The 56,906-nt window shown below is 62.8% G+C and carries 53 protein-coding genes, 1 other RNA gene and 1 riboswitch (1 of these 55 running past the window's edge); of the genes, 27 read left to right on the top strand and 27 right to left on the bottom strand.

What is annotated here, in order from left to right; genetic code table 11:
• The 17 genes from rnpB to IGS60_RS22875 form a co-directional block, all read left to right on the top strand.
• Positions 1–125, top strand: an RNA gene (gene rnpB, locus IGS60_RS22955) — RNase P RNA component class A (it extends 215 nt beyond the left edge of the window).
• Between the two features lie 661 nt (positions 126–786).
• Positions 787–1,215 carry a division/cell wall cluster transcriptional repressor MraZ gene (gene mraZ / locus IGS60_RS22950; RefSeq protein ID WP_034748899.1) on the top strand — a complete coding sequence of 143 codons (429 nt, stop codon included), beginning with the start codon at positions 787–789 and terminating at the stop codon, positions 1,213–1,215.
• 9 nt (positions 1,216–1,224) lie between these two features.
• Positions 1,225–2,196, top strand: a complete 972-nt coding sequence (gene rsmH, locus IGS60_RS22945) for a 16S rRNA (cytosine(1402)-N(4))-methyltransferase RsmH (protein ID WP_070222499.1) — start codon at positions 1,225–1,227, stop codon at positions 2,194–2,196.
• Positions 2,193–2,462 (top strand): cell division protein FtsL, encoded by a 270-nt coding sequence (gene ftsL, locus IGS60_RS22940; protein ID WP_034748894.1) that lies wholly within the window; start codon positions 2,193–2,195, stop codon positions 2,460–2,462. The genes rsmH and ftsL overlap by 4 nt, the downstream gene beginning before the upstream one ends.
• Positions 2,462–4,240, top strand: coding sequence for a penicillin-binding protein 2 (locus IGS60_RS22935; RefSeq protein ID WP_070222497.1), 1,779 nt, complete (start codon positions 2,462–2,464; stop codon positions 4,238–4,240). Before ftsL ends, IGS60_RS22935 begins: the two co-directional genes overlap by 1 nt.
• A gap of 8 nt (positions 4,241–4,248) precedes the next feature.
• Positions 4,249–5,757: a UDP-N-acetylmuramoyl-L-alanyl-D-glutamate--2,6-diaminopimelate ligase gene (locus IGS60_RS22930; protein WP_070222495.1), complete on the top strand. Its 1,509-nt coding sequence runs from the start codon at positions 4,249–4,251 to the stop codon at positions 5,755–5,757.
• Positions 5,757–7,187, top strand: coding sequence for a UDP-N-acetylmuramoyl-tripeptide--D-alanyl-D-alanine ligase (gene murF, locus IGS60_RS22925; RefSeq protein WP_230506310.1), 1,431 nt, complete (start codon positions 5,757–5,759; stop codon positions 7,185–7,187). Before IGS60_RS22930 ends, murF begins: the two co-directional genes overlap by 1 nt.
• Positions 7,188–7,189: 2 nt before the next feature.
• Entirely contained in the window at positions 7,190–8,365 is a 1,176-nt protein-coding gene (gene mraY, locus IGS60_RS22920; RefSeq protein ID WP_070222491.1) for a phospho-N-acetylmuramoyl-pentapeptide-transferase, read from the top strand.
• Entirely contained in the window at positions 8,365–9,921 is a 1,557-nt protein-coding gene (murD, locus tag IGS60_RS22915; protein ID WP_230506309.1) for a UDP-N-acetylmuramoyl-L-alanine--D-glutamate ligase, read from the top strand. The genes mraY and murD overlap by 1 nt, the downstream gene beginning before the upstream one ends.
• The gene (gene ftsW / locus IGS60_RS22910; protein ID WP_070222487.1) at positions 9,921–11,132 is read left to right on the top strand and encodes a putative lipid II flippase FtsW; all 1,212 of its coding nucleotides are present in this window, start codon (positions 9,921–9,923) and stop codon (positions 11,130–11,132) included. Before murD ends, ftsW begins: the two co-directional genes overlap by 1 nt.
• The gene (gene murG / locus IGS60_RS22905; RefSeq protein WP_230506308.1) at positions 11,129–12,223 is read left to right on the top strand and encodes an undecaprenyldiphospho-muramoylpentapeptide beta-N-acetylglucosaminyltransferase; all 1,095 of its coding nucleotides are present in this window, start codon (positions 11,129–11,131) and stop codon (positions 12,221–12,223) included. Before ftsW ends, murG begins: the two co-directional genes overlap by 4 nt.
• A 10-nt stretch (positions 12,224–12,233) precedes the next feature.
• Positions 12,234–13,637, top strand: coding sequence for a UDP-N-acetylmuramate--L-alanine ligase (gene murC / locus IGS60_RS22900; protein WP_230506307.1), 1,404 nt, complete (start codon positions 12,234–12,236; stop codon positions 13,635–13,637).
• Between the two features lies 1 nt (position 13,638).
• Positions 13,639–14,607 carry a D-alanine--D-alanine ligase gene (locus tag IGS60_RS22895; RefSeq protein ID WP_230506306.1) on the top strand — a complete coding sequence of 323 codons (969 nt, stop codon included), beginning with the start codon at positions 13,639–13,641 and terminating at the stop codon, positions 14,605–14,607.
• A gap of 1 nt (position 14,608) precedes the next feature.
• A complete protein-coding gene (locus tag IGS60_RS22890; RefSeq protein WP_230506305.1) occupies positions 14,609–15,427 on the top strand; it encodes a cell division protein FtsQ/DivIB in 819 nt (272 codons plus the stop codon).
• A gap of 49 nt (positions 15,428–15,476) precedes the next feature.
• Complete coding sequence (gene ftsA, locus IGS60_RS22885) at positions 15,477–16,709, top strand: cell division protein FtsA (RefSeq protein WP_010394955.1); 1,233 nt, start codon at positions 15,477–15,479, stop codon at positions 16,707–16,709.
• Positions 16,710–16,863: 154 nt separating this feature from the next.
• On the top strand, positions 16,864–18,072 hold the full coding sequence (gene ftsZ / locus IGS60_RS22880; RefSeq protein ID WP_034784974.1) for a cell division protein FtsZ: 1,209 nt from the start codon (positions 16,864–16,866) through the stop codon (positions 18,070–18,072).
• 223 nt (positions 18,073–18,295) lie between these two features.
• Entirely contained in the window at positions 18,296–18,802 is a 507-nt protein-coding gene (locus tag IGS60_RS22875; protein ID WP_070290164.1) for a peroxiredoxin, read from the top strand.
• Between the two features lie 715 nt (positions 18,803–19,517).
• Here IGS60_RS22875 and IGS60_RS22870 read toward each other — a convergent pair.
• Positions 19,518–20,285 (bottom strand): class I SAM-dependent methyltransferase, encoded by a 768-nt coding sequence (locus IGS60_RS22870; protein ID WP_230506304.1) that lies wholly within the window; start codon positions 20,283–20,285, stop codon positions 19,518–19,520.
• A gap of 104 nt (positions 20,286–20,389) precedes the next feature.
• Here IGS60_RS22870 and IGS60_RS22865 point away from each other — a divergent pair, with 104 nt between their 5' ends.
• The 3 genes from IGS60_RS22865 to lpxC all read left to right on the top strand — a co-directional run bounded on the left by IGS60_RS22865 (position 20,390) and on the right by lpxC (position 23,177).
• Positions 20,390–21,163, top strand: coding sequence for a helix-turn-helix transcriptional regulator (locus IGS60_RS22865; protein WP_121668505.1), 774 nt, complete (start codon positions 20,390–20,392; stop codon positions 21,161–21,163).
• A 160-nt stretch (positions 21,164–21,323) separates the two neighbouring features.
• A complete protein-coding gene (locus IGS60_RS22860; protein ID WP_230506405.1) occupies positions 21,324–22,166 on the top strand; it encodes a DMT family transporter in 843 nt (280 codons plus the stop codon).
• Between the two features lie 75 nt (positions 22,167–22,241).
• On the top strand, positions 22,242–23,177 hold the full coding sequence (lpxC, locus tag IGS60_RS22855; protein WP_070222474.1) for a UDP-3-O-acyl-N-acetylglucosamine deacetylase: 936 nt from the start codon (positions 22,242–22,244) through the stop codon (positions 23,175–23,177).
• A gap of 109 nt (positions 23,178–23,286) precedes the next feature.
• Here lpxC and IGS60_RS22850 read toward each other — a convergent pair whose 3' ends face one another.
• Complete coding sequence (locus tag IGS60_RS22850; protein ID WP_230506303.1) at positions 23,287–23,796, bottom strand: DciA family protein; 510 nt, start codon at positions 23,794–23,796, stop codon at positions 23,287–23,289.
• A gap of 279 nt (positions 23,797–24,075) precedes the next feature.
• Here IGS60_RS22850 and secA point away from each other — a divergent pair, with 279 nt between their 5' ends.
• Positions 24,076–26,847 carry a preprotein translocase subunit SecA gene (gene secA, locus IGS60_RS22845; protein WP_306798514.1) on the top strand — a complete coding sequence of 924 codons (2,772 nt, stop codon included), beginning with the start codon at positions 24,076–24,078 and terminating at the stop codon, positions 26,845–26,847.
• Positions 26,848–26,921: 74 nt separating this feature from the next.
• On the opposite strand, the gene IGS60_RS22835 is transcribed toward secA, so the two are convergent.
• Complete coding sequence (locus IGS60_RS22835) at positions 26,922–28,193, bottom strand: alpha/beta hydrolase (protein ID WP_230506302.1); 1,272 nt, start codon at positions 28,191–28,193, stop codon at positions 26,922–26,924.
• 314 nt (positions 28,194–28,507) lie between these two features.
• Here IGS60_RS22835 and argJ point away from each other — a divergent pair, with 314 nt between their 5' ends.
• The 5 genes from argJ (at position 28,508) to IGS60_RS22810 (ending at position 31,803) form a co-directional block, all read left to right on the top strand.
• Positions 28,508–29,746: a bifunctional glutamate N-acetyltransferase/amino-acid acetyltransferase ArgJ gene (argJ, locus tag IGS60_RS22830; protein ID WP_070290173.1), complete on the top strand. Its 1,239-nt coding sequence runs from the start codon at positions 28,508–28,510 to the stop codon at positions 29,744–29,746.
• Positions 29,743–30,624: an ATP-binding protein gene (locus IGS60_RS22825; RefSeq protein ID WP_230506301.1), complete on the top strand. Its 882-nt coding sequence runs from the start codon at positions 29,743–29,745 to the stop codon at positions 30,622–30,624. Before argJ ends, IGS60_RS22825 begins: the two co-directional genes overlap by 4 nt.
• A complete protein-coding gene (locus IGS60_RS22820; RefSeq protein WP_230506300.1) occupies positions 30,621–31,043 on the top strand; it encodes an NUDIX domain-containing protein in 423 nt (140 codons plus the stop codon). The genes IGS60_RS22825 and IGS60_RS22820 overlap by 4 nt, the downstream gene beginning before the upstream one ends.
• 121 nt (positions 31,044–31,164) lie before the next feature.
• Positions 31,165–31,374 carry a hypothetical protein gene (locus IGS60_RS22815; protein ID WP_070219361.1) on the top strand — a complete coding sequence of 70 codons (210 nt, stop codon included), beginning with the start codon at positions 31,165–31,167 and terminating at the stop codon, positions 31,372–31,374.
• A 6-nt stretch (positions 31,375–31,380) separates the two neighbouring features.
• On the top strand, positions 31,381–31,803 hold the full coding sequence (locus IGS60_RS22810) for a VapC toxin family PIN domain ribonuclease (protein ID WP_230506299.1): 423 nt from the start codon (positions 31,381–31,383) through the stop codon (positions 31,801–31,803).
• 3 nt (positions 31,804–31,806) lie between these two features.
• Here IGS60_RS22810 and yacG read toward each other — a convergent pair whose 3' ends face one another.
• The 11 genes from yacG to IGS60_RS22755 form a co-directional block, all read right to left on the bottom strand.
• Positions 31,807–31,998, bottom strand: a complete 192-nt coding sequence (yacG, locus tag IGS60_RS22805) for a DNA gyrase inhibitor YacG (RefSeq protein ID WP_034785391.1) — start codon at positions 31,996–31,998, stop codon at positions 31,807–31,809.
• A gap of 18 nt (positions 31,999–32,016) precedes the next feature.
• Positions 32,017–32,772 (bottom strand): cell division protein ZapD, encoded by a 756-nt coding sequence (zapD, locus tag IGS60_RS22800; protein ID WP_070219363.1) that lies wholly within the window; start codon positions 32,770–32,772, stop codon positions 32,017–32,019.
• Between the two features lie 62 nt (positions 32,773–32,834).
• Entirely contained in the window at positions 32,835–33,482 is a 648-nt protein-coding gene (gene coaE, locus IGS60_RS22795) for a dephospho-CoA kinase (RefSeq protein ID WP_230506298.1), read from the bottom strand.
• 22 nt (positions 33,483–33,504) lie between these two features.
• Positions 33,505–34,374: an A24 family peptidase gene (locus tag IGS60_RS22790; RefSeq protein ID WP_070290267.1), complete on the bottom strand. Its 870-nt coding sequence runs from the start codon at positions 34,372–34,374 to the stop codon at positions 33,505–33,507.
• A gap of 285 nt (positions 34,375–34,659) precedes the next feature.
• On the bottom strand, positions 34,660–35,250 hold the full coding sequence (locus IGS60_RS22785; RefSeq protein WP_070290185.1) for a DUF2867 domain-containing protein: 591 nt from the start codon (positions 35,248–35,250) through the stop codon (positions 34,660–34,662).
• 47 nt (positions 35,251–35,297) lie between these two features.
• Positions 35,298–35,948, bottom strand: coding sequence for a DJ-1/PfpI family protein (locus IGS60_RS22780; protein ID WP_230506297.1), 651 nt, complete (start codon positions 35,946–35,948; stop codon positions 35,298–35,300).
• Positions 35,949–36,080: 132 nt separating this feature from the next.
• Positions 36,081–36,470 (bottom strand): hypothetical protein, encoded by a 390-nt coding sequence (locus IGS60_RS22775; RefSeq protein ID WP_070219367.1) that lies wholly within the window; start codon positions 36,468–36,470, stop codon positions 36,081–36,083.
• Between the two features lie 148 nt (positions 36,471–36,618).
• Complete coding sequence (locus IGS60_RS22770; RefSeq protein WP_230506296.1) at positions 36,619–37,962, bottom strand: AarF/ABC1/UbiB kinase family protein; 1,344 nt, start codon at positions 37,960–37,962, stop codon at positions 36,619–36,621.
• Positions 37,959–38,693, bottom strand: a complete 735-nt coding sequence (locus tag IGS60_RS22765) for a TetR/AcrR family transcriptional regulator (RefSeq protein ID WP_268994178.1) — start codon at positions 38,691–38,693, stop codon at positions 37,959–37,961. The genes IGS60_RS22770 and IGS60_RS22765 overlap by 4 nt, the downstream gene beginning before the upstream one ends.
• A gap of 784 nt (positions 38,694–39,477) precedes the next feature.
• A complete protein-coding gene (locus IGS60_RS22760; RefSeq protein WP_230506294.1) occupies positions 39,478–40,674 on the bottom strand; it encodes a type II secretion system F family protein in 1,197 nt (398 codons plus the stop codon).
• Between the two features lie 73 nt (positions 40,675–40,747).
• The gene (locus IGS60_RS22755; RefSeq protein ID WP_230506293.1) at positions 40,748–42,220 is read right to left on the bottom strand and encodes a DHA2 family efflux MFS transporter permease subunit; all 1,473 of its coding nucleotides are present in this window, start codon (positions 42,218–42,220) and stop codon (positions 40,748–40,750) included.
• A gap of 208 nt (positions 42,221–42,428) precedes the next feature.
• On the opposite strand from IGS60_RS22755, the gene IGS60_RS22750 reads away from it, so the two are divergent.
• Complete coding sequence (locus tag IGS60_RS22750) at positions 42,429–43,574, top strand: hypothetical protein (protein ID WP_230506292.1); 1,146 nt, start codon at positions 42,429–42,431, stop codon at positions 43,572–43,574.
• 66 nt (positions 43,575–43,640) lie between these two features.
• Here the strand turns inward: IGS60_RS22750 and IGS60_RS22745 are convergent, their stop codons facing one another.
• The 13 genes from IGS60_RS22745 to cobT all read right to left on the bottom strand — a co-directional run bounded on the left by IGS60_RS22745 (position 43,641) and on the right by cobT (position 56,644).
• On the bottom strand, positions 43,641–45,095 hold the full coding sequence (locus IGS60_RS22745; protein WP_230506291.1) for a cobyric acid synthase: 1,455 nt from the start codon (positions 45,093–45,095) through the stop codon (positions 43,641–43,643).
• On the bottom strand, positions 45,092–45,898 hold the full coding sequence (locus tag IGS60_RS22740) for an ABC transporter substrate-binding protein (RefSeq protein WP_230506290.1): 807 nt from the start codon (positions 45,896–45,898) through the stop codon (positions 45,092–45,094). The genes IGS60_RS22745 and IGS60_RS22740 overlap by 4 nt, the downstream gene beginning before the upstream one ends.
• Positions 45,895–46,806, bottom strand: a complete 912-nt coding sequence (locus tag IGS60_RS22735) for a cobalamin-binding protein (protein ID WP_230506289.1) — start codon at positions 46,804–46,806, stop codon at positions 45,895–45,897. The genes IGS60_RS22740 and IGS60_RS22735 overlap by 4 nt, the downstream gene beginning before the upstream one ends.
• Positions 46,803–47,789, bottom strand: a complete 987-nt coding sequence (gene cobD, locus IGS60_RS22730) for a threonine-phosphate decarboxylase CobD (protein ID WP_230506288.1) — start codon at positions 47,787–47,789, stop codon at positions 46,803–46,805. The genes IGS60_RS22735 and cobD overlap by 4 nt, the downstream gene beginning before the upstream one ends.
• The gene (gene cbiB, locus IGS60_RS22725; protein ID WP_121668516.1) at positions 47,782–48,735 is read right to left on the bottom strand and encodes an adenosylcobinamide-phosphate synthase CbiB; all 954 of its coding nucleotides are present in this window, start codon (positions 48,733–48,735) and stop codon (positions 47,782–47,784) included. Before cbiB ends, cobD begins: the two co-directional genes overlap by 8 nt.
• Positions 48,729–49,295 carry a bifunctional adenosylcobinamide kinase/adenosylcobinamide-phosphate guanylyltransferase gene (gene cobU, locus IGS60_RS22720; RefSeq protein ID WP_070290218.1) on the bottom strand — a complete coding sequence of 189 codons (567 nt, stop codon included), beginning with the start codon at positions 49,293–49,295 and terminating at the stop codon, positions 48,729–48,731. Before cobU ends, cbiB begins: the two co-directional genes overlap by 7 nt.
• A 7-nt stretch (positions 49,296–49,302) precedes the next feature.
• The gene (gene cobO, locus IGS60_RS22715) at positions 49,303–49,935 is read right to left on the bottom strand and encodes a cob(I)yrinic acid a,c-diamide adenosyltransferase (protein WP_070219379.1); all 633 of its coding nucleotides are present in this window, start codon (positions 49,933–49,935) and stop codon (positions 49,303–49,305) included.
• On the bottom strand, positions 49,932–50,705 hold the full coding sequence (locus IGS60_RS22710; RefSeq protein ID WP_230506287.1) for an ABC transporter ATP-binding protein: 774 nt from the start codon (positions 50,703–50,705) through the stop codon (positions 49,932–49,934). The genes cobO and IGS60_RS22710 overlap by 4 nt, the downstream gene beginning before the upstream one ends.
• Before the next feature lie 7 nt (positions 50,706–50,712).
• A complete protein-coding gene (locus IGS60_RS22705) occupies positions 50,713–51,738 on the bottom strand; it encodes an iron ABC transporter permease (RefSeq protein ID WP_230506286.1) in 1,026 nt (341 codons plus the stop codon).
• Positions 51,739–51,869: 131 nt separating this feature from the next.
• Positions 51,870–53,864, bottom strand: a complete 1,995-nt coding sequence (locus IGS60_RS22700; protein WP_230506285.1) for a TonB-dependent receptor — start codon at positions 53,862–53,864, stop codon at positions 51,870–51,872.
• Between the two features lie 82 nt (positions 53,865–53,946).
• Positions 53,947–54,189: riboswitch (cobalamin riboswitch) on the bottom strand.
• A gap of 44 nt (positions 54,190–54,233) precedes the next feature.
• Complete coding sequence (locus tag IGS60_RS22695; RefSeq protein WP_230506284.1) at positions 54,234–54,788, bottom strand: histidine phosphatase family protein; 555 nt, start codon at positions 54,786–54,788, stop codon at positions 54,234–54,236.
• Positions 54,789–54,792: 4 nt separating this feature from the next.
• Complete coding sequence (locus tag IGS60_RS22690; RefSeq protein ID WP_230506283.1) at positions 54,793–55,599, bottom strand: adenosylcobinamide-GDP ribazoletransferase; 807 nt, start codon at positions 55,597–55,599, stop codon at positions 54,793–54,795.
• 4 nt (positions 55,600–55,603) lie between these two features.
• Positions 55,604–56,644, bottom strand: coding sequence for a nicotinate-nucleotide--dimethylbenzimidazole phosphoribosyltransferase (cobT, locus tag IGS60_RS22685; protein WP_230506282.1), 1,041 nt, complete (start codon positions 56,642–56,644; stop codon positions 55,604–55,606).
• Between the last annotated feature and the right edge of the window lie 262 nt (positions 56,645–56,906).

The raw sequence follows: 56,906 nt of genomic DNA, 5'->3' as shown, positions 1-56,906 counted from the left end.
GCGGAGCGTGCGGGTAGAAAGCTTGAGCGCCCGAGTAATCTGGCGCCTAGAGGAATGACTGTCATAGCGCCGACCTGCAAGGGAAGGCGCCGTAACAAAATCCGGCCTATCGGCCTGCTTCACTTGAATTCCTGCTCTCTGGCTTGCCGGGGAGTATCTTGGTCACCGCAGTTTGCATGCTGCGCACCAAGCAAAAGCCCCGCAACGGGGCTTTTTTTGTTTCTAAAAATAGTGCAGCGAAGATAAAGTTGTATAGACAACTAAAGATGGACAATTGGTTAAAGTTTCTTGGTTCTAATTAATTGCTGCAGTGCAAAAATATTTTTCCTGCGTCAGGCCAGGCCCGGAAAACAGGGCAGGTATGCGCCATGGGCAAGTGTTTTTTGCTTTAAACCAAGTCTTTCTCTGCCGCTGCTGGCCGTTGTGCCTGCATGACGAAAGTATTGTCATGTGTCAACTAACTGTAAAAAATTCAATTTTTTGATTTCGTTTTTTTCGATGTTTACGGTAGGAAAACACATGTGTGCAGATGAGGTAGCACATTCACTATCTTTCATAAGTATCTAATTTATCGATATATTTTTATTTGAGACTCCTTCAACGATCTGCGCTAAGTCCTTAATTTCATTAATAAAATTCCTGTTTTGCCAATCGGAAACCGCTTGACCACTATCTTTGCTTCCTCTAAAGTGGGCAACTGTGTGAAAAAGTGTGTTTTTGTGGGAAATTTTCCCTTTCCATCGCGATGCGCAAGCGTTGCAAGCCAAGCTCAAAAAAAGGTCTTCCGTGTTTCAAGGCGCGTCCGCAATCAATCTCGATGCCAAAGGCAGGATGTCTATCCCTGCCAAGCACCGTGACGCGCTGGCGATTCAATGCGAAGGCCGTCTGACGCTGACCAAACACCCCGATGGCTGCCTGCTGTTTTTCCCCCGTCCCGTGTGGGAAAGCCACCGCCAGCAAATCGCCGCCTGGCCCATGTCGGCGCGCGCCTGGCAGCGCATCTTCCTCGGCAACGCCGTCGACGTCGAGCTGGACTCGGCGGGCCGCGTGCTGATCTCGCCTGAATTGCGCAATGCCGTCGGGCTGGCGCGCGAAGTGATGATGATCGGCATGGGCAGTCACTTTGAAATATGGGATGCCGCCAAATTGGCCGACAAAGAACAGCAGGCGATCGATGCCGGCACCCCCGATGTACTTTCCAATTTTTCTTTCTAAGGCTCCGTAATGACACAACTCACGGTGCCGGAATTTCAGCATCGCACGGTGCTGCTCGATGAAGCGGTCGATGCGCTCGACCTGTCGGGCGACCGTGCGCACGGCATTTACGTCGATGGCACGTTTGGCCGCGGCGGCCATAGCCGCCTGATTTTGTCGCGCCTGGCCGATGACGCGCGCCTGATCGGCTTCGACAAGGATTTGCAAGCCATCGCCACGGCCGAACAGATTGCCGACCCCCGTTTTCAGATCGTCCATGACAGTTTTGCCACCATGACGGCCAGCCTGGCCGAACGCGGCGTGCAGCAGGTGGACGGCATTTTGCTCGACTTGGGCATCTCGTCGCCGCAGGTCGACGACGCGGCGCGCGGTTTCAGCTTCCGCAACGACGGACCGCTGGACATGCGCATGGATACCACGCGCGGCGTCTCCGCGGCCGAGTGGCTGGCGGTGGAAACCGAGCAGAATTTAGAGAAAGTGATACGCGATTATGGGGAAGAACGGTTTGCTTTTCAGATTGCAAAGGCGATTGTTGCTGGCCGGGCAGTCCAGCCAATTTCAAGCACACGACAGCTTGCCGGCATCGTGGCAGGCGCCGTCAAGACCCGCGAGAAGGGTAAGGACCCCGCTACCCGCACCTTTCAGGCAATCCGCATTTTCATTAACAAAGAGCTCGAGGATCTCGAGATCGGTCTGAACCAGGCATATGCCTGCCTGGCGCCCGGCGCGCGCATGGCCGTGATCAGTTTTCATTCGCTCGAAGACCGCATGGTCAAGCGCTTCTTCGCCTCGAAGGCGAACGTGGAGCAGCCTGACCGCCGTCTGCCGATCCGCGCGGTCGACTTGCCGCAGCCGGAAATGAAGCTGATTTCGAAAATGAAGCCGTCCGACGCCGAGATCGAGGGCAATCCCCGTTCGCGTTCGGCCGTCATGCGCGTGGCGCAGCGTTTGCCCATTCCAGTTAGTGGCGGCGCCCGATGACTGGCAAGCTGTGTGTCGTGCTGTCGGCCCTGCTGGTGTGCTGCGGTCTGTCGCTGGTGAACGCGCAGTACCAGTCGCGCCACCTGCTGATCGACCTGGAACGCGCGCAAGCGCTGTCGCGCCAGCTCGACATCGACTGGGCGCAACTGCAGCTGGACCAGTCCACTTTGGGCAAGCATGAACGCATTGAATCGATCGCACGGCGCGACCTGAGCATGACGCCGTTGACGGCGGCGCGTACGCAATACCTGACGGAGGGCGAATAATGAAGTTGGGCGGTAATAGCAACGGCCGGGTGGCGGCATCGAAAGGCGTGCCATTCTCGAAGAACCCCGTACTGGCGGTGCGTCTGCCCGTCTGGCGTTCGCGCGTCGTGCTGTTCCTGCTGTTCTTCGCTTTCGCCGGCCTGGGCGCGCGCGCCCTGTGGCTGCAGGGCGTGTCGACGCAGTTCCTGCAAAAGCAGGGCAAGGCGCGCTATGAGCGCACGCTGGAACTGCCGGCCACGCGCGGCAAGATCACCGACCGCAACGGCCAGGTGCTGGCGTCGTCCGTCCCCGTGAAAGCCATCTGGGCCATTCCCGACGACGTGCTGCAGGCGTCGCCCGAAAAAATCAATGCGCTGGCCGGTCTGCTGGAAATGAACGTCAACGAATTGCGCAAGAAGCTCGATTCGGACCGCAGCTTCGTTTACCTGAAACGCCAGGTCGAGATGGACGTGGCCGACAAGATTTCCAAGCTCGGCATCGACGGCATCGACGAGCGCAAGGAATACAAGCGCTTCTATCCACAGGGTGAAGTGATGACCCACGTGGTGGGCTTTACCAACGTGGAAGACGTGGGCCAGGAAAGCATGGAACTGGCGCAGCAGAAAACCCTCGTCGGCACCACCGGCAGCCGCCGCGTGATCAAGGACCGTCTGGGCCACATCGTCGAAGACATCGGCTTCATCCACGAACCGCATGACGGCAAGGACCTGACCCTGTCCGTCGACAGCAAGATCCAGTACATCGCCTTCACGCAGCTGAAGGAAGCGGTGGAGAAATTCAACGCCAAGGCCGGCGGCGCCGTGGTGCTCGACGTGCACACGGGCGAAGTGCTGGCCCTGGCCAATTACCCGAGCTACGACCCGAACGACCGCCGCAAGCTCACGGGCCAGCAGCTGCGCAACCGCGTCATGACCGATACTTTTGAGCCCGGTTCGACCCTGAAACCGATCACCGTGTCGCTGGCGCTCGACACGGGCCGGGTAAAGCCGACCACCCTGATCGACACGGGCCCGGGCCGCTACACGATCGCCGACCGCACGATTACCGATACCAAGCCGCACGGCGTGATCAACGTCTCCGAAATCATCGAGATGTCGTCGAATATCGGCACCTCGAAGATCGCGCTGGGCATGCCGTCGCAGGAAATGTGGGAAATGTTTACCAAGGTCGGCTTCGGCCAGCAGCCGAAATGGGGCTTCCCCGGCGCCGTGGCCGGCCGCGTGCGTCCGTATAAATCGTGGCGCCCGGTGGAACAGGCGACCATGAGCTACGGTAACGGCATTTCCGTGTCGCTGATCCAGCTGGCGCGTTCTTATATGATGTTCGCCCGCGACGGCGACACGATTCCCCTGTCGTTCCAGAAGGTCAATGAACTGCCCGTGGGCCAGCAGGTGATCAAGCCGAAGACGGCCGCCGACATGCGCGCCATGCTGGAACTGGTGGTCTCCGGCGCGCACGGCTCGGCCAAGCGCGCCCAGGTCGCCGGCTACCGCGTGGGCGGCAAGACGGGTACCGCCTATAAGGTGGAAAACGGCCGCTATGCGATGCCGCGCAAATACATCGGCTCTTTCGTGGGCATGGTGCCGATGTCGGCGCCGCGCTTCATCATCGCCGTGATGATCGATGAACCGACCGGCCCCGCCCACTATGGCGGCCAGGTCGCCGCTCCCGCTTTCGCGGCGATTGCGACCAACGCGCTGCGCGCGATGAACGTGCCGCCCGATTCCTCCGTTACCGAAATCGTGGTCCCGGCCAATGCCGGCCCGGAGGCCATGTGAAGTCACTCATGACCATACAAGACATCAGTTTGTGGATCAAAACGGCTGCCCCGTCCGGGCAGCTGACGTCCGATTCGCGCCGCGTGCAGCGCGGCGACGTGTTTTTCGCCTATGCGGGCGCCACCGATTTCATCGCCGCCGCCATCGCGCAGGGCGCCGCCGCCATCGTGCATGACGCCGTGGAATGGAACGCCGCATGGAGCGTGCCGCACCTGCTGGTCAGCGACCTGAAACGCCTGGCCGGCCCCGTGGCGCATGCTTTCTACGACATGCCCGACAGCGCCATGTTCAGCGCCGGCGTAACGGGCACGAATGGCAAGACCTCGTGCGCCTTGTGGCTGGCGCAAGCCCTGGCGCGCCTGGGCGAGCCATCGTCCGTCATCGGGACGTTGGGCGTGGGCCTGTGCAAGCCGCGCGGCGCCATCGAATTCGACGTCACCGGCTACACCACGCCGGACGCCGTGCTGCTGGCGCGCAAGCTGGCCGCCATGCGCGATGCGGGCGCCAAGGCCGTCGCCATCGAAGTGTCGTCGATCGGCCTGGACCAGGACCGCGCGGCCGGCATGCATTTTGACGTCGCCATGTTTACCAATCTGACGCGCGACCACCTCGACTACCATGGCGACATGGCGGCCTACGAGGCGGCCAAGGTCAAGCTGTTCGACTGGCCCGGCCTGAAAACGGCCGTCATCAACCTGGACGACCCCATGGGTTTGCGCCTGGCGGCGCACGTGGATGGCAAGCTGGCCGGCGAATATCCCGTCATCGGCTACACCCTGCAGGATGCGGCCGCCTTGCCCGACCTGCCGGGCGTGCTGATGCTGCGCGCCAGCCAGTTCCGCAGCCGCAATGCCGGCACTGACTTCCACCTCGAATGCGCGCTGGGCGTGGCGCTGGTCAAGACGCAGCTGGTGGGCCACTTCAATATCAGCAACGCGCTGGCCGTGCTGGGCGCCTTGCTGGCGCACGGCACCGGCCTGCGCGCCGCCATCGACGGCATCGAATCCTTGCAGCCGGCCCCGGGCCGCATGCAGCAGGTGGGCGGCCAGGAAGCGCCGATGGTCGTCATCGATTACGCGCATACGCCGGACGCGCTGGAAAAGACCCTGGCCGCCTTGCGCCAGGTGGCGCAGGAGCGGGGCGGCCAGCTGTGGTGCGTGTTCGGCTGCGGCGGCGACCGCGATCCGGGCAAGCGTCCGCAGATGGGCGCCATCGCGCAGCTGGCCGATCACGTGCTCGTCACCAGCGACAATCCGCGCAGCGAAGACCCGCACGCCATCATCGCGCAGATCGTCGCCGGCATGCGCGCAGACGGCCCGCAGCCGCAAGCCATCGAAGACCGCGCCGCCGCCATCCTGTCGGCCATCAAGCACGCCGCCAAGCCGGACGTGATCCTGTTGGCGGGCAAGGGCCATGAACCGTATCAGGAAATCAAGGGCAAGAAACTGCCGTTCTCCGACGCCGACCATGCGCAGCTGGCCTTGTCCGCGCGCCTGACCATGATGAGGACGAACTGATGCGCGGCACCCTGACAGAACTGATGCCGTCGCTGGACGGCGCGCAGCGGACGGGCGACGCCGTTTTTGACGGTGTCTCCACCGACAGTCGCAGCGCCCAGGCCGGTTCGCTGTTCGTCGCCCTGCGCGGCGAGAGTTTCGACGCCCACGACTTCCTTGAGCAGGTGGCCGCGCGCGGCGTCGCCGCCGTGGTGGTCGAGCGCCTGCCCGCAGGCTGGGACAGCGGCAAGGTAGCGGCCATTGTGGTGCCCGATACCCTGGCCGCGCTGGGACGCATCGCCAACCACTGGCGCGGCCGTTTCAATGTGCCCGTCATCGGCGTCACCGGCAGCAATGGCAAGACCACCGTCAAGGAGATGATTGCATCGATCCTGGCGGCGGCCTTTGGCGAAGAAGCGCGCCTGGCCACGCGCGGCAACCTGAATAACGAGATCGGCGTGCCATTGACCCTGTTCCGCCTGAATGAAGAACACAAGGCGGCCGTCATCGAGATGGGCATGAACCATCCGGGAGAAATCGCGCGCCTGGCCGCGATTGCCGCGCCGACTCTGGCGATGGTCAACAATGCGCAGCGCGAGCACCAGGAATTCATGCATACGGTCGAAGCGGTGGCGCGCGAAAACGGCGCCGCGCTGGCGGCATTGGCCGGCGACGGCGTGGCCGTCTTCCCGCATGGCGACGAATTCACGCCCTTGTGGCGCGAGCTGGCCGGCGCGCGCGCCGCCATCACCTTCGGCCTGTCGAAAGAGGCGGACGTGAGCTGCACGCACCGCGCGGCCGAGGATTTCGGCAGTGACCTGTTCGTCAGCGTGCGCGCGCAGGACGGCGCCTTGCGCCAGTTCTTCGTGGGCTTGCAGGCGGCGGGCGAACACAATGTGCGTAATGCGCTGGCCGCGGCGGCATGCGCCGTGGGCGCCGGCATCGCCATCGAACATATCAAGCAGGGCCTGGAGGCGTTCGCGCCCGTGAACGGCCGCCTGCAGAAAAAACGTGCCGCCAACGGCGCCACCATCATTGACGACACGTATAACGCCAATCCGGATTCGGCGCGCGCGGCCATCGATGTACTGGCGCAGGCCGCGGCACCACGCATCCTGGTGCTGGGCGAGATGGGCGAGGTCGGCACGCAGGGGCAGCAGTTCCACGAAGAGATCGGCGCCTACGCCGCCGCCAAAGGCATCGAACACGTGCTGGCGACGGGCGGCCTGGCGCGCCATCTGGTGAGTGCGGCGCAGGCAGCCGCCAGCCAGGAATCGGGCACGGTCGTGGAGTATTTCGAACAGTTCGACGGTTTGCTGGCGGCGCTCGATGCGCATTTGTCCGACCGTTCGGATGCAACAGTATTAATCAAGGGCTCCCGCTTCATGAAGATGGAACGGGCCGTGCAGCATTTGATTGGTTCAAACAACAATAACAAGGAAGCTCACTAATCATGCTGCTCTGGCTCGCTCATTATTTCCAGGACGACATTGGCCCATTGCGGGTCTTTAACTTCATCACTTTCCGCGCCGTCTTCGCCACCTTGACGGCGATTTTGATCGGCCTGTGCGCCGGCCCCGCCGTGATCCGCATGCTCACGCGCATGAAGGTCGGCCAGGCCGTGCGTACGGACGGCCCGCAAACGCATCTGAAAAAACACGGCACGCCCACCATGGGCGGTGTGCTGATCCTCATCGCCATCGGCATTTCCACCTTGCTGTGGGCCGACCTGTCGAACCGCTTCATCTGGCCGGTCCTGATCGTCACGCTGGGCTTTGGCGCCGTCGGCTGGGCCGACGATTACCGCAAGGTGGTGCACCAGGACCCGGAAGGCATGCGCTCGCGCGAAAAATACTTCTGGCAGTCGCTGATCGGCATCGTCGCCGCGTTTTACCTGGCGTTTTCCGTCTCCGTGTCGGAACCTGACGCGGGCCACGTGTGGAACCTGATCTACGCCTGGGTACAGTCGGGCTTCGCCATGGACCTGCCGCCGAAAGCCGATTTGATCGTCCCGTTCTTCAAGACCATCAGTTATCCGCTGGGCGTGTGGGGCTTCATCGCGCTGACCTATTGCGTCATCGTCGGCACCAGCAACGCCGTCAACTTCACGGACGGTCTCGATGGCCTGGCCATCATGCCGACCGTGATGGTGGGCACGGCCCTGGGCCTGTTCGCCTACCTGACGGGCAACGCCACGTATGCGCGCTACCTGTTCATCCCGCACATTCCGGGCGCCGGCGAACTGGTGATCTTCTGCGGCGCGCTGGCAGGTTCCGGCCTGGCCTTCCTCTGGTATAACACGCACCCCGCGAAAGTGTTCATGGGCGATGTGGGCGCGCTGGCACTGGGCGGCGCACTGGGCACCGTCGCCGTCATCGTGCGCCAGGAAATCGTGCTGTTCATCATGGGCGGCATCTTCGTCGTCGAAACGCTGTCCGTGATCATCCAGGTCGTCTGGTTCAAGTACACCAAGAAGCGCTTTGGCGCGGGCCGCCGCGTCTTCCTGATGGCGCCATTGCATCACCATTTTGAACAAAAAGGCTGGAAGGAGACGCAGGTTGTCGTGCGTTTCTGGATCATCACCATGATGCTGGTGCTGCTCGGCCTGACCACCTTGAAGCTGCGCTGATGATGTACGACGCTAAAACCGCACTGGTACTGGGCCTCGGCGAATCGGGGCTGGCGATGGCCCTGTGGCTGGCCCGCAGCGGTGCTTGCGTGCGCGTGGCCGATACGCGCGAGGCGCCAGAGCGCCTGGCCGCGTTGCAGGCTGTCGTGCCGCAGGCGCAGTTCATCGCCGGCGCCTTCTCGGCCGAGCTGCTCGATGGCGTCGACTTCGTTGCCGTCAGCCCCGGCCTGGCGCCGGGCCGCGAGCTGGCTGGAATCGCCCCGGCCGCACTTGAGAAAAACATCCCCGTGTGGGGCGAGATCGAACTGTTCGCGCAGGCCCTGGCGGCGCTCAAGGCGGAACGCGGCTATGCGCCGAAAGTCATCGCCATCACGGGCACGAATGGCAAGACGACCGTCACCAGTCTGGTAGGCCTGCTGTGCGAGCGCGCCGGATTGGTCACGCGCGTGGCCGGCAATATCAGCCCCGCCGCGCTGGACGTGCTGCGCGAAGTGCTCGATGCCGAGCCTGCGCCGCAGCCGGTGGAGACGGACGCTGAAGCGGCGGAACCCGTCGCCGGCACCTTGCCGCAGGCGTGGATACTCGAGTTGTCCAGCTTCCAGCTGCACACCACGTTCAGCCTGCAGGCCGATGCGGCCACGGTCCTGAATCTGTCGCAGGATCACCTGGACTGGCATGGCGACATGGCCGCGTATGCCAAGGACAAGGCGCGCATCTTCGGCGAGCAGACCGTGCGCATCCTGAACCGCGACGATGCCTTGGTCATGCACATGGCCGATCCGCTGGCCGAGACGGTCACCTTCGGCACGGGCGAGCCGGTGGAAGTGGACAGCTTTGGCCTGGTCAATGAACGCGGCATCTTCTGGCTGGCGCAAGCCGTGCCCAGCGAAGAAGTGATCGAGAAAAAACGCAGGAAGAACGATCCGGCGCCGGAACCGGTGCCGACGATGGCCAAGAAACTGATGCCGGCCGACGCGCTGAAAATCCGCGGCCAGCATAACGCCTCGAATGCGCTGGCGGCGCTGGCCCTGTGCCGCGCCATCGGCTTGCCGTTCGCGCCGCTGCTGCATGGCTTGCGCGAGTACCAGGGCGAACCGCACCGCGTGGAGCTGATCACGGCCGTGGGCGAGGTCGAATATTACGACGACAGCAAGGGCACCAACGTGGGCGCGACAGTGGCCGCGTTGTCCGGCCTGGGCAAGGCGTTTGGCGGCGCGGAACAGCGCCTGGTGCTGATCGCCGGCGGCGACGGCAAGGGGCAGGATTTCTCGCCGCTGGCCGAACCGGTCTCGCGCTATGTGCGCGCCGTGGTGCTGATCGGCCGCGATGCGCCAGCCTTGCGCGCGGCGCTCGAGCCGGCCGGCGTGGACATCATCGATTGCGCCACCTTGCCGGAAGCCGTCAAGCGCGCCAGCAGCCTGGCGCTGGCCGGCGACGCCGTGCTGCTGTCGCCCGCTTGCGCCAGCCTGGACATGTTCAAGAACTATGCGCACCGCGCGCAGGTGTTTGTCGACGCCGTGCGCGACATCGCCCTGGAAAACGGACAGGATATCTGATGGCCTTCCAACTGCCTTTCCGCTTTGGTTCCGGCTCGGCTGCCAAGCCGCTGGATAGCCGCGCGCGGCAGTCGAAGATGATGGATTACGACAAGCCGCTGGTGTGGGTGGTCCTGCTGCTCATGTTGCTCGGCATGGTGATGGTGTATTCGGCGTCGATCTCGCTGTCGGACGCGCGCAAGTTTGCCGCCTACACGAACAATTATTTCGTCGTGCGCCAGGCGCTGTTCATCGGCGTGTCGGTGATCGCCGGCGCGCTGGTGTTCCGCATTCCCATCGCGACCTGGCAAAAAATCGCGCCGTGGCTGTTCATCGGCACCCTGGTGCTGCTGGTGATGGTGCTGATACCGGGCCTGGGCGTGTCGGTCAACGGCGGTCGCCGCTGGCTGAATCTTCCAGGCCTGCGGCCGCAGCCGTCCGAGCTGATGAAGGTGGTAATGGTGCTGTACGCCGCCGACTACACGGTGCGCAAGCAGGAATACATGCACAAGCTGACCAAGGGCTTCATGCCGATGGCGCTGGCCGTCAGCTTCGTCGGCTTGCTGCTGCTGATGGAACCCGATCTGGGCGCCTTCGGCGTGATCGTCTGCATCGCCATGGGCATTCTGTTCCTGGGTGGCGTCAACGCCATCTGGTTCGGCGGCATCGGCGCCATGCTGACGGCGATCTTCGTCACCATCATCGCCCTGTCGAAATTCCGCCGCGAGCGGTTTTTTGCGTATCTCGATCCGTGGCAGGAAGACAATGCGCTGAACAAGGCGTATCAGCTGACGCACTCCTTGATCGCTTTCGGGCGCGGCGAACTGTTTGGCGTGGGACTGGGCGGCAGCGTGGAAAAACTGCATTACCTGCCCGAAGCGCATACGGACTTTTTGCTGGCCGTGATCGGCGAGGAACTGGGCCTGGTGGGCGTGCTGGTCGTGATCGGCATGTTCTACTGGATTATCAAGCGCGCGTTTGACATCGGCCGCCAGGCGATCGCCATCGACCAGACGTTTGCCGGCCTGACGGCAAAGGGCATCGCCATCTGGATCGGCGTGCAGACCTTCATCAACATGGGCGTGAACCTGGGCCTGCTGCCGACCAAGGGCCTGACCTTGCCCTTGATGAGTTATGGCGGCACGGGCGTACTGATTAACTGTATCGGCCTGGCGATTTTGCTGCGCATCGATTACGAAAACCGGATCCTGATGCGCGGAGGCCGGCTATGAACAACGTGACGAATTTGAAAACGACGAAAAGACTGATGATCATGGCGGCCGGCACCGGCGGCCATATCTTCCCGGGCCTGGCGATTGCGCAGACGATGCGCGCGCGCGGCTGGGAAGTGAGCTGGCTGGGCACGACCCATGGCATGGAGCAGGAACTGGTGCCGAAAAGCGGCATTCCCATGGATGCCATCGAATTTTCCGGCATGCGCGGCAAGGGCCTGGCGCACACGGTCAAAGGCGGCTTCAGGATGCTGGCCAGCTTCTTTGCCATCCGCCGTTTCATCGCCAGCCGCAAGCCGGACGTGGTGATGGGCATGGGCGGCTACGTCACCGTGCCGGGCGGCCTGATGGCGCGCCTGAAGGGGGTGCCGCTGGTGCTGGTCAATGCCGACGCGGCGCTGCTGCTGTCGAACAAGACGCTGGTACCGCTGGCGCAGCAGGTGTGCTTCGGGTTCCCCGCCGATTTCGGCAGCGCCGCCGGCAAGGCCGTCGTCACGGGCAATCCCGTGCGTGCCGAGATCCTCGCCATGGCACCGCCGGCCGCGCGTTTCGCGGGACGCAGCGGACCGCTGCGCATCCTGGTGGTGGGCGGCAGCCTGGGCGCGAAAGCGCTGAACGACAGCCTGCCTGCCGCGCTGGCCCTGATGCCGGAGGGCGAACGCCCGCTGGTGACGCACCAGTCGGGCAAGAAGAATATCGACGCCCTGCATGCCGCGTATGCGCAGGCGGGCGTGCAAGCGAACGTGGTCGACTTCATCGACGACATGGCCAGGGCGTATACCGAGGCCGACCTGGTGATTTGCCGCGCGGGCGCGATCACCTTGTCGGAATTGACGGCGGCCGGCGTGGCCAGCGTGCTCGTGCCGCTGGTGGCGTCGACCACCAGCCACCAGCGCGACAACGCGCAATGGATGGCGAAGCAAGGCGCGGCGATTCATCTGCCGCAGACGGAAATGAGTGCGGCGTCGCTGAGCACTCTGCTGGCGTCCTTGACGCGCGAGACCTGCCAGCAGATGGCGCAGGCGGCACTGGCAGCAGGCAAGCGCGACGCCAATGAGGCGATCGCACACGTATTGGAAAAACTGGCATGAGGTTAGCTCTGTGAAGCATAAAGTAAACAATATCCACTTTGTCGGCATTGGCGGCAGCGGCATGAGCGGCATCGCCGAAGTGCTGGTCAACCTCGGCTACAAGGTGTCGGGCTCCGACCTGGGCAGCAATGCGGCGACGCAGCGCCTGGCGAGCCTGGGCGCGACCGTCATGCTCGGCCACGCGGCCGAGAACATCGGCGACGCCGATGCGGTGGTGACGTCGGGCGCCGTCCCGCAAGACAATCCGGAAGTGGCGGCCGCGCGCGCGCGCAAGATCCCGCTGGTGCCGCGCGCCGTGATGCTCGGTGAATTGATGCGCCTGAAACGCGGCATCGCCATCGCCGGCACGCACGGCAAAACCACCACCACCAGCCTGGTCGCTTCCGTGCTGGCGCAGGGCGGCCTCGACCCGACTTTCGTCATCGGCGGGCGCCTGACCAGCGCCGGCGCGAACGCCAAGCTGGGTTCGGGCGACTACCTGGTGGCCGAAGCCGATGAATCGGACGCCTCGTTCCTGAACCTGACGCCGATGATCGAAGTGATCACGAATATCGACGCCGATCACATGGACACCTACGAGCACGATTTCGAAAAGCTCAAGCAGGCCTTCGTGCAGTTCACGCACCGCTTGCCGTTCTATGGCCGCGCCATGCTGTGCATCGACGATCCGCACGTGCGCGCCATCATCCCGTCCGTCACCAAGCCCGTCACCACCTACGGTTTCGCGGAAGACGCGCAAGTGCGCGCCATCAACGCGCGCGCCGTGGGCCTGGAAATGCATTTCACCGTGCTGCAGGAAGGTTATCCGGACCTCGATGTGGTGCTGAACCAGCCCGGCATGCACAATGTGCAGAATGCCTGCTCGGCGATCGCCATCGCGCGCGAAATCGGCATCGCCGACTGCGCCACGCAGCAGGGCCTGGCCGAGTTTTCCGGCGTGGGCCGCCGCTTTACCCGCTATGGCGACGTGGCGCTGCCGAACGGCGGCACTTTCGCGCTGGTCGACGATTTCGGCCACCATCCGGTGGAAACGGAAGTGACCCTGGCCGCCGCGCGCGCCGCCTATCCGGGCCGCCGCCTGGTGCTGGCTTTCCAGCCGCACCGCTACAGCCGCACGCGCGACCTGTTCGAGGATTTCGTCAAGGTGCTCGGTGCGCCCGACGTGCTGCTCTTGTCCGAAGTGTATGCGGCGGGCGAAGCGCCTATCGTCGCCGCCGACGGCCGCGCCCTGGCGCATGCCCTGCGCGCGCGCGGCAAGATCGAACCGATTTTCGTCGAGTCCATGACGGACATGGCCGACACCATCATGAGCGTGGCGCGCGACGGCGACGTCGTGCTGACCATGGGAGCCGGTTCCATCAGCGGCATCCCGAATCAACTGACAACGTATCAATCTCACACTGTAAAGGCCTGACGTGAACCAAGCTTCAGCTATCGACGTTAAACAATTGGGCAAGGTCGGCGTCCTGTTCGGCGGCCGCTCGGCCGAGCGCGAAGTGTCGCTGATGTCCGGCGCGGGCGTGCTGGCCGCATTGAAAAGCCATGGCGTGAATGCGCATGGCTTCGACACGGGCGAACGCAGCCTGGCCGAACTGGCCGCTGAGAAGTTTGACCGCGTCTTCATCGCGCTGCACGGCCGCTTCGGCGAAGACGGCAGCCTGCAGGGCGCGCTGGAACAGCTGGGCATCCCGTACACCGGCAGCGGCGTGATGGCGTGCTCGGTGGGCATGGACAAGGTCTATACCAAGATGATCTGGCTGATGCACGAGCTGCCGACGCCGAAGTACGCGGTGCTGGACGACAGCTCCGACCTGGCCAAGGTCGCCGCGGAACTGGGCTTGCCGCTGATCGTCAAGCCGCCGCATGAAGGCTCGAGCATCGGCATCACGACGGTCAACGAGGCCTCGGCCTTCCAGGCGGCCTACGACATCGCCGCCGGCCTCGATGATTCGGTGCTGGCCGAGGAATTCATCAAGGGCCGCGAGTTCACCGTTGCCATCCTGGGCAAGGGCGCTGCGGCGCGCGCGCTGCCGCCGATCGAAATCGTCGCTCCGCAAGGCAATTACGATTACCAGAACAAGTACTTCACGGACGATACGCAGTATTTCTGCCCGCCGCAACTGGACCCGGCGATCATCGCCGAGATGGAGCGCATCGCCCTGGCGGCGTACCGTGCCCTCGGCTGCGAAGGCTGGGGACGGGTCGATGTGCTGATGCGCGCGGCCGACAGCAAGCTGTTTTTGCTGGAAGTGAATACCTCGCCAGGCATGACCGGTCACTCGCTCGTGCCGATGGCGGCGCGCGCGGAAGGCACCAGCTATGAAGACCTGTGCCTGGAAATCGTTTCCGGCGCAAGCCTGAAAATGCACAAGGGACAGCGCTGATATGTGGCATGACGCTAAAAGCCTCAATACGACTGCCAACGGCTTGCTGGCCGCGGTGCTGGTCGTGTGCGTGGCCGCCGGCGTCTGGTGGGTGTCGCAGCGTCCCATGTTCGACCTGCGCACGATCAAGGTGGAGAGCGCGGACGACAAGGGCCTGCGCCACGTGAATTACCTGACCCTGCGCAGCGGCACTTTGGGCCGCATCAAGGGCAATTTTTTCACGACCAACCTGGAAAGCGTGCGCGGCGTGTTCGAATCGGTGCCCTGGGTGCGCCGTGCCAGCGTGCGGCGCGAGTGGCCGAACCAGCTGATCGTGGCGCTGGAAGAACATGAAGCATTGGGCACCTGGGGCGAGGATGGACGCCTGCTGTCGGTCAAGGGCGATGTGTTTACCGCCAATGTGGCCGAAGCCGAAGACGACCATGAATTGCCTGCGTTTGCCGGCCCCGATGGCAGCGAAAAGGAAGTACTGGCCACCTATGTGCAGCTGGCAAAGTGGTTTTCGCCGTTGAAGATGGTGCCCGAATCGCTGTCGCTGTCGAGCCGCTATGCGTGGACGGTGAAACTGGATAACGGCATGAGCGTGGCGCTGGGGCGCGAGCAGAATCATACGACCCTGAAAGCGCGGGTGGACCGGCTGGTGGGCATCTACCCGCAGCTGGCGAGCCGGCTGGAGAATATCGACACGATCGATATGCGCTACCAGAATGGCCTGGCGCTCAGTTCCGCCGGCCTGGTGATACCGGCCGAAGGCAAGGATGGCAGGCCGGCGCCGGCGATCAAGAAGAAAAATGGCAGTCCGATTAAAAAACCGGCTTGACCGAATACTCAATTAATCAATTAATAGCCCAAAAAACTAGGCGAAAGAAATGACAAAAGACGCGAAAAACCTGATCGTCGGCCTCGACATCGGCACCTCGAAAGTGGTGGCGGTGGTTGCCGAAGTGATGTCCGATGGGCGCCACGAAGTGATCGGGCTGGGCCAGCACGAATCGAAGGGCCTGAAAAAAGGCGTAGTGGTCAATATCGAGGCCACGGTGGAGTCCATCCAGCGCGCGCTGGAAGAGGCCGAGCTGATGGCCGACTGCAAGATCCGCAATGTGTACGCGGGCATTGCGGGCAGCCATATCCGCAGCTTCAATTCCAGCGGCATGGTGGCCATCAAGGACAAGGAAGTGACGGCGACCGACGTGGCGCGCGTCATCGAGACGGCAAAAGCGGTTAACATTCCGACCGATCAGCAATTGCTGCACACGGTGCCGCAAGAGTTCATCGTCGACAGCCAGGAAGATGTGCGCGAGCCTATCGGCATGAGCGGCATCCGCCTGGAGGTGAAGGTGCATATCGTCACCGGCGCCGTGTCGGCGGTGCAGAACATCGTCAAGTGCGTGCGCCGCTGCGGCCTGGAAGTGTCGGACCTGATCCTGCAGCCGATGGCCTCGGCCGATGCGGTGCTCACGCCCGACGAGAAGGAACTGGGCGTGGTCCTGATCGACATCGGCGGCGGCACGACCGATGTGGCGGTATTCTCCGATGGCGCGATCCGCCATACGGCAGTCATTCCCATCGCCGGCGACCAGATCACCAACGACATCGCCATGGCCTTGCGTACCCCGACCGCGGAAGCGGAAGAAATCAAGATCCGCTATGGGGTGGCCAAGCAGGTCCTGGCCGACCCCGGCGAATCGCTGGAAGTGCCTGGCCTGGGCGACCGCGGCCCGCGCAACCTGTCGCGCCAGGCGCTGGCGGCAGTGATCGAGCCGAGGGTCGAGGAGCTGTTCGCGATGGTGCACCAGGTGGTGCGCGAATCCGGCTACGAAGGCGTGCTGTCGTCGGGCATCGTGCTCACGGGCGGCACGTCCATCATGCCCGGCATGGTGGAAATGGCCGAAGATATTTTCCTGAAACCGGCGCGCCTGGGCACGCCCGAGTATCGGGGCCAGCTGGCCGACGTGGTGCGCAGTCCGCGCTATGCCACGGTATTGGGCCTGCTGCTGGAAGCGAAGAAGCAATACCTGCGCGGCCACATCGTGACGCGTCAGGACGGCTCGGTGAAGGCAGTCTGGCAACGCATGAAGGAATGGTTTTTAGGGAATTTTTAAGGGCATGATTTACGCCCGGCAGTACAGGTTTTTTGGCAGCATCGCAGGCGCACACACATAACTTTATTTTATATTTAACCGCAGTTTTCAATCTCCAGTTCTCCTACCAATATGAGGCCTGGCGCTTGGAAACCGCATCTGATAGGAGCACATCATGGAGTTCGATATGGTCGATAACACAGCTTTAGGTACCGTCATCAAGGTCGTCGGCGTCGGCGGTGCGGGTGGCAATGCAGTCCAACACATGATCAACAAAGGCATGTCGGGCGTGGAGTTCATTGCCGCCAACACCGACGCACAGGCCCTGTCAACATCGAAGGCCCACAACATCATCCAGATCGGCGATACCGGTCTGGGCGCCGGCATGAAGCCTGCCGTCGGCCGCCAGCTGGCCGAAGAATCGCGCGCACGCATCGCCGATTCGCTGCGCGGCGCGCACATGGTCTTCATCGCCGCCGGCATGGGCGGCGGCACGGGCACGGGCGCCGCTCCTATCGTGGCCGAAGTGGCCAAGGAACTGGGCGCGCTGACGGTGGCCGTGGTCTCCAAGCCATTCTCGTACGAAGGCCAGAAATGCATGGACATCGCCGACGAAGGCCTGGAGCAGCTGTCCCTGCACGTCGATTCGCTGATCATCATCCTCAATGAAAAACTGGAAGAGATCTACGAAGACGAAAGCATGCTGGAATGGATGCAGCACGCCGATGATGTGCTCAACAACGCGGTGGCCGGCATCGCCGAAATCATCAACGTGCCTGGCCATATCAACGTCGACTTCAACGACGTGAAAACCATCATGGGCGAGCAGGGCAAGGCCATGATGGGCACGGCGACGGCGTCCGGCGTCGACCGCGCGCGCATCGCCGCCGAACAGGCTGTCGCTTCGCCGCTGCTGGACGGCATTGATCTGTCTGGCGCGCGCGGCGTGCTGGTCAACGTCACGGCCAGCCGTGGCCTGAAAGGCAAGGAGATCAAGGAAGTCATGGCTGCCGTGCGCGCGTTTGCCGCGCCGGACGCGTCGATCGCGCAAGGTATCGCCTACGACGACGCCATGGGCGACGATATCCGCGTTACCGTGGTGGCCACGGGCCTGGGCCGCGCGAAGAAAAACATCCAGCTGGTACCGCAGCAAGTGCTGCGCACCGGCACCCACAACAGCCCGCTGACCCCGTCGGCTGCCATGGGTAGCGCGCAAGCGGCGACGACGACGGTTGGCGTAGCCACGCCGGCAGCCGGTTTCGACGGCATGAAGGCACCAGCCGTATGGCGCCGCGAATCGGCTTCCGAGCAAGTGCGCGCGATGGAAAAGAATGGCATGGAAACCTACGACATTCCAGCGTTCCTGCGTAAGCAAGCAGATTAAGGTGATCTGATGTCAGTAACGATGACGGCGGCCTGAGGGTCGCCGTTTTTTTTGCGGTTTTTTGATTTTTGGCTTTGCCTTTCCGGCCGCTTTCTGCACAAATACGGCAAGTCAGGCATACTATCGCGCAGTGTCGGCATCATGCCGGCAGAACCAGATCACGGGCGCCGTCCGCTCCATGGAGCGGGCGGCGTCCTTAACCGACAGTACACAAGGAGTCAACATGACCATCAAGATCGGCGACACCCTGCCAGAAGGCACCCTGGCCGAATTCATCGAAAGCGAAACCGAGGGTTGCGCACTGGGCCCGAACACGTTCAACGTGCAAGACCTGGTCAAGGGCAAGAAGATCGCCATCTTCGGCCTGCCAGGCGCCTACACCCCGACCTGCTCCGCACAGCACGTGCCAGGCTACGTCAAGCACGCTGCCGACCTGAAAGCCAAGGGCGTCGATGAAATCTGGTGCATCTCCGTCAACGACGCGTTCGTGATGGGCGCCTGGGGCCGCGACCAGAAAGCCACCGGCGTCGTACGCATGATGGCTGACGGCAATGCCGCCTACAGCAAGGCCCTGGGCCTGGACGCTGATTTTTCCAAGCACGGCATGGGCACGCGCTCGCAGCGCTACTCGATGCTGGTCGACAATGGCGTCGTGACGCAATTGAACATCGAGCAGGGCGGCAAGTTTGAAGTGTCGAACGCCGAAACCTTGCTGGGCCAGCTGGCCTAAGCAGATCGCAGGTCGGCGTAGGTCGGCTTAGCGCAGCGTAAGCCGACGAGCTGCGTTCGCATCACGTTTGCTCTGGCATTGTTGGATTACGCGCTGCGCGCTAATCCAACCTACACAATAAAAAATACGCAATAAAAACGGCGCCATCGGCGCCGTTTTTACGTTTACTGTACCGATGGCTTGGTCGCTTCGAACATGGCCGCATCGATGCTGAACGAATAGTCGTCCTGCAGCTGAGCAAGCTGGCCTAAGCAGATCGCAGGTTGACGTAGGCCAGGCGTAGGCCAAGCGTAGGCCAGGCGCAGGTCGGCGTAGGTCGGCTTAGCGCAGCGTAAGCCGACGAGCTGCGTTCGCACCGCGTTTGCTTCAGCATTGTTGGATTACGCGCTGCGCGCTAATCCAACCTACGCAATAAAAAACGGCACCATCGGCGCCGTTTTTACGTTTACTGTACCGATGGCTTGGTGGCTTCGAACATGGCCGCGTCGATGCTGAACGAATAGTCGTCCTGCAGCTGAGCCAGCTGGCCTAAGCAGATCGCAGGTTGACGTAGGCCTGGCGCAGGCCAGGCGCAGGTCGGCGTAGGTCGGCTTAGCGCAGCGTAAGCCGACGAGCTGCGTTCGCATCACGTTTGCTCTGGCATTGTTGGATTACGCGCTGCGCGCTAATCCAACCTACGCAATAAAAACGGCGTCATCAGCGCCGTTTTTTACGTTTACTGTACCGATGGCTTGGTCGCCTCGAACATGGCCGCGTCGATGCTGAACGAATAGTCGTCCTGCAGCGCGAAATACCGGCGCGCTTCCTCTGGCGCGCCATCGAAGAGGTTGCGGATGGCCGCCACGCGCTCGTCCGGCGTGCGCATGCGCGCCACCCACTCGTCGAACTGCATCGTCAGTTTCCATACGCTGCGCAAGCTGTGCGTAAAGCCCGCGTTGTCGAACTTGGCGCCCCATTCGCACGTGCGGTAGTCGCGCACGTGCGAGGCGTCGCGCAGCATTTCCACCGCCTGCAAGGTGCTGTCGTACAGGGCCGTCTTGGGCGCCACGATATCGACCACCAATAACGTGCCGTTCGGGCGCAGCACGCGCCACGCTTCGGCCAGGGCGCCCGCCACGTCGTTCCAGTGGTGCGCGGAAAAGCGCGTGACGACCATGTCGAAGCTGGCGTCGGCAAACGGCAGATGCGCGACGTCGCCCTGTTGCGTGCGGATATTGTGCAAGCCGCGCTGCGCCCTGGCGTGGTCCACCACGTTGAGCATGGGCTGCGCCAGATCATAGGCGACCACCGATTGCGCCACGGGGGCGACGGCAAAGCTGGCGTGGCCGGCGCCGCAGCCCAGGTCCAGCACGGCCGGCCGGCCGTGGCGGCGTGCGCATTCCTGCATCAGCACCAGGTCGGCGCCTTGCGCGTGCACCGCGCTGCTCAGGTAGGCATGGGCTGTCTTGCCAAACTGTTCGGTAACGACATCGTGCTGCTGCATGGTTTTCTCCTGTTGATGGGTGAGTTCCTGCAGAATAGGGATAAAATTATCCTGTAACAAGACCATAACTTATACTGGTATATCCACTACCATGCATCTGTGCCATGTCGAACAAGCTCGCTGAATTCATCCGCGCCCGGCGCGAAGCCGTCACCCCCGCCATGGCTGGCTTGCCCGGTGGCGGGCGTCGGCGCACGCCCGGCTTGCGGCGCGAAGAGCTGGCGCAGCTGTGCGACGTCAGTCCCACCTGGCTGACGTGGCTGGAGCAGGGGCGGCCCGTGTCGGCGTCGGCCAAGATGCTTTCTCGCCTGGCGCAGGTACTGCAGCTGAGCGCGGCCGAGCGCGCCTATCTGTTCGAGGTGGCCGACAAGCATGACCCCAGCCATGGCACAGGCGAGGGCGGCGGGCCTGCCAGCACCGAGCTGGCCGCCATCGTCGCCGCCATCGACGCGCCCGCCTACATCCTCGACCGCGAATGGAGCGCCGTGGCGTGGAACGGAGCGGCGTCCGCCTTGTTCACGGGCTGGCTGCATGGCGACGGGGACGCGCCGAACCAGCTGCGCTTCATGTTCCTGGAGCCTGGCGCGCGCGACCTGATCGTCGGCTGGCCCGAGCGGGCGCGGCGGCTGGTGGCGGAGTTTCGTGCCGATATCGGACGCCAGGCGGATCAGGCGCCGCTGGCCGGCCTGATCGCGGAGCTGGCCGATGCCAGCCCTGAATTTCGCCTGTGGTGGGGCGCGCAGCAGGTGCAGGGCCGCGATGGCGGCTTGCGCCGCTTCCAGCATGCGCAACAGGGGGCGCTCAGCTTCAACCAGGTCACCTTGCACCTGGCGCGCCAGCATGAATTGAAACTGGTGATGCTGTTGCCTGTGTCATAAGGCAAAACGGCCCCGCTTGCTATAATCGGGCGGACCGCCTGGCCCTGCCTTTCCAGACCATGCTGTCCTGGCTCCGGCCGTCGCCATGATGACGGTCCCGCTCTTTCGCCAGGAGTCTGTCCTGATACCCCGCAATCCTAACCTGCGCAGCATCTATGTGATGCTGGTCGCCGTCGCCATGTTTTCCCTGATGGACACGGCCATGAAGCTGTTGTCCGCCCACTATCCGCCCATGCAGGTGACGGCCTTGCGCGCCCTGTCGTCCTTGCCGCTCGTTTGCCTGTACCTGCTGTACCGGGGCGCGTTCAAGAATGTGCTGAAGGTGCGCTGGCCGCTGCACTTGCTGCGCGGCGCGCTGGGCGTGTTGATGATTACCCTGTTCGCGTATGGCTTGAAGCGCATGTCGCTGGCCGAGACGTATGCGCTGTTTTTTGTTGCGCCCTTGCTGATCACGGTGCTGTCGGTTTTTATCTTGAAGGAAAAAGTCGACTTCGCGCGCTGGTGCGCCATCGCCGTGGGTCTGCTGGGCGTGCTGGTGGCGCTGCGTCCCGACGGTTCGGGCTTCTTTTCGCTGGCCGGGCTGGCCGTGCTGGGCTCGGCCGCCTGTTACGCCATTTCCGCCGTCACTGGCCGCATCCTGAGCCGCACGGATGCCAGCGAAAGCATGGTCTTCTGGCTGATGGTGATGATGGCCGCCGGCGGCGTGGCCTTGTCGGCGCATGAATGGGTGAGCATCCGCCGCGAAGACTGGTGGCTGCTGGCCGGCTTGTCGCTGAGCGGCTTCCTGGGCCAGCTGGCCATCACGGAAGCTTTTCGTTTTGGCAAGGCATCGAGCGTGGCGCCATTCGAATACTCGGCCCTGGCCTGGGGCATGGCCCTGGACTGGATGCTGTGGCGCGCCTTGCCCGACGAATACACCTTGATCGGCGCGGCCATCATCATCGGCAGCGGCATTTACCTGGTGCGGCGCGAAGCCGTGCATGCGGAAAGCGAACATCCGTGAGGAACGGTTGTGGTATTTCTGGCGTGAGCCATGCCGCACCGCAACGAAAATCCGGCAAATAGATATAATCGACAGATGTTAAAACAACGCACCATCAAACAACAGGTCCGCACCATCGGTGTCGGTTTGCACTCCGGCACCAAGGTCGAGCTGATTCTGCGTCCCGCCGCGATCGACACGGGCATCGTGTTTCGCCGCATCGACCTCGATCCCATCGTCGAGTTTCCCGCCAGCGCCATGGCCGTAGGCGATACGCGCATGGCGTCCGTACTGATCAAGGACGGCGCCAGGGTTTCCACGGTGGAACACCTGATGTCGGCCGCAGCCGGCCTGGGCATCGACAATATGGTGATCGACGTGAATGCGGAAGAAATTCCCATCATGGACGGTTCCGCCTCGTCCTTCGTCTACCTGCTGCAGCAAGCCGGGGTGGAAGAGCAGCAGGCGCCGAAGAAATTCATCAAGGTCATCAAGCCCGTGGAAGTGCGTCAAGGCAAGGGCGACGCGGAAAAATGGGCGCGCCTGTCGCCGTACGACGGCTTCAAGCTCGATTTCTTCATCGAATTCAACCATCCTGCCGTCGATGGCACGATGCAGCGCGCTTCCGTCGATTTCGGCGACGTGTCCTACGTGCACGACGTGGCGCGCGCGCGTACCTTCGGTTTCATGCAAGACGTGGAAAGCTTGCGCGGCATGGGCCTGGCCCGTGGCGGTTCGCTGGAAAACGCCATCGTGATGGACGAGTACCGCATCCTCAACGCCGATGGCTTGCGCTATGAGGACGAGTTCGTGCGTCATAAAATCCTCGACGCCATCGGCGACCTGTACCTCGTGGGCCACCCGTTGCTCGCGTATTACACGGCGCACAAGTCCGGCCACGCGCTGAACAACCAGCTGCTGCTGGCGCTGCTGGAACAGCCGGAATCGTATGAAATCGTCTCGTTCGATACCAACGAGGCGGCGCCGCAGTCGTATTTGCGGCAGATGGAGCGCGAGTGGTCGTTGACGTAGGTCGGATTAGCCCGCAGGCCGTAATCCGACAATCCCGCAGGCGCCAACAATGTTGTCGGATTACGGCCCGAAGGGCCTAACCCGACCTACGTGCTGCCGCCTGGCGTTGCTAATCTTTAGGTTCGCGGTGGTGGCGCACCATATTGCGCAGCGCCGCGATCAACTGCTCGTTCTGCTTCGATGGCGGCAATGCCGTGCTCAGCTCTTCCAGGGCCGACATGGCCTTTTCCGGCAAGACCAGTGCCCGCGTATGCACGATGGGCGCGATGCTCTTGATGACTTGCACTTTCAGCTTGATGCCTGAAATTTGCCAGCCCTTTCTTTCCAGTTCCCCTTGCAGTTTCGGCAATTGCTGCTTGAGCTTGGCCGCCAGTGCCGCGTTCGGCGTGGCCAGCACCAGCTGCCCGCCTTCGAATTGCAGGATGTCGCAATGCTCGAACATCGCCGGCAAAGCCTTGGCGCAATCTTTCTGCAGGGCGGCCAGGCGCGTGACGGTGGGCATCAGGGAAGCCATCGTCGCGTTGCCGCGCAGAAAATCGGTTGCCCCCGTCGCGGCCGGGCCGGAACGGGCAAAGCCGTAGCCGCGGCGCGGCGCCGAAGAATAAGTGGGAGTTCGCATGGCCGAAACATAGCACACTCGCCCGCGCATGACGAGTGCGGCGGCGGGTGCGGCGCAGGCGGGCAGGCCGTATTGCCTTACAGTATGGGAAATGTCCGCAATTTCTGCCATTTGTTTGTCATTAAGCTATTGTTATATGGTGCATTACCCCAACCTTGGCGGGAACGCATGATAAAATCATCGTCTTTTGCCATAGTCGAACTCCGTGCGGTGACGCGATTACTACCTCGTTGTTCCCTACCGAGCTTTTTTTAACGGCGTTTTTTCAAGAATTCAAGCATGTCATTACTGACCCAGATTTTCGGTAGCCGCAACCAGCGGCTGCTCAAGCAATACCAAAAAACGGTACGCGAGATCAATGCGCTCGAGCCGGCCATCGAAAAGCTGTCGGATGCCGAGCTGCAAGCGAAAACGCCTGCCTTCAAGGAACGCATCGCCGCTGGCGAATCGCTCGATGCCTTGTTGCCGGAAGCCTTTGCCGTTTGCCGCGAGGCCAGCAAGCGCGTCCTGCGCATGCGCCATTTCGATGTGCAGATGATCGGCGGCATGGTCTTGCATTTCGGTAAGATCGCGGAAATGGGCACGGGCGAGGGCAAGACCCTGATGGCAACCTTGCCAGCCTACCTGAATGCCTTGTCGGGCAAGGGCGTGCATATCGTCACCGTCAACGACTACCTGGCGCAGCGCGATGCCGAGACCATGGGCCGCCTGTATGCATGGCTGGGCCTGTCGACGGGCGTGAACATGTCGCAGATGGAGCACAGCGCCAAACAGCAGGCGTACAACTCCGACATCACGTACGGCACGAACAATGAATTCGGTTTCGACTTCTTGCGCGACAATATGGTCTACGAAGCGCGCGAGCGCGTGCAGCGCAGCCTGAACTTCGGCATCGTCGATGAAGTCGACTCGATCCTGATCGATGAAGCGCGTACGCCGCTGATCATTTCGGGCCAGGCCGAGAACCACACGGACCTGTATCACAAGATCAATGAACTGCCTGCGCGCCTGACCCTGCAGATCGGCGAAGAAACGCCGGACGGCAAGGGCAAGGTTGAAGTGCCGGGCGACTACACCAAGGATGAAAAAGCGCACCAGGTGCTGCTGACGGAAGCGGGCCACGAAAAGGCCGAAGGCATCCTGATGGAGATGGGCCTGCTGCCGGAAGGCGCGTCGCTGTACGATTCGGCCAACATCACCCTCGTGCACCACCTGTATGCGGCCCTGCGCGCGCATGCGCTGTACTTCAAGGATCAGCACTATGTGGTGCAGAACAATGAAGTGGTGATCGTCGATGAATTCACGGGCCGTCTGATGACGGGCCGCCGCTGGTCCGACGGCCTGCACCAGGCCGTCGAAGCGAAGGAAGGCGTCAAGATCCAGAACGAGAACCAGACCCTGGCCTCGATCACCTTCCAGAACTACTTCCGCATGTACGCCAAGCTGGCCGGCATGACCGGTACCGCCGATACGGAAGCGTACGAATTCCAGGAAATCTACGGCCTGGAAACGGTCGTGATTCCGCAAAACCGTCCGCTGCAGCGCAAGGACCGCCAGGATCAGGTCTACAAATCGTCGGCGGAAAAATACAACGCGATGTTGAACGACATCCGCGACTGCTACGAGCGCGGCCAGCCCGTGCTGGTGGGTACGACCTCGATCGAGAACTCGGAACTGCTGTCGGGCATCCTGACCAAGGCCGGCTTGCCGCACAACGTGCTGAACGCGAAGCAGCATGCGCGCGAAGCGGAAATCATCGCCCAGGCAGGCCGTCCGAAAGCCATCACCATCGCCACCAACATGGCAGGCCGCGGTACGGACATCGTGTTGGGCGGTAACGTCGAAAACCAGATCAAGTTCATCGAAGCCAATGCTGAGCTGAGCGACGCCGACAAGGCAGCCCAGTCGCAGACCTTGCGCGATGAGTGGCAGTCGCTGCACGACCACGTGGTCAATGCGGGCGGCTTGCACATCATCGGCACCGAACGCCACGAATCGCGCCGCGTCGACAATCAGTTGCGTGGCCGTGCCGGCCGCCAGGGCGATCCGGGTTCCTCGCGCTTCTACCTGTCGCTCGACGACGCGCTGCTGCGCATCTTCGCCGGCGACCGCGTGCGCGCCGTGATGGACCGTTTGAAAATGCCGGAAGGCGAACCGATCGAGGCAGGCATCGTCTCGCGTTCGATCGAGTCGGCCCAGCGCAAGGTCGAAGCGCGCAACTTCGACATCCGCAAGCAATTGCTGGAATACGATGACGTCGCCAACGACCAGCGCAAGGTCATCTACCAGCAGCGTAACGAGCTGCTGGAAACGACCGATATTTCCGAGATGATCGGCTCGCTGCGCCATGGCGTGTTCACGGACCTGGTGCACGAATACGTGCCGCGCGAATCGGTGGAAGAGCAGTGGGATATCAAGGGCCTGGAAAACACCCTGGCCAGCGAATGGCAGCTCGACTTGCCGCTGCAGCAAATGCTGGAAGCCGATTCGACCCTGACGGACGAAGAGATCCTGGAAAAAGTGCTGGCCGCGGCCGATGCCGTGTACCAGTCGAAGATCGATATCGTCGGCAAGGAATCGTTTGGCGGCTTCGAGCGCAATGTCATGCTGCAAAGCGTGGACAGCCACTGGCGTGAACACCTGGCGGCGCTCGATCACCTGCGCCAGGGTATTCACCTGCGCGGTTATGCGCAGAAGAACCCGAAACAGGAATACAAGCGCGAAGCGTTTGAACTGTTTGGCCAGATGCTCGACATGATCAAGAACGACGTCACGAAACACGTGATGACGGTGCGTATCCAGTCGCGCGAAGAAGTCGATGCGGCCGAACAGGCGATGCAGCAGTCGCACGTGGAAAACGTGCACTACCAGCACGCCGAATTCGACCCGAACGCGGCGCCGGAAGAACTGCTGGTGCCGACGGCTGGCGACAGCAACGATCAGTATGTCGACGACATGAGCGTGAGCATGGGCGTCAAGGTCGGCCGCAACGACCCATGCCCTTGCGGCAGCGGCAAGAAGTACAAGGCTTGCCACGGCAAGCTGGCTTAAGCGCGGTTTGTCAGTGTGAACAAAAAACGGAGACTGCGGTCTCCGTTTTTTTTCAGCCGCGCGTGGCCTGTGGCTCAGGGAAAGGCCCAGTATTGCGGCGCTTGCGAGGGAATGCCTTTCAAGCCGCCGCGGTTCTTTGCCCGTTGCCCCGTCTTGATCATGGTGGCGATATCGGTCAGCAGGACGCGGTTGCTGGCGAAGTAATCGTGTCCCATGAAATTCATGATGACGGCCGAGGCATCGACGAGTTCCATGCCGGGGATGCCGACGACGGGGCCGCGGATGTCGCCTATCCTGTCCCAGTCGGCAAAATTGTAGGAAGCACGGATGGCTTTGTCGTTCGCGGACGCGTACAAGGTGGCGGGAAGCTTGAGGCTGGCAAAACGGGGAGCGATCTGCTCGCGGAAGATGTCGGCATTGATGTCCGGCGCCGCCAGCACGACCTGCTTGAACAGGGGCCGCAGCTCGGGGCGCTTTTCCAGCAGGTTGGCCAGGGCCACGGTCATCGGGCGGTTGCCCATGCTGTGGGCGATGATGTAGATATCCGTGGCGAAAGAGTGCTCGGCGAAGTCGGCCAGGAAGGCCTGCAGGTGCGCCTGCGTCCATTCGGCGGCATTTTCATCGAACTCATAGCCGGCCAGGGTGCCTTTCGATGGCCAGCTGTAGAACACGGGCAGGGCGCCGATGTCGAGGTCGACCGCCATCTGCGCCGTGCGCCGGGCGGCGTCGTCAAACGAGTTGCTGTAGCCATGGATGTAGATGAAGGCGGCGTGCCGTTCCGGGGCGGCCCGTATCCTGGCCTTGACGGCGGCGAGAAAATCCGCGCGCGACAGGCGCGTGGTTTCCTTGATCAGCACATATTTTTGCGCATTGTCGCTGGCAAGGATGGCGTACCAGGGCGGCAGCGGCAGCTCGCCCGGCGCTCTTTTCTCCGGGATGCTCACGACGACGCTGCCATAGCTCAGGTAGGGCGCCACGCGGTTGGGCTGCCAGCCATAATTGCGGCTGCCGGGCTGGTATTTCCTGTCGGTGGCGTAATACACGGTGACGTGCGTGGCGCCGGGCGGCGGCGCATCGTTGTCGGATCTCGGCGTGCCACCGCTGCCGATGCTGCCGAACAGCTTGCCGAGGTTGCCGAGCAGGCCGCCCGTGCCCGACCATGCGCTGCTCCCCGGGCTGGCAAACGGTGGCCGCCGCCCTGCGGTAGTGGCTGGCGCGTGAGGCGCTGCCGCGGCAGGAGCGGGCGGTGGTGGCGGCGGCGGGGCAGGCGGCGCTTCGGATGCCTGTTCGGTGACGTGGATGCTGGCGCCATCTGCCGGGCCACGCGGCACCGTACAGGCTGTCAATGAGGCCAGCAGGCAAAGCAGGGATAGCGGGCGCAACAGGCACGACAGGTCTGAAGCGCTGCGCTGCATCCGGTTTGACCGCCCCTGCATCATGACATCCTTCCCTGGACGGTGCGATTGCAAGACTCGCCATCGCCCATTCCCATACCTTAGCGCCGCCAGGCGGCATGGTTCTGATAAATCGCAAGCCTGGCCGCACCACCGGCCCGTCTCGACGCTGCCGTGGCTGGCGCGACTATTCACTTGCCGCATGTTCACCCGCGCCGCGAAGGCGCTACAATAGCGCTTCCCTTTTCCCTCGCAGAAGAACTCATATGGCCGTCAATTCTCCCAAGCCCGTCGCCGCCGACTTGAAAGCCGTCGCCGGCATTGAAATCGGTGTTGCCGAAGCCGGCATCAAGAAACCCAACCGCAAGGATTTGCTGGTATTGAAACTGGCGCCGACGGCCACCGTGGCCGGCGTGTTTACCCTGAACCGCTTCTGCGCCGCGCCCGTGCAAATCTCGAAGGCCAACCTGGCGGCAGTGACGGCCGGCGCCGCGCCGATCCGCGCGCTGCTGGTCAACACGGGCAACGCGAATGCGGGCACGGGCGAATCGGGCCTGGCCGACGCGCAGGCCAGCTGCGCCGCGCTGGCCGAGCTGCTGGGCTGCACGCCGCAGCAAATCCTGCCGTTTTCCACCGGCGTGATCCTCGAGCCGCTGCCCGTGCAGCGTCTGGTCGCCGGCTTGCCGCAAGCCGTGGCCGCGCTGACTTCGGATAACTGGTTCTCGGCCGCCGAAGCCATCATGACCACCGACACGCAGCCGAAAGCCGGTTCGCGCACGGTCACCATCGGTGGCCACACGGTGACCCTGACGGGCATCAGCAAGGGCGCCGGCATGATCAAGCCGAACATGGCCACCATGCTGGGTTTCCTCGCGTTTGACGCCACCGTGGCGCAACCCGTGCTGGACCAGCTGGTGAAGCAGGCGGCCGACAAATCGTTCAACTGCATCACCATCGATGGCGACACGTCCACCAATGACTCGTTCATGCTGGTCGCTACGGGTGCCGGCAGCCTGGTCATCGATTCCATCGATTCGCCGCACTATGCGGAACTGGCCGCCGCCGTCACCGAACTGTCGACCTTCCTGGCACAAGCCATCGTGCGCGATGGCGAAGGCGCGACCAAGTTCATGACCGTGACCGTGGAGGACGGCCGCAACGTGGAAGAGTGCCGCAAGATCGCCTATTCCATCGCCCATTCGCCGCTGGTGAAAACGGCCTTCTTCGCCTCCGACCCGAACCTGGGCCGCATCCTGGCCGCCATCGGCTACGCGGGCGTGGACGACCTGGACGTGGGCCAGTTGAACCTGTACCTGGACGACGTGTGGGTGGCCAAGAATGGCGGCCGCAACCCCGATTACCAGGAGCAGGATGGCCAGCGCGTGATGCAGCAAAGCGAAATCACCATCCGCGTCAAGCTGGCGCGCGGCGATGCCACGGCTACCCTGTGGACGTGCGACTTGTCGCATGACTACGTGTCGATCAACGCCGACTACCGCTCATGACCGCCCTCGATCAATTCCTGATCCGCACCGAGCGGGTACTGGCGCGCCTGGAGTCGATCTTGCCGCCGGCCTTGCCGGCGACCGACTGGAACAGCTTTGCCTTCCGCTGGCGCCGGCGGCAGGGTGCCGCCAGCCATCTGCAGGCGGTGGCGCATGTGTCGAACATCGCGTTGGATGACTTGCATAACATCGGCACGCAAAAAGCGCAGATCGAGCAGAATACGCGCCAGTTCGTTGCCAGCCGTCCCGCCAACAACGTGCTGCTGACGGGCGCGCGCGGCACGGGCAAGTCGTCGCTGATCAAGGCATGCCTGAACCAGTTCGCCGGCCAGGGCCTGCGTCTGATCGAAGTGGACAAGGCGGACCTGGCCGACTTGCCCGACATCGTCGACCTGGTGGCGGCGCGTCCCGAGCGCTTCATCATTTTTTGCGATGACCTGTCGTTCGAAGAGGGAGAAAGCGGCTACAAGGCGCTGAAAGTGGCGCTCGACGGCAGCATCGCCGCGCAATCGGACAATGTGCTGATCTACGCCACCTCGAACCGCCGTCACCTGATGCCCGAACGCATGTCGGACAACAGCAGCTACAAGACGGACGACGATGGCGATTTGCATCCGGGCGAGACGGTGGAAGAGAAAATCTCGCTGTCCGAGCGCTTCGGCCTGTGGCTGTCGTTCTACCCGTTCAAGCAGGACGATTATCTCGACATCGCGGCGCACTGGCTCGCTTCGTTCGGCTGCACGCCGGAACAGATCGCGCAAGCGCGCGGCGACGCCCTGCGCTGGGCCTTGCAGCGCGGTTCGCGTTCGGGCCGGGTGGCCTGGCAATTTGCGCGCGATTATGCTGGGAAACTACCTGCGGGAAAGTTGCCGCAATGAGCGAGATGAAAGTGAAACCGGTCGATGTGGCCGTCGGCATCCTGATGAAGCCGAATGGCGACGTGCTGCTGGGCCAGCGTCCGGCCGGCAAGCCATATGATGGCTATTGGGAATTTCCTGGCGGTAAAGTTGAGCCAGGCGAAGCCATTTTGGACGCCTTGAAGCGCGAGTTTGTCGAGGAGCTGGGTTTATACATCGACAGCGCCGAAGCCTGGTGCGGCGTCGAATATGTGTATCCGCACGCCCATGTGCGCCTGCATTTCTATATCAGCCGCAACTGGCGCGGCGAGCCGCAAAGCCTGGAAGGGCAGGCGTTCGCCTGGCAGGGCACGGTGGGCGTGGAACCCTTGCTGCCGGCCACCATTCCCCTGCTGGAATGGCTCGACGCGGTACGCCGGGAATCCCTGATACCTGCCTGATCTCCACTTGTGCCGGCGGGCAGCACCATGCTGCGTGCTGGCGCAAGCTTTGCTGTGACTTTCCTTGTATCGCGCGCGCTTTGCGCTACAGTGCTTTCATCAAGCACCGGGGGAGTCTCGCATGCCGCTGACACTGACCTTTACCGATACCGATGAATTGCTGATTGCCGCCTTGCACAAGCGTGCCCGCGCGCATGGGCGCAGCATCGAAGACGAGCACCGCGACATCCTGCGCAGCGCCTTGCGGCCCTTGCCGAAGCGCCCGCTCGACGATATTTTGCGCGGCATGCCCGACGTGGGCCTGGACGCGGATTTCGAGCGCCGCCCCTGATGCGCCATGCCTATGCCCGCTTATCTGGTCGATACGGATGTGATCGTTGCCGCGCGCAAGGGCAGCGCTGCGCCGGCGGGCGTGTCTGCCTTTTTCGAGCGGGTAGCGCCGGAGATGCGCTATGTGCCGGTGCAGGTGATCGCGCAATTGCGCGCAGGCATACAGTGCAGCTGGCGGCGCGAAGCGGCGCTGGAAGCACTGGCGCTGGAGGGCTGGCTGGAAGCCGTGCTGGCGGAATATGCGCCGCGGCTGCTGGAATTCGACCTCGATTGCGCGCTCGTGTGCGCGCGTCTGCATGGCCGTAGTCACGCGCATGGCGTCGATGGGCAGATCGCGGCGATGGGTATTGCCTATGGCTTGACGGTGGTCAGCGGCAGGCTCGACAGTTTTGCGGCGCAGGGGCTGCGCCTGGAAAATCCATTCAAATGAAGCTTACTGGGGCTTGTTGTCTTCGTCCGCCAGGGGATCTTCGAACGGGTCGGCGGCGGGGATCGTGTATTTCTCTTCGGCCCAGGCGCCCAGGTCGATCTGCTTGCAGCGTTCCGAGCAGAAGGGGCGGTATTTATTGGCTTCAGTCCATTCGACTTTGGCGGCACAGGTAGGGCAGTTAACGACGGTCATGATGGGGCAAATAAGTAACAGTTAAAAATTACAGAGCGTGAGCTCGAATGGTACATCTTCTTCCAGCGGCTTGGGTTTCAAGTCGCCGCCCTGTGTAGTGAAGCGTACCCACAGCATGTATTTGTTGGCGGAAATTTCCGGGATGGCGCCGCTGTTTTCATCGAGGCTCAGGCGCAGCATCTGATACACCTTGCCTTGCAGCATTTGCTGGTAGCTGCCGCCATTGGCGATCAGTTTCACTGGGCCGCCGGAATCGCGCAGCAGGCGCAAGACCAGGGCCAGCGCGTCGAACAGGGGCGCCAGCGGGGCGAACCACGCGTGGATATCGGTCAGGCGCTGCTCGCAGCTGCGTTTTTGCCAGGCAAAGTACGACGGCAAGTCGAATTCGCAGGCGCCACCCGGGATGATGGTGCGGCCGCGGATGCTCATCAGCCATTCATTGTCGCGGATATTCTGGCCCGTCTTGCCTTGCGCCGCCACCAGGGCGCCGCTGACACTGTCGAGTTCGCCGAGGATGGCGTCCAGGGTTTCCGGCTCCACGTTCGGATTGCTGCGGTAGCCCAGCAGGCTCTGGCGCTGGCGCTCGAGTTCCTGCAGCAGGTCCGACTTCAGGTCGGCGCGGCCGGCCACTTCAAGCATATCGAAAATAGTTGCCAAGGCAACATGATGTTGCATTGCATGCTCTTGCTGGATGAAGAACTTGAATTTGTCGTACAGGTCTTCCAGCCGCAACAAGGTACGTATGCGTTCGTTGAAAGGGTATTCGTAGACAATCAAAATAATTCCCTTAAGTAAGGACCTGCAAACAATCCCGTGATTTTGAACCAAGCGTCGACAAATTACAAACGTTGCGGCCCGATTCCAGCCATTCTTTTTGAAAATGCCAGATATAAATCGTGCAACTGGGCAATCTGCGACGCTAGGGCCGCCAAATCGCCATTATTGTCGATCACATCGTCCGCCGCCGCCAGGCGCATGGCGCGCGTGGCCTGCGTGGCCATGATGGCTTTGACTTGTTCTTCCGATAAGCCATTGCGCGCCATCACGCGCGACACTTGCAGGCTTTCCTGGCAATCGATGACCAGTACGCGGTTGACCCGCTCCACCCAGCCGCCGGACTCGACCAGCAGGGGCACGGCAAAGATCACATAGCTGCCCGTTGCTGCGGCGGCCGCCTCCAGGGTCGCCTGGCGGATGCGCGGGTGCAGGATGGCTTCCAGTCTGGCCTTGGCGGCGGCGTCGGAAAACACGAGGTTGCGCATTTTTGTACGGTCGAGGGCGCCGCGCGCATCGGCGTAGCCGGGGCCAAATTCCGCCACCAGGGCTGGCATGGCCGCGCCATTCGGCGCCGTCAGGCTGTGTGCGATCTGATCGGTGTCGACGATGGAGGCGCCGCGCGCGGCGAACAGGTCGGCCACCGTGCTCTTGCCGCAACCGATGCCGCCGGTGAGGCCGACGCTGAAATAGGGGGCGTTTTGTAATTGCATGTGTGTATCCATAAGGGGCTGGTCAGCTGGTCAGGCCCAGCGTGAGGCGCGACAGGGGCGTGCCGTACAGCAGCGCAATCAGACCCGCCGCCGCCAGATAGGGGCCGAAGGGAATCGGCTTGTCGCGCCCCCGCTTGGCAAACACGATCAGGCCGATGCCGACCACGGCGCCCACCACCGACGACAACAATATGATCGTCGGCAACATGGTCCAGCCCAGCCACGCACCGAGCGCCGCCAGCAATTTGAAGTCACCATAGCCCATTCCCTCCTTGCCTGTCGCCAGCTTGAAGGCCCAGTACACGGCCCACAGGGCCAGATAACCGGCGGCCGCGCCGATGACGGCGTCCTGCAGCGGCACGAAAGTTCCGTTGATGTTGACCAGCAAGCCGGCCCACAGCAGGGGGAAGGTCAGGTCGTCGGGCAGCATTTGCGTGTCGGCGTCGATGAAGGTCATGGCGATCAGCAGCCAGGCAAACACGAGCGTGGCCAGGCCCGTCCAGCCGCTGCCGAAATGCCAGATCAACAGGGCCGACAGCGCGCCCGTCAGCAGCTCCACCAGCGGATAGCGCACGGAGATGGGCGCCTTGCAGGCGCTGCATTTGCCGCGCAGCAGCAGGTAGCTGATGACGGGGATGTTTTCCTTGGCCGTGATGCGGTGGCCGCAAGCGGTGCAGTTTGAGTGCGGCAGCATCAGGTTGTAGCGGTCCGTGTGCGGCAAGGGCAAGCCGCTTTCTTCCGCCACATAATTAGCGGAGTCGCGCTCCATCATTTTCGGCACGCGGTGGATCACCACGTTGAGGAAGCTGCCGACGATCAGGCCGAACAGGGCGGCGACGAGGGTGACGGGCAAATTGCCGGGCGCGGCGAACAGCAGGGTATCTTGCAGCATGGTGGAGTTGTCTGAGGTGGTGATATTGCCGCGCAAACATTGCTTGGCACTGCCGCAGTGTAAAACATCTGCCGGCGCATGGGGATGTTTTGCGCAGGGTTCTGGTCGAGGGATGACGTCGGGCCAGCATGGCGGCGGTAGTTTTCGCGTGGATCGAATTCTTCCAGTCGCTCACCGATGTGTGGGTTTGTCACCCGGCTTGCGGAGGCTGTCCCGCAAACCGGACGCTGGAAACTCCTGCGCCGCCTTTAGATGGTCAATATTCGGTTGGCGGCAACAATGAGGTCACCTTTCTGGCTTACGGTGCACCTTGTCGCGCCGGTTGACCGCGCGCGCCAACAGCGAGCGAGTCAGGAGCTTATGAAACGGCATGATGATAAACAAATAAACTCTTCCCAAGAGATTGTTTATTTTAACCAAGGTTGAAATCGTCACTTCCGATCCTTTCAGACTCGGTTGAATGCTTATCCAGATCCGAAAATCCAGATGCTTGTCGTCACCACCGACGACGACTTCAGTGCCCGTACTTGAAATAATCGGAAACATGCCAATCTTGCCCAGCCCGCGATCGCTAAAGCTAATACTTTTCTTTAGTCCCAACGGTGCGACGATTCCGTTGCGCAGAATAATGAGCCAGGTGAGCATGCGATGCGGTTCAGCGAACACGGCGCGCCCCGCTTGTTCGGCGTCCACGTAGGTTCGATCCCCCTGACCGGAATAGCCGTCGGAGAAATCAATGCGCGTCAATCCTGACGCCGACATGGCTGCTGCCGGTGCGGCAATGAGGAAGACTTTGTTTGCTTCGTTTGTCATGAATAAAACGCTCTCTGTAAAGTGAGTGACGGTCGGACTGCGGTTGTTTTGATTGGCGCGCATTCCAAGTTTGCAAACGTGCACTGGCGGATGAAGTGCTTGCACCGTGGTTACATGGGCCGGCAAGCTCCGTCTAATATTGCGCCAACGCCTGCTTTCGCGGCAATGGCGTCTCGGATACTCGTATCAATTAGTCGTTCATAGATTGCGCTTTGGCCGGCCGGAATAAGTTCTCTGAGTGTTTCTTTACGTTTGTCCCGGCCGAACCAGGCCTCAACGGCCCAACCGATCAGATACACTGCAGACAAACAGCCGCCTGCGGTCGCCACATTTCCTTTGCATACCAGGGGCAAATCGAGAACCTCAATTCCCAGGGCTTGCAGTTCCTCTTTGGCATCGGGATGCGTCGTGGCTGGCCCCTTTGCCAGCAGACCCAACTTGGCAAGAATGAAGGAGCCGGCACAGATCGATCCGATGAGCTGCGTATCTGGATTCAGGGAAAATGCACGCATGAAATCCTGGTCGGCGATAGCGCCTTTCACGCCAACTTTACCGCTGGAAAACAAGACAAGGTCTGCGTCATTCGCTTCGCTGATGCACCCGTGGGTCTTGATAATCAGACCGTTTGCGGATTGATGCGCTTCCTTTGTTCCCAATATCTTCACTTGCCAATCCGTCTTATTCCTCCCGAGGATGTCCCACATCAAGAACAAATCCAAATCGGTGAAATGATCAAAAATCACGATGACTATTTTCTTCATGTTGCGCTCCGCCGTTTGCGTTGATTCAAAATGAGACCACGGACGAGCACCACTTTTTTTTGCGTCCGCAGTTGTGACTAAGTCCGTCAAATATCTGTTTGGGAGGAACTTCTTTTCCTGATTGGACGGGCTTCAGTGCTGGCCCGCCAGGACAGTTCTTGCCGACTGCGCGTCGGCTTTCAGTGCGAAGTAGGTCCACATTCCTCCAAGCAGATCTGCGACGCCGAAAAAAACGATCATTGGGCTGGCAAGGCCAATGGCAGCGAAGGTCGTGAAGGCCGCGAACACGAAGAGGCGCGTGTATACCGACGCTACCAGAAACGGCTTGTTTTCGTGCTTGGCTGCGACCCACGCATAGACGCCAATCATGGATACAATAACGCCAAGCAAATGAATCCAGACCTCGGAGGTTGGCGGCATTTGTAAGATCGACAGCAAGAAGTTCGGTGCGACGACTAACACGGGCCCAACGACGAACAAGTAGATGGCAAATACTTTGGCGCTATACGCAGACTTGGACATGTTTTTCCTTTTCGAGAGCGTTGCCGATAGGCTTGGTGGTTTCAAGGTGGGTGATTGAACTGCGGTGGCGATACTGCGCAAGCGCGGCACGGCTGCTGCCAGGCATGATGAAGACCGCGCATCGCGGATGCTGAAACGTGGTATGCATTTAACGAATCCAGGCGTTGGCGGTGCGCACACGTGCACCGAGGGTTTTGAGAAGCTGGATCAGACCTAAATAGGCCCGGTCTACGTAGGGCAGTTCCTCCGGCAAGGACTGCAGGTGCTGAAGTGCCTGGCGCTGATGCTCGGCTGATGGACGTGGGTATGGCGGGTGTTGCGCAAAGTCATACACCGCCACGGTAAACGGCAACTTCTGCCAGGCATGCCGCTCGGCCATTGCCGGCAGCAGTTGCTGGCAAAAGTCCTGCTCATTCAGATTCGGCCCAATCAGGCCCAAGTCCCGATAGGCCTGATGCATGGCACTGTGGTCCGCCGGGGTGCGCAACTGTGCCGACCAAAGCGCGCTGAGCGCTTGGCAAAAGGCAGCGTCCAGCGTGCGGGTGCAGCCAAAGTCCAGCAGGCCCAGTCGGCCGTCCGGCATGAACAGATAGTTGCCCGGATGCGGGTCGGCTTGCAAGCGGTGCAGCACAAAGGTGCAATGAAAGAAGGCGTCAAACAGCAACTGACCAGCCTGATCACGTGCGGCTTGATCGGGTTCGGTCAGCAACCATTCGTTGAGATGCATTCCCGGCAGGCGCTGCATGGTCAGCACGCGGCGTGTGGTGCGGTCCATTACCGGCTGGGGGATCACCAGGCCCGGCAGCGTGAGATGCTGTGCAAACCATTGCATGGTCTGCGCCTCGTGCAAATAGTCCAGCTCCTCGGCCAGTTTCTGTTCGATGTCATCCATCATGCGCGCGATGATATCGGCTTTGGGCATCATCTCCGAGCGTTCCCCCCAGGCTTGCAGCAGGCTGCGCAGCATACGCATGTCGCTGCCAATGGAGTCCGCCATTCCGGGGTATTGTAGTTTGACGGCCACTGCCATACCGTCGCTCATGATGGCGGCGTGGACCTGACCCAGACTGGCGGCGGCAAAGGCGATCGGATCGAATTGCTGGAACAGGGCTTGCGGATCCTGGCCAAACTCCTGGCGCATCACTTTGATCACCAACGCGCGGTTCAGCGGCGTGACCTGGTAGTGGGCGCGGGCCAGTTCCTGGCGCATGCCCTCGGGTAGAAAGCCTAATTCCATGCTGAGCAGCTGCGAGGCTTTGAGTGCCGTGCCCTTGAGCTGGTTCAACGCGGCAAACAGGATGCGCCCGAGTTCCGCCTCATGTGCCACGCGGGCCTGTTCCGTTTTCGCATCGTCGCGCGTCATCGACTTGGCCTTATGGCCCAGGTGGGTCAGCCCGGCCCGCGCCACTGCCATGCCGACAATCGCGCCACGCGAAAGACGTCCGGTGCGCGGCAACTGCGAAACCTTGTTCGTCCTGGTCGTGGGCCTCATGAGCGTGCCCCGCCCAGGCCGCGGCGGGCCAATTGCAGCAGGTCCAGCAAGCCATTGCCGTCTTGCATCAGGCGCGCCAGCTGGCTGCGCACCATGAAACCGCCCAGCTCCAGCAGCTTGTCCACCAGGCCGCTGCGCAAGGCTAACACCAGCACGCCCAAACTTAAATCGACCATTTGCGTGGTGTTGGAAAATTGCTCGGAGGTGTCGCGCAGCCAGTACGCAATGACGCCGTACACATAGTCGGCCAACAGTCCGGCCAGGCTGGGCTTGAAGCCGCAAGGCACGATTTCACCGGTCGTCTCGGCCTGCTCCAGCATCTGGAGAAAGGTTTGCTGGAGCAAAGGCTTGCCGGGTAGTTGCTCGCCCAACAGCAGCGTGGGCGCGCGCTGCACCATGCCGCGCGCCAGACCCACAAATTCGCGGTCGGCCAGCAAACCTTCCAGCAGACTCTCGATCACCAGTTGCAGGCGCTCCTGCAGCGAAAATTCGTTCTGTCCCTGCGTCTTGTCGGCCTGCGCCACTGCGTCTGCAATTGCTTGCTGAAAGTAGGCGGTTACCAGTTTCTCCTTGGTCGGGAAGTATTTGTAGATGGTGGCATCACCCACGTCGGCGGCACGTGCGATCTGCTTCATCGTGGTGCCCTCAAACCCATGCTGGGTCATCAGGTCCACTGCGGTCTGAATGATCAGCCGATGGTTTTTGGCTTGTTGGGCTTTGGAAGTACGCATGATCGAAATTTAAAGAAGAGTGGAATGTCGGGGCGGGGCAAAACAATCAAGTCTGGCCCAACCATGTAAGAAGTGCGACGGCGAGCAGGCCGATCGTTGCCCCCGCAGCTACAAAATATCCATTCATAGAATGTCTTGCGAGAAAGGTGCAGCCACGTGCCTCTTGAACTTGACGACGCCACAGAAGACGCGTGCAAGCCCCGACAAGTACGTGAACCAGACCACTGTATTTGCCATATCCATCCTCGAGGATTACCTCATGCCCCATATCTTGATATGAATATACGATACTTACTATCTATTCATTTAATATATTGCACATCTATTGCATAGTCAATGGCTATTATTTGATAAAGAGGTCGATGTATTCCAAGCATGGCTTCATGCCGGGTGTCGGTGGCAATCCACCGAACTTGGCAGCGCCGCGCCTCGGCACGGCTTCTGACTCAGGGATTTGTGCGATTCCGGACGTGGAACCCGAGGCTTCGATTTGATGATGCCAGGGCGGTGCCAGTAGGCGAGCGGCAACGCGCCATGTGAGTCTAAGTAATACCGGGCGACGGCATGGCTCTGCTCAGTAGCTCGTAAGAACCACATTCTTGCGGCTACGTAGTCGATTCGGACACCGTCCCTGGAGATGCATGAGGACTGGCGACATTGATTTGGGCATCGGCACATCTAAGCCCGGCTTCGAATGCTCATCGTGATACGGCATGTTGCACCGAGTCCTGACTCATCGAACGCTTCCATCATGTCTCATCACTGAGAACCTACAGGCGCGCAGTCAAATCACGGTCCCCAACTTGAAAATCGGCAAATACAGGGCGATCACGAGGGAACCGACGAGCACACCCAGCACCACCATCAGCGCCGGTTCCAGCAGGGCCGACAGGGTGGCGACGGTGGCGTCGATGTCCGCCTCGATGATCTCGGCCGCCCGCGACAGCATGGCGTCGAGCGCGCCCGATTCCTCGCCGATCAGGGCCAGTTGCGTCAGCAGCGGGGGAAACACGCCGCTGTGCTCCATGGCCAGGGCCAGGCTGCCGCCGGCGCGGATTTCACGCTCGATGCGCGCTGTCGCTTCCTGGTACAGCGCGTGGCCGGAGGCGGCGCCCACGAGGCCCAGCGAGTCGAGCAGCGGCACGCCGGCGGCGAACATGGCGGCCAGGGTGCGCGTCCAGCGGGCGATTGCCGCCTTGCGCAGGAGCGGGCCGAACACGGGCAGGCGCAGTGCCCGCAGTTGCGTGTTGCGCCTTAAGGCGGGCCAGCGGCGCCAGGCCAGGTGCAGCAGCACGCAAGCGAGCACGAGCGCTGCCAGCAAGACCAGCCAGTAGCGGACCAGAAAGGCGGACACGCCCATGACGGCCAGGGTGGGCAACGGCAAGGGCGCGCCGAAGCTGTCGAAGACCTGGCGGAAGGCGGGCACGACCACGCTCATGATGATGGCCGTGACAACGATGGCGACGAGTACGATGACCAGCGGATACATCAGCGCGCCGCGCACCTGCCGCCGCAAGGCGATGGCTTTTTCCTGATGCGTGGCCAGGCGCGCCAGCAAGTCCTGCACGATGCCGGCCTGTTCGCCCGCCGCCAGCAGGTTGCAATACAGCTCGTCAAACAGCAGCGGGAACTGGCGGAACGCTTGCTGCAGGCTGCTGCCCGCTTCGATGTCGTGGCGCAAGTCGCGCATCAGCTCGGTGATCGCGGGTTTGGCGTGCCCCTTGCCGGCGATGTCGAAGGCGTGCAGCAGCGGCACGCCGGCCGCCATCATGGTCGACAGCTGGCGCGTGAACAGGGCGATATCCTTGCGCGTGATGGCCTTGCCCGGCGCGCTGCGCGCAGCCTGCACCCGGGTGGCCAGGATGCCCTGGCGTCTTAGCGCGACCGTGGCTGCGCCGGCGTCGGCGGCGCGCAAGACGCCTTCGGCCGCCTTGCCATGGCGGTCCGTGCCCTTCCACGCAAAGCGCCGTTCGGCCGCCATGTGCACCTCCTGCCGTCACGGTAGCAGCGCCGGACAAAAGCACCAGCGGCGCTGGCGGCAGGCTTGATGTGGCTCAGCTTTTTGTGGTTTGCACTTCCGTCTGCACAACGGCCTGGGCCTTCACGTCGGCCGCATCGTCCTCGTCGCTGTCCGTGCCCTTGCTGATGCTTTCGCCATCGTCGCGGCGCAGGGTCCAGAAGGTCAGCGAGGACAGCACCGTCAGGGCGGCCAGGGTGAGGAAGGCGTGGTGCAGGGCCGTACTGAGCATGGCGCGGTCCGACTGCGGCATGTCGCCCAGGTACCAGCCCGTGATCAGCGAGCCGAAGGCGAGGCCAAAGCTCATCGACAGTTGCTGCATCGAACTGGCGATGGTGCTGGCCATGCTGGAGTCGCTCTTGTCGACGTCGGCATACGCGATGGTGTTCATGCTGGAAAACTGCAGCGAATTGAAAAAGCCCATGCACAGACTGATGGCGACAATCACGTACAGGGGCGTGCCCGCGCCCACCTGCGAAAACATGGCGATGGTGATGCCGATCAGCACGGTGTTGACGATCAGCACCTGGCGGTAGCCGAAGCGGGCCAGCACGCGCGCGGAAATGAATTTCATGCCCATGGCGGCGGCCGCGGACGGCATCATCAGCAAGCCCGACTGCCAGGCGGGCAAGCCCAGGCCCAGCTGGTACAGCAGCGGCAACAGGAAGGGCAGACCGCCCACGCCCAGGCGCGTGACGAAGCCGCCCACCACCGAGACGCGGAAGGTGCGGATCTTGAACAGGGTCAGGCGCAGCAGCGGGTGCAGCACTTCGCTCGAATGCCAGGCATACGCGGCCAGCAGGCTGATGGAAATGAACAGCAGCACGGCAAACGAGGTGCCGTCGATGCGGTGTTCGCCGAAGATTTCCAGCAGCCACGACAGCAGCGCGATGCCCGTGCCGAACAGTACCAGGCCGATCAGGTCCAGCGGACGCGGCTTATCGCCATAGTAGTCGGGCATGTAGCGGTGCGCCAGATACAGCGCCGCCAGGCCGACAGGCACGTTGACGAAGAAAATCTCGCGCCACGACAGCCAGTGCACGATCAGCCCGCCCACCGTGGGGCCCAGCAGGGGGCCGATCAGGGCAGGGATGATGACGAAATTCATGGCCGCGAGCAATTGCGACTTGGGAAAGGTGCGGATGATGGTGAGCCGGCCCACCGGCATCATCATGGCCGCGCCCACCCCTTGCAGCAGGCGCGCGGCCACCAGCATCGGCGCATTCACGGACAGGCCGCACAGGATGGAAGCGATGGTAAAGATGGCAACGGCGGCGGAAAACACGCGCCGCGTGCCGAAGCGGTCGGCCATCCATCCGCTGATGGGAATGCACACGGCCAGGCTCAGGATGTAGCTGGTGACGACGGCCTTCAGGCTCAGCGGCGTCACATGCAGGCTGGCGGCCATGGCGGGGATGGCGGTGTTGACGATGGTGGAGTCGAGTTGCTCCATGAACAGGGCGGTGGCGACCACCCAGGGAAGGTAGCTTTTAATCGGGGAACTGGTCATGGATGCGAGCCTGAGGAGGTAAGACGGAGCCGACAGTACGATGAATTGTCACATAAATGGCGCCCGCGTGCCGCCCGCGCCATTCATTCTGGCAGTGCGCCGGGGGCATCGTCCATGGAACATTTGTTCCATGGCAATAGATTACTGGCAAGGCTAGCATGTGTTTTCCGGCAGTTCCCCCCCCCCTCCTTCCCGAAAGTCCTATCACATGAAAAATGCACTTACCTTCCTTGCCCTGAGCGCCGCCCTGTCCGCCTGCGGCGGCGGCAGCGATGGCGGTACGCCGGTAGTACCGGTCACGCCGCCCGTCGTGGTCACGCCCGTCGCCGATCCCGTGACGGTCGCCTCGCAAGCGGTCGCGGCCCAGGCTGGCCTGGCCGTGATCGCCGGCGCCAATGCGGACGAGACGGTGTATGACGTGGCGGCCGATATCGGCGACACGTGGCGCATCACGTTCGACAGCGCGAAGAAAACCTACGCGATCCGCGTGCTGTCGACGCAGTTCGGCTTGAGCGACCGCAGCGGCACGTTCAGCGCCGTCACCGTCGGCAATCTCACCACTTACACGGCAACGGATTTCAGCGTCACCGTCGACGCGCGCACGCGTCTTCTTTCGGGCAATATCAAACTGGGTAATATGGTCTCGACCGTCAGCGGCACCGGCTATGCGGTGGGTGACGTGGCCAAGCTGGCCGGCAGCTATATTTTCCTGGGGGCCATGCGCAATGCCTCGAACGGCGGCGACCGTTTCAATCCGAAAGGCAGCCTCAAGGTAGCGGCCGATGGCAGCGCGCAACTGTGTAATGGCGGCGTATTCAATGCGCAAGGCGTGTGCTCCGCGGTATCGCCGCAGCTGGAAGCGGAAAACGCCAGCCTGACCCTGGTCAAGGATGCGAAGAATGGTTTGCTCGTCGCCCGCCAGGGCCAGCAGGATTTCGGCATCGTCCACGTGCATGCGGGGGACCGGGGGCTGGCGCTGTTTATCGACCGCTACAGCCGCAACCAGGAAAACGTGCTGCGCGTGGGCACCATCGTGGCCGCCAAACAACAGAAGATCGGCAGCGAAATCGCCGGCAGTTACGCCTGCGCGGCGCCGGGCATCAGCGCCAAGATCGAGATTGCGGGCAACACCGCCACCTTGACGAATAACACGAGCGGCAAGACGCACGCGGAAACCATCACCGCCAACAAGCTGGGCCTGGGCGCGCAGGCCGTCGATTTCGATGGCATCGCCGTGTTCAAGGACCCGGCCGACGTGCCGGCAGATTACTCGATGTTCATGCCGGTGTCGTCGAGCATGGCGGTCGAGTTTTCGACCGACCGCTCGTATATGGGCACGTGCCTGAAAAATTAAGAGGTGCCGCCACGTGCCTGTGTGAGTAGGTCGGGTTAGCCGGTACGGCGTAACCCGACATCACCATCAGCGTGGCATTCGTTCCAGCGCATCCATCAACGGCATCGCCGCATCGGCAATCCGCTCCAGGCTCGCTTCGCGCAGGGCGGCGGTGTCCACCGTGTGGCCGGAGTCCAGCCCCGCCCAGCGCAGCAGCGCCGCACACGCGGCGGGCGTGTCGAACATGCCGTGCAAGTAGCTGCCGAGGATTTGCCCGTCGCCCGATACGGCGCCTTCCGGCCGCCCGTCGATGACGAAAGCCGGCTGCGCCAGCGCCGCGCCATGCGACATGCCCATGTGGATTTCATAGCCTGACACGGGCGCTTCGGCCGCGCCGGCAAACGCGCAATGGCCGGCGACTTGCTGCAGGCGTTTTTCCGCTGTCAGCTCCGTCACCAGGTCGAGCAAACCCAGTGCCGCTGACTCTCCAGCCGCGCCTTCCACGCCCAGCGGATCGCGCACGCTTTGCCCCAGCATCTGGAAGCCGCCGCAGATGCCGAGCACCTTGCCGCCATAGCGCAGGTGCTTGGCCAGGTAGGCGGGCCAGCCTTGCTGCTGCAGCCAGGCCAGGTCGCCACGCGTGTTCTTGCTGCCGGGCAGGATCACCAGGTCGGCCGGCGGAATCGGCTGCCCCTGCTGGATAAATTGCAGGTCGATGCCGGGGTGGGCGCGCAGCGCGTCGACATCCGTGTGGTTGCTGATGCGCGGCAGTTGCGGCACCACCACCTTGAAGGCGCCCCGTTCGGCTTGCGTCGTTTCGACGGCGTCTTCCGCATCGAGGAACAGGCCTTGCAGGTAGGGCAGCACGGCCAGCACGGGCTTGCCCGTCTGCTGTTCCAGCCACTCGATGCCGGGCGCAAGCAGCGAGATGTCGCCGCGGAAGCGGTTGATGACGAAGCCGACGATGCGTGCGCGTTCGCTGTCGGACAAACACGCCAGAGTGCCGATGATGTGGGCGAAGACGCCGCCCCGGTCGATGTCGGCCACCAGGATCACGGGGCAGTCGACGGCTTCGGCAAAGCCCATGTTGGCGATGTCGCGTGCACGCAGATTGACTTCGGCGGGGCTGCCCGCGCCTTCGACGACGACGACGTCGTACTGCTGGCGCAAGCGCGTAAAGGATTCCAGCACGGCGCCCATGGCGATAGTTTTATATTGCTGGTAGTCGCGCGCATCCATCTCGGCGCGCACCTTGCCGTGGATGATCACTTGCGCGCCCGTGTTCGACGACGGTTTCAAGAGCACCGGATTCATGTCCGTGTGCGGCGCGATGCCGCAGGCCAACGCCTGCAAGGCCTGTGCGCGGCCGATCTCGCCGCCGTCGCTCGTCACCGCGCTGTTCAAGGCCATGTTTTGCGGCTTGAACGGGGCTACCGTCACGCCACGCCGTTTCAATAAGCGGCACAGGGCCGCGACGACGGTGCTCTTGCCCGCGTCGGACGTCGTGCCCTGCACCATCAGGACGGGAAAGGGAAGCTTCATGCCTGCTGCTCCTGCAGATGTTGCCAGCGCGCGATGATGTCGCTGATCTGGCGCAGCCCTTCGGTGATCGCCGCCGGGCCGGGCGACAGGATGTCGGGGGACTTGATCTCGAACAGCATCTGGTTTTTCACGGCGGGAATCGCATCCCAGCCCGGGCGCGCCGCCAGTTGCGTGGGCTGGAACTTCTTGCCGCACCAGCTGGCGAGGATGATGTCGGGCGCGAGTGCGACCACGTCACGGGAATCGGCGATGATGCGTTCCTTTGCGCCGGGCTGCACGGACAATGCCGGGAAGGCGTCCGTGCCGCCGGCGATGGCGATCAGTTCCGCCGCCCAGCCGATGCCGCTCATCAGGGGATCGTTCCACTCTTCAAAGTAAATCACGGGCTTGCGCGTCCACGACATTGCGCGGGCCTGTGCGGCGGCGATGTCCGCGCGCAGGCTGGCGATCAGCAATTTGCCCGCTTCCTCGCGCTGCACCAGCGCGGCCAGCACGGCGATCATGCGCAGGATGCCGTCGACCGTGCGCTGGTTGAACTGGTGTACTTCGATGCCGGCCTTGACCAGGTCGCGGCAGATATCGGCCTGCATGTCGCAAAAGCCGATCACGAGATCCGGCTCCACTGCCAGGATGCGTTCCAGGTTCGTGGATGAAAAGCCGCTGATCTTGGTTTTTTCCTCGCGCGCCCGTGGCGGGCGCACGGTAAAGCCCGAGATCCCCGCGATGACGTCCTCTGCGCCCAGCGCGTACAGCGTTTCCACGGCTTCCGTCGATAAACAGGCGATGCGCTGGTAGTGACTCATTGAGCCGCCTTGGCTGCGGGAGCGCTGCGGCGCTGGCGCGCCGCTTCCAGCTGTTCGCACATGGCGGCCGTGCCTTCGATCATGCGCGGGCCGGCACGGTTCAGCAGGTCGCCATTCAGGCGGAACAGGTTATTTTTGCGCACGGCCGTCATCGACGGGAAGGCGCGCCACATGGTCAGGCCGCCTTCGCTGCGCGGGTCGCTTTTTTCGCTGGTGCCAAAGATGACTTCCGGGTCTTCCTGCAGCACGCCTTCCGGCGTGACGACGGGCGCCACCACCTTCATCGCGGCGAACACATTCTGGCCGCCGCACACGCGCATCGAATCGCTGATGATGCTCGCGCCGCTCAAGGTATATAAAGGTTTGTCCCACACCTGGTAAAACACGCGCACGGGCGGGTGCTGCGCGTATTGCGCCGTCAAGCTGGCCAGTTTGGCGCGCAGCTGGGCGGCGGCCGGTTTGGCGATTTTTTCCGTGCCCATCAGCTGGCCCAGGCGTTCCATGCTGTCGGGGATATCGGCCAGCTTGCGCGGTTCGCTGTGATAGATGGGCACCTTCAGCTGGCGCAGCATGGCGATCTGGCGCTCGGCGCTGCCATGCATCCACACGACGATCAGGTCCGGCTTCATGGCGATGATGCGTTCCATGTCGTACTGGCGGTTGTCGCCCACCTGAGGCAGTTTCTTGGCCGCTTCCGGGTAGTCGCTGTAGCTGACGACGCCGGCGATCTTGTCGCCGCCGCCGGCCGCGAACAGCAGTTCCGTGACGTGCGGCGCCAGCGCCAGGATGCGCTGTGCCGGTTTTGCCACGGTGACGGTATTGCCATCGTCGTCGCGCACGGTGATGGCGGCATGCGTTTGCAACGAGACCAGTCCGGCCAGCAGCAGCGATATTTTCAGGATTTTCATGTGTGCTTCCATGTGGTAAGGGCCTGCTGCAGGCGCAGCCAGGCATGTTCGTCGGGGGGCAGGCCCAGGCGGATGCCGTGGGCGGCGTGGCGGAACAGGCGCACCCAGATGCCCGATTCCGCCATGTGGCGCCAGAACGCTTCGGCGCGTGCTTCCGGCCACCACTGAAACAGCGCCGTGCCGTTGCTGGCGATGCCGTGCGCCGCCAATAACTGGCGCAGGCGGGCGCCTTCGCCGCGCAGGCGCTCGCGCATGGCTTCCTGCCAGCGCGTGTCGTTCAGGGCGGCCAGCGCCACTTGCTGCGCCGGGCCGCTGACGGTCCACGGACCCAGCATGTCGGCCAGCTGTGCCAGCAGCGCGGGATGGGCGGCGACAAAGCCCAGGCGCAGGCCCGCCAGGCCAAAGAATTTGCCCACCGAGCGCAGCACGATCAAGCCTGGCCGATGCGTATGCGGACCCAGGCTGGCGTGTGACTCCGTGTCGCCAAACGCTTCATCGACCACCAGCCAGCCGCCGCGCGCGGCCAGCTTGCCGGCCCACTCCAGCAGCAGTTCCGGTGCGATGCGTTCGCCCGTGGGATTGTTCGGGTTGCAGATCACCAGCACGTCGCAGTGGTCGACGGCATCGGCAAGCAGCGCATACGGCACTTGCCGCAACTGGTGGCCGTGCTGGCCCCAGTGGTGCGCATGTTCCGCATACGACGGCGCGGCCACGACCACGCGCGACGGTGCGCGCAGCCGGGGCAGGTCCTGGATGGCGGCTTGCGTGCCTGCCACGGGCAGCATGGCCGGCGCGTCGTAATACGCGCAGGCGGCGGCCGCCAGCGCGGGATCGGCTTCCGGCAGCCGGTGCCAGGCGTTGGCGTCGGGTGATGGCGCCGCATACCAGTGCGGATTGATGCCGGTCGACAGGTCGATCCAGTCGGCGATCGGCCGGTCGTATTCACGCGCCGCGTCGCGCAGATTGCCGCCATGTTCAAGCAAGATACTTCCCTTTCAGGTAAAACAGGCCCGCCAGCAGCGCCACCCAGATCAGCCACAAGACAGCCGTTTCGGCGACCAGGCGCCAGGCGCGGTCGATGTCGCGCGCTTCCGCGGGACGGCCGGCGCCCAAAGGCGGGCGGCGTTCCAGTTCGCCGTCATAGATGGCGTCGCCGCCCAGGGCCAGGCCCAGGGCGCCGGCGCCGCTGGCCATCACGGGCCCCGCATTCGGGCTGCCCCAATTGGGCGCCTGCGTGCGCCAGCAGTGCCATGCGTTTTTTTTGTCCGCCATGCTCTTGCCCAGCAAGACATAGGACAAGGCCGTCAGACGCGCCGGCAGGTAATTGAGGATGTCGTCGATGCGCGCGCCGCAGCAGCCGAACCAGTCGTAGCGCGCATTGCGGTAGCCCCACATGGCGTCGAGGGTATTGGCCAGCCTGAAAAGCACGGCGCCGGGGCCGCCCGCCACGGCAAACCAGAACAGGGTGCCGAAGACGGCGTCGTTGCCGTTTTCCAGCAAGGACTCCGTGCTGGCCTTGGCCAGGCTGGCCGCATCGGCATTGGCCGTGTCGCGGCTGACGATGCGCGCCGTCAGCAGGCGCGCGTTGTCCAGGTCATCGATGGCCAGGGCATCGGCGATCGGTTGATTGTGGTCGCGCAGGCTGCGCAAGCCGAGGCACAGATACAGCAAAAGGACGTGCAAGGCCGCCCCGGCCAGGCCGCACAGCCACCAGGCGGCATAGCTGATTGGCAGCACGGCCAGCGACCAGGCCAGCGCGCCGCGCAGGAAACGCCCACGGCCCCGGTTCAGCAGGCGTTCGAGCGCGCTGGCGAGGCGGCCAAAACCCACCAGCGGATGCCAGCGGCGCGTTTCTCCCAGCAGCATGTCGAGCAGCACGCCGGCCGCCATCAAGGCGGCCAGCATGGGCAGCGACAGGCCGCTCAGCATGGGCCGCCTTTCAGGTACAGCGGCAAGCCGGCGGCAACAAAGACAGCCTTGTCGCACACGGCGGCCACGGCCTGGTTCAAGCGGCCCGCTTCATCGGTGAAGCAGCGCGAGATGGCGCCGTAGGGGACGATGCCCATGCCCACTTCATTCGAGACGAGCACGAGGTCGCAGCCGGTGTCTTCGATTTCGGCCAGCGCGTACAGCAGATGCGCGCGCTCGCTGTGGAACAGTTCGGGCAGGGCCAGGTCGCCCACGTCCGGATACGTCGCGCCGCCGGAAAACATCAGATTCGTCAGCCACAAAGTCAGGCAGTCGACCAGCAGCAGCCTGCCGGGCCGTGCTTGCCGCAGGATGGTGTCGCCCAGGCGCAGCGGTTCTTCGATAGTCACCCACCCGGCCGGGCGTTGCGCACGGTGATGCGTGATGCGCGTGGCCATCTCGTCATCGCCCGCCTGCGCGGTGGCGATGTAGAGCACTTCCTTGCCGGACTCGCGGGCCAGCTTTTCGGCATAGGCGCTCTTGCCGGAGCGGGCGCCGCCGAAGACCAGGGTGCGCGTCATGGCGCTGTTACCACTCGGTGCCGATTTGTGCGCCGATGCCGGCCGCGTACGCATGCTTGACGACGGCCATTTCGGTGACGGTGTCGGCGATGGCGATCAATTCGTCCGGCGCGCCGCGGCCCGTGATGACCACGTGCTGCATGGCCGGGCGTTCCAGCAGGTCGGCGATGACTTTATGCACGTCGAGGTAGTTGTACTTGAGGGCGATATTGAGTTCGTCGAACAGCACCAAGCCGTAGCTGGGGTCGGCCAGGAAGGTTTTCGCCTGCTCCCATGCCAGTTCGGCTTTTTCGATGTCGCGTTCGCGGTTCTGCGTTTCCCAGGTATAGCCTTCGCCCATCGCATGAAAACTGATTTCATCGGGGAAGCGGCGCAGGAATTTTTCTTCGCCCGTCGACATGGCGCCCTTGATGAACTGCACCACGCCCACTTTCATGCCGTGGCCCATGGCGCGGATGGCCATGCCGAAGCCGCTCGAACTCTTGCCCTTGCCGTTGCCCGTGTTGACGATGATGATGCCGATTTCCTTGTCGGCCTTGGCGATGGCCGCGTCGATGATGGCTTTTTTTCTCTCCATGCGCACGCGGTGGCGTTCGTTGATTGCGGCTGTTTCTACGTCGATAGGTTTGTTGTCGCTCATGTCTGATCCTCTTTCGGTATGAATATCTTGCGTTTGCCGTGATCGATGATTTCGATAGGGTGGCCCAGGTAGTCGCCCAGGATGGAGGCCTGCATCACCTCGGCCACGGGGCCGGCCAGCCAGCCGCCGTCGCCCATCAGCAGCAGCGCATGGGTCGAGACGCTGTGCGCCAGGTTCAGGTTATGGCCGACCATGACCACGGTTTTATTCTGTTCGCGGCACAGCCTGGCCAGCAGGCCCATGACGCTGACTTGGTGCGCCAGGTCCAGTGCGTTGGCCGGTTCATCCAGCAGCAGCAGGGGCGTGTCCTGTGCCAGCATGGCGGCGATCGCCACGCGCTGGCGTTCGCCGCCGGACAGGCTGCGCACGTCGCGCTCGGCCAGGTGGTCCACTTCCATCGAGGCCAGTGCCGCCAGGGCGATGCGCTGGTCGTCGCTGCCTTCCCAGTAATGGTTGTCGTGATACGGGTGGCGCGCCGACAGCACGGTTTCGATGACGCGGTACGAGAACGCGTCGTGCCGCGCCTGCGCGAGGAAGGCCCGTTCGCGCGCCAGTGCTTCCAGTGGCCAGTCGATCAGGGCGCGGCCCTGTATCGTCACGTGGCCGGCATCCGGTTCGCGCAAGCCGGCCAGGGTGCGCAGCAAAGTACTTTTGCCGGCGCCGTTGCGGCCGATGACACTCCAGCATTCACCGTCTTTTATCTGCCAGGTGAGGTTTTCCACGAGGCAGCGCGTGCCCGCCTTCAGGCCCAGTTGGTAGGTGCGTATCATGCTTTTTTCATCTCCTGCGCAGCCGGTGCAGTTGGTACAGGAAGACGGGCGCACCGATCATGGCTGTCACCACGCCGACGGGCAACTGCAATGGCGCCAGCACGGTGCGCGCCAGCGTATCTGCCAGGACGAGGAAGGTGCCGCCGGCCAGCGCGGCGGCCGGTATCAGCAGGCGATGATCGGGGCCGCAGGCGAAGCGCAGCGCGTGCGGCACGATAAGTCCGACGAAGCCCACGCTGCCGGCGCTGGTGACGGCGCTGGCCGTGAGCAGGCCGGAACAGAAAAACAGGCCCTTGCGCAGGGCGCCCACGCGTACGCCCAGGGTGCTGGCCGCTTCCGCGTGCAGGGCCATGACGTTGAGCGAACGCGCGCAGCGCAGCGCAAAGACCATGGCGCCGGCCAACACCAGCCAGGGCATCAGCCGCGCGGGCGCGCCGGACAGGTCGCCGATCATCCAGAACACCATGCTGCGCAAGCGGCTTTCCGGGGCGATGGAGAGCATCAGGGTGACGATGGCCATGCAGGCCGAGGCCAGGATCACGCCCGTCAGCAGCAACAGCGAGGCGCCGCCTTCGGCCGCCGTGCCGCCGCGCAGGTCGCGCCGGGCAAAGAAGTACAGCAGCATGGACACGCCGACGGCGCCGGCGAAGGCGGCCGCGTCGACGACCCACAGCGCGCACATGAACAGCAGCGCGGCCAGCGCGCCGACGGAAGCGCCGGCGGAAATGCCCAGCACGTAAGGATCGGCCAGGGGATTGCGCAGCAGCGCCTGCATCATCAGGCCCGCCAGCGACAGCGCCGCGCCGGTGACAAAGGCGGTCAGCGCGCGGCCCAGGCGCAGGTCGAGCAGGGTGGCGGCGAGGGTATCGGTCTTGCCCTGCACGACATGGAACAGGGCGGAAGGCAGGTCGGCGAGCGGAATCGCGATCGAGCCGATCATGCCTGAGAAAATCAGGCTGGCAATCGCGCACACGATCAGCACCGTGAGGATCACGGTGGCGCGGTGGCGCATGTTGCGGGAAAATGGGTGCATGTACTGCCTCAGGTGAAACGGGTGCGGTGCAAGTGGCTTTGGAGTGCTTCTGATGCGTTGGTGGGACGTATACAAAAAATGGCCCGCATGCGATTGCGCGTACGGGCCATTGTAATCATCTCCGGGCCGATTTAGAAATCGTAGCGTGCCGAGAGTTTCATCTGACGGCCATTGCTAGGATAGATGCCGCCTTTGCAGCTGTAGGCGTTGGTGAAGTACTGCTTGTCGGTCAGATTCAAGGCATTGACCGCCACTTCCCAGGCGCCGAACTTGCGTGCATAGCGGGCGTCGAACGTCGTGAACGATGGCACCTTGGCATTGCAGGTATTGGCAAAATCGCTGCCATAGCGCTGGCTGTCCACCCATTGCGCGCCGATGTCCGCGCTCTGGCCATCTTTCGGTACCCACGACAGCCGTGCCGACAGGGTGTTTTTCGGGATCAGTGTCAGTTCCTTGCCCGAGTTGACGCCTTCGGTGAAAGTCGCTTTCACGTGCTGGTAATGACCGCTGACGCGCCAGTCAGCGGCGATGTTGGTGCTGGCATCGAGTTCGAAGCCTTGATGTTTGGTCGGATCCAGATTGGTGTTGGCACCCCAGCCGGAGGCGCCTGCCGTTGGATCATAGTAGATCTCGTTGGTCAGCTTGTGGCGGAAGACGCGTGCGTCGACCTTGACGATGCTGTTGTCGTAGGTCGCACCCAGTTCCAGGTCGTGCGAGGTCTGGCCTTGCAAGGGCTTGTTGGCAACCGGTGTCGAACCGTTTTCATCGGCGGTAGCCACGCGATAGCTTTGACCAGCCTTGGCGTACAGATTCACCTGCGGCATGACATCGAAGCTGCCTTGCACGTCCCAGGCATTGAAGTTCTGCTTGACGTTGTAGGCCGTTGTGGAGAACGAAAGAGGATCAGTAAAGTCCTTATCGAAGGTTTCGTGGCGTACGCCAGCAGCGACGCGGAAGTTTTTCGGGCCGGCGAATTTCAGTTCATCGCGCACATAGAATGCCTGCGATTTCTGCTTTGCCTTGGCTTGGGAGTACGAAGCGTCGACTGCCAGATCCCACTTGATGAAGTCCGCTCCGGCGACGATTTCATTGAGCATGCCGTCGAACTGGCCCAGGTGGCGCAGACGCGGGGAGAATTGGTTTTGCTTGGTCTTGCGTTCCGATGCGGAAGGGCCGAAGATGCTGAAATAGGTGGACTTGGCTGTCTTTTCGCGATGCGACAGTTCTGCTGCCAGATCAATGGTGCCCAGGCGGCCTTCGGCGAAGGCTGTGTAGCGGTCGCTGTCGACCGAGCCGAAATCTTTCGGTGTTTTCGCCTGGCGCGGATTGTCTTCAAACTGGGCCAGTGTGATCGATCCAGGGAAACGGCTATCCTGACGCGTACTGTCGATACGCACACCGGCACGGACATCTTTGTCCTGCCATTGCGCGCCGCCGCCGAAATTGGTCTGCTTGTATTCGTTATTGTCGCGATAGTTGTCGGTTTCCTGCTTGCCGACAGCGGCATCGAGAGTGACGTTATTCCAGGTCTGGGCTACGGAGCCGCGCACTTCGCGCTGGCCCAGTTGGCCCACTTCGGCAAAGACCGTACCGCGGCCAGCCTGCTTGCCTGGACGTTTGGTGACGATGTTGATCACGCCGCCCGTGGCGCCGTCGCCATACAGGACGCTGCTACCGCCACGAGTGATCTCTATGCGTTCCACGCTATCGATGGGAATGCTGGCCAGGATTGGATCGGTCAGCTCATTTTCCGACAGGCGCACGCCATCGAGGACCACGACCGTGTTCTGGCTGGCGGTGGCACCGAAGCCGCGCAGGTCGAGGGTAAAGTCGGGGCTGCCGGTGAGGCTTTGACGGCCGTATACGCCGCCGATCTTGCGGATAGCCTGGTTCACATCGCTGATGCCAGCACGACGGATTTCATCAGCCGTGATGACGGTGGCGCCGATCGGCTGCAGTGCCGGGTCGCTGTTGAAGCGGGAACCCGTCACGACGATCTGGTCCAGCGTTTTGTTTGCGGTTTGCGCGAATGCAGGAGCGGCGGCGATAAAGCACAGGGAAATGGCGGAAACCAGGGCGCGCGGCGCCATTGCCGGCACGCGGCGGTCTAATACAGGAGCAGTCATGATATCGTTTTCTTCGGAAAAAGCACCTAGCTCGCGTCCCCGCAAGCCAGATTCAACGGAAGGCGCGGCGCCCTGTAAGGCCCGCACTTCCACCTGTCCTGGCCGGTATCCGGGCTGGCAAGTACGGCTATCCCACCTTCCCATGCTCGATGATTGCAAGCACAGTGGTTGTCAGAGATAGCTTGTCGTCCGCCTCCTGTTGGGAGGGACGACACTTGCTTACCGTTGCGGGGGCAGCACACGTTCGCCGCAGGCGCGGCATCGTGTTTCCCGTTTAACTGCGCTCATGGACATGAGCGCGGGCACCAAAACCCGGTCATTATACGTGCAGTGGGCGTGGACTGACATGGCTGGCTGGACGATTCGCTATCAGAAATCGATGACGACCGTCGCACCATAGGCGATTTTGTGGGCGGAATGGGCGGCCAGCAGGGCCGTTTCCTCCAATGGCAGCCGCGCCTGCAATGCCGACAGCAGGCGGATGGTGCCCGCATGGCAGATGATGACCGCCGTGTCGTGTTGTTCGCGCAACAGATCGCCTAAAAATGCATCGACGCGGGCAGCCATCGCCAGCACATTTTCGCCGCCGCCGGGGCGGTACCAGGCCAGGTCCGCGGCCCAGGCATCGATGTGCGCGCGCGCAATCGCGTGCCAGGGCTGCATTTCCCATGTGCCGAAATCCATTTCGGCCAGCCGGGCATCAAAGTGCAATTCGCTCGCGGGCAGATCCTGCGCCAGGGCCGTCGCCAGGCTGGCGCAGCGGCGCAGCGGACTGGCGTAGAGCGGCACACCGGGTGGCAAGGTCGCTTGCAGATGGGCGCGCACCCTCGCGATTTCATGCGGCGCCACCGCCACGTCGCTGCGGCCATAGCAGGTGCCGCTGGTCACCTGCGGCGTGGGGTGGCGAACGAGGATCAGGCGCATGGTGTCAATAGAAGCGTGTAGGCGGCTGAAAGCTGGAAAGGATGGCCAGGTAAATCGCCACTTCCGCCAGTTGCTGCACGGCGCCCAGGCAGTCGCCCGTGTAGCCTTGCAGGCGGCGCTGGCATTTGCGGCCCAGCCAGAATGCGGCCGCTGCCGCCGCGACGATGGCAAAGACCAGCGCCGCCCAGTCAACTATCCCCAGCAGGGCGCAGGCGATGGCAGGCAGCAGGGCGCAGACGGCGGCGATGATGAATTCCCCCGTCGTCATTTCCTGCGCCATCGGTTTAGCCTTGCCTTCGTCGCGCGCATAGTCCATGAGCCAGATCAGCGAGACGGCGGCCAGGCGCGAGAGCGGATGGGCGATGAACAGGGTCGCCACCACGGAGGCAGGCGGCAGCGAGGCGAGCGCCGCGCACTTGATGGCCAGCAGGCAGACGATGCCGATGGCGCCATAGGCGCCGATGCGCGAATCCTTCATGATTTCCAGCACCCGCTCGCGCGTCAGGCCTCCGCCGAAGCCGTCGCACATGTCGGCAAAACCGTCTTCATGGAAGGCGCCCGTCAGGTAGATGCCGGCGGCGACGGCCAGCAGCACGGCCACCGCCGAAGGCAGGAGCCAGCTGGCCAGCAGATACACGGCGCCGCTGATGGCCGCCACCACCACGCCGACCAGCGGAAAGTAGCGCGAGGCGTGTTGCAGCCAGGCCGGCTCGAAACCCACCCAGCGGGGGATCGGCAGGCGCGTGAAGAACTGCAGCGCGATAAAGAACAGGCGGCACTGATGGACTGCGGCGGAAACGGGGTTGCTCATGATCTTAGTCTGGCGTGGACTTTTCGCTGACCTGGGCCGAGGCAAACGTGGCCATTTCGCGCATGAAGTTGACGGCCGCGTGCAGCAGCGGCAAGGCCAGCGCCGATCCCGTGCCTTCACCGAGGCGCAAATCGAGGTGCAGCAGCGGACGCGCATCCAGGCTGGCCAGCAACTGGCGGTGGCCGTTTTCATCGGAGCAGTGCGAAAACACGCAGTAATCGAGGATGGCTGGCTGCAAACGGGCCGCCACCAGCAGGGCGCTGCTGACGATGAAGCCGTCGATCAGCAGAATCATGCGCCGTTCGGCTGCCTTGAGCATGGCGCCGGCCATCATGGCGATCTCGAAACCGCCAAAGGTGGCCAGCACGTCGAGCGGCTCATGGATTGCCGCATGATGGGCGACGGCTGCCTCGATCACCTGCTGCTTGTGCAATATGCCTTCCTTGGACAGGCCTGTGCCGGCACCGACGCAGTCGGCAACCGGCGTTTGCGTCAGCTTGTGCATCAGTGCGGCAGCCGCCGTGGTATTGCCGATGCCCATTTCGCCAAAGCCCAGCACATTGCCGTCCAAGGTGGCGGCCAGGTCCATGCCCGCCTGCATGGCGGCCAGGCATTGTTCCTGGCTCATGGCGGGTTCATTGGCAAAGTTGCGGGTGCCGGGAGCTTGCTTGCGGTCCAGCAGGCCGTCGCGCGGGCCGAAATCGTGGTTCACGCCGGCGTCTACTATATAGAGGGCGCAATCGGCCTGGCGGGCAAAGACATTGATCGCGGCGCCGTTGCCGAGGAAGTTCTCCACCATTTGCCAGGTCACGCTTTGCGGATAGGCGGAAATGCCTTCCGCAACGACGCCATGGTCGGCCGCAAAAACGATGATGGCCGGCTGGCGCAATGCCAGTTGCGTGCTTTGCTGGATCAGGCCGATCTGGCGCGCCAGGGTTTCCAGCATGCCGAGACTGCCCAGCGGCTTGGTCTTGCTATTGATGGCGTGTTCGAGGGCGCTGGCCAGGGCGGGATTGGCGGTGGGGACGATGTGTGGGATAGGCATGGAAGTCAAGGTGATGGGGCAGGGGATTGTCGGCACTACGATATCACACAGCAATATTTGCCCAGCCGCAAATTAGCGCTTGCGACCCGCGCGGCGCAGGGCTATAATTCGCCCCCTCGCTGAACGACGCATGCAAATGCCGAGTAAAGCAGGGTAAAAAAGAAGGTTGACGAATTAGCCGAAACGCTTCATACTCTTCCTTCTTCGCAGCTGACAAACACAACGCTTTGTCGATAGCGCGAAAGTAGCACCGAATACAGTT

Origin of the sequence: Janthinobacterium sp. FW305-128, assembly GCF_020858135.1 — a bacterium.
Lineage (GTDB): Bacteria > Pseudomonadota > Gammaproteobacteria > Burkholderiales > Burkholderiaceae_D > Janthinobacterium.
Note: the sequence above shows the minus strand (reverse complement) of the source record. Positions and strands in the feature narration are given on the sequence as shown.

Coding starts and splice junctions, on each gene's coding strand:
- rsmH (WP_070222499.1), top strand. CDS start 1,225: ATGACACAACTCACGGTGCCGGAATTTCAGCATCGCACGGTGCTGCTC.
- ftsL (WP_034748894.1), top strand. CDS start 2,193: ATGACTGGCAAGCTGTGTGTCGTGCTGTCGGCCCTGCTGGTGTGCTGC.
- IGS60_RS22935 (WP_070222497.1), top strand. CDS start 2,462: ATGAAGTTGGGCGGTAATAGCAACGGCCGGGTGGCGGCATCGAAAGGC.
- IGS60_RS22930 (WP_070222495.1), top strand. CDS start 4,249: ATGACCATACAAGACATCAGTTTGTGGATCAAAACGGCTGCCCCGTCC.
- murF (WP_230506310.1), top strand. CDS start 5,757: ATGCGCGGCACCCTGACAGAACTGATGCCGTCGCTGGACGGCGCGCAG.
- mraY (WP_070222491.1), top strand. CDS start 7,190: ATGCTGCTCTGGCTCGCTCATTATTTCCAGGACGACATTGGCCCATTG.
- murD (WP_230506309.1), top strand. CDS start 8,365: ATGATGTACGACGCTAAAACCGCACTGGTACTGGGCCTCGGCGAATCG.
- ftsW (WP_070222487.1), top strand. CDS start 9,921: ATGGCCTTCCAACTGCCTTTCCGCTTTGGTTCCGGCTCGGCTGCCAAG.
- murG (WP_230506308.1), top strand. CDS start 11,129: ATGAACAACGTGACGAATTTGAAAACGACGAAAAGACTGATGATCATG.
- IGS60_RS22890 (WP_230506305.1), top strand. CDS start 14,609: ATGTGGCATGACGCTAAAAGCCTCAATACGACTGCCAACGGCTTGCTG.
- ftsA (WP_010394955.1), top strand. CDS start 15,477: ATGACAAAAGACGCGAAAAACCTGATCGTCGGCCTCGACATCGGCACC.
- ftsZ (WP_034784974.1), top strand. CDS start 16,864: ATGGAGTTCGATATGGTCGATAACACAGCTTTAGGTACCGTCATCAAG.
- IGS60_RS22875 (WP_070290164.1), top strand. CDS start 18,296: ATGACCATCAAGATCGGCGACACCCTGCCAGAAGGCACCCTGGCCGAA.
- IGS60_RS22870 (WP_230506304.1), bottom strand. CDS start 20,285: ATGCAGCAGCACGATGTCGTTACCGAACAGTTTGGCAAGACAGCCCAT.
- IGS60_RS22865 (WP_121668505.1), top strand. CDS start 20,390: ATGTCGAACAAGCTCGCTGAATTCATCCGCGCCCGGCGCGAAGCCGTC.
- IGS60_RS22860 (WP_230506405.1), top strand. CDS start 21,324: ATGCTGGTCGCCGTCGCCATGTTTTCCCTGATGGACACGGCCATGAAG.
- lpxC (WP_070222474.1), top strand. CDS start 22,242: ATGTTAAAACAACGCACCATCAAACAACAGGTCCGCACCATCGGTGTC.
- IGS60_RS22850 (WP_230506303.1), bottom strand. CDS start 23,796: ATGCGAACTCCCACTTATTCTTCGGCGCCGCGCCGCGGCTACGGCTTT.
- secA (WP_306798514.1), top strand. CDS start 24,076: ATGTCATTACTGACCCAGATTTTCGGTAGCCGCAACCAGCGGCTGCTC.
- argJ (WP_070290173.1), top strand. CDS start 28,508: ATGGCCGTCAATTCTCCCAAGCCCGTCGCCGCCGACTTGAAAGCCGTC.
- IGS60_RS22825 (WP_230506301.1), top strand. CDS start 29,743: ATGACCGCCCTCGATCAATTCCTGATCCGCACCGAGCGGGTACTGGCG.
- IGS60_RS22820 (WP_230506300.1), top strand. CDS start 30,621: ATGAGCGAGATGAAAGTGAAACCGGTCGATGTGGCCGTCGGCATCCTG.
- IGS60_RS22815 (WP_070219361.1), top strand. CDS start 31,165: ATGCCGCTGACACTGACCTTTACCGATACCGATGAATTGCTGATTGCC.
- IGS60_RS22810 (WP_230506299.1), top strand. CDS start 31,381: ATGCCTATGCCCGCTTATCTGGTCGATACGGATGTGATCGTTGCCGCG.
- coaE (WP_230506298.1), bottom strand. CDS start 33,482: ATGCAATTACAAAACGCCCCCTATTTCAGCGTCGGCCTCACCGGCGGC.
- IGS60_RS22790 (WP_070290267.1), bottom strand. CDS start 34,374: ATGCTGCAAGATACCCTGCTGTTCGCCGCGCCCGGCAATTTGCCCGTC.
- IGS60_RS22785 (WP_070290185.1), bottom strand. CDS start 35,250: ATGCGCGCCAATCAAAACAACCGCAGTCCGACCGTCACTCACTTTACA.
- IGS60_RS22780 (WP_230506297.1), bottom strand. CDS start 35,948: ATGAAGAAAATAGTCATCGTGATTTTTGATCATTTCACCGATTTGGAT.
- IGS60_RS22775 (WP_070219367.1), bottom strand. CDS start 36,470: ATGTCCAAGTCTGCGTATAGCGCCAAAGTATTTGCCATCTACTTGTTC.
- IGS60_RS22770 (WP_230506296.1), bottom strand. CDS start 37,962: ATGAGGCCCACGACCAGGACGAACAAGGTTTCGCAGTTGCCGCGCACC.
- IGS60_RS22765 (WP_268994178.1), bottom strand. CDS start 38,693: ATGCGTACTTCCAAAGCCCAACAAGCCAAAAACCATCGGCTGATCATT.
- IGS60_RS22760 (WP_230506294.1), bottom strand. CDS start 40,674: ATGGCGGCCGAACGGCGCTTTGCGTGGAAGGGCACGGACCGCCATGGC.
- IGS60_RS22755 (WP_230506293.1), bottom strand. CDS start 42,220: ATGACCAGTTCCCCGATTAAAAGCTACCTTCCCTGGGTGGTCGCCACC.
- IGS60_RS22750 (WP_230506292.1), top strand. CDS start 42,429: ATGAAAAATGCACTTACCTTCCTTGCCCTGAGCGCCGCCCTGTCCGCC.
- IGS60_RS22745 (WP_230506291.1), bottom strand. CDS start 45,095: ATGAAGCTTCCCTTTCCCGTCCTGATGGTGCAGGGCACGACGTCCGAC.
- IGS60_RS22740 (WP_230506290.1), bottom strand. CDS start 45,898: ATGAGTCACTACCAGCGCATCGCCTGTTTATCGACGGAAGCCGTGGAA.
- IGS60_RS22735 (WP_230506289.1), bottom strand. CDS start 46,806: ATGAAAATCCTGAAAATATCGCTGCTGCTGGCCGGACTGGTCTCGTTG.
- cbiB (WP_121668516.1), bottom strand. CDS start 48,735: ATGCTGAGCGGCCTGTCGCTGCCCATGCTGGCCGCCTTGATGGCGGCC.
- cobU (WP_070290218.1), bottom strand. CDS start 49,295: ATGACGCGCACCCTGGTCTTCGGCGGCGCCCGCTCCGGCAAGAGCGCC.
- cobO (WP_070219379.1), bottom strand. CDS start 49,935: ATGAGCGACAACAAACCTATCGACGTAGAAACAGCCGCAATCAACGAA.
- IGS60_RS22710 (WP_230506287.1), bottom strand. CDS start 50,705: ATGATACGCACCTACCAACTGGGCCTGAAGGCGGGCACGCGCTGCCTC.
- IGS60_RS22705 (WP_230506286.1), bottom strand. CDS start 51,738: ATGCACCCATTTTCCCGCAACATGCGCCACCGCGCCACCGTGATCCTC.
- IGS60_RS22700 (WP_230506285.1), bottom strand. CDS start 53,864: ATGACTGCTCCTGTATTAGACCGCCGCGTGCCGGCAATGGCGCCGCGC.
- IGS60_RS22695 (WP_230506284.1), bottom strand. CDS start 54,788: ATGCGCCTGATCCTCGTTCGCCACCCCACGCCGCAGGTGACCAGCGGC.
- IGS60_RS22690 (WP_230506283.1), bottom strand. CDS start 55,599: ATGAGCAACCCCGTTTCCGCCGCAGTCCATCAGTGCCGCCTGTTCTTT.
- cobT (WP_230506282.1), bottom strand. CDS start 56,644: ATGCCTATCCCACACATCGTCCCCACCGCCAATCCCGCCCTGGCCAGC.